Genomic DNA, 57671 nt, shown 5'->3' with positions numbered 1-57671 from the left:
CTCATTTCCAATACGATCCGGGTTACCATTTTGGCCCGCCGCAGGGAAATCGGCATCATGAAGCTGGTCGGAGCGACCAATTATTTCATACGCTGGCCCTTCTTCATTGAGGGATCGCTGATCGGCCTGATCGGATCGGTCATTACGGTAGGCCTGTTATTCGCGGGTTACCGGGGGCTTGAGCAATCGATCGGTTATGATGTGACGCTTAATTTCCGTCTGGTGCCGCTGCAGAATTTCGGCATTCCGATGGGAGGGCTGCTGATTCTGCTCGGCGTGCTTATCGGGATGTGGGGCAGCACCGTCTCCATTCGCAAGTTTTTGAAGGTGTAAGCCTGCTTAAAATATTAAATCGTCAAATTGATACAGAACGGGGAAATGGATGTTGAAAAAATGGATTTCTGTCGTCGCCGTTATCGTTTTGGCCTTGGGGACGCTGCAGCCGACCGCAAGTTATGCCAAGAAAAAAACGATTGATCAGATCGATCAGGAATTGAAGAAGCTTCAGCAGCAGGCCAAAGAGGCCGAGGTCAGGCAGAAGCAGGCCCAGAAAGACAGCCAGACCGCCCAGCATTATGTCGAGAAGAATACGAACTACCTGAGTGAATTGCTCGCGCAAATCAAAGTCGTAAGCGATGAGCTGACCCAAATATCGGCGGATATTGCTGAAACGGAAGATCATCTGCGGGAAACGGCGAAGCAGCTGGATGAGACTGAGCAGCGGATTGAGGAGCGCAGCAAGCTTCTGGATAACCGCGTTCGTCTGATGTATACGGATGGAGCCGTATCCTATCTCGATGTTCTGCTTTCTTCCACCAGCTTTACCGATTTCCTGGACCGCGTCGATTCCTTGCAGGCCATTGCCAACCAGGATCAAAGGCTGCTTGAGGAGCACAAGAAGGATAAAGAGCTGGTTCTTGAGCAGCAGAAAGAGCTGGAAGACGACTATGCCAAAACCAAAAAGCTTTTTGCGGAAGCGGAATCCCGCCGTCAGATTCTTGCCGATAAAGAAGAAGAGAAACAGCAACTGATCGCGAAGTACAGCGATCAAGTGGAAGAGAGCGACGATATCGACGAGGCGCAGAACAAGCTGCTCGTTCAGATCGCCTCCAAGCGGGCTGCCCTTTCCAAAGAGAAGAACAAGCTGAAGGCTGAACTCATTTATACATATAAGAGACAGCAGGCTGCGAGGAAAGCGGCAGCGGCAGCAGCGGCTTCTTCCGGTTCGTCTTATTCCACCGGCGACGGCTCGCTGGGCCTTCCGGTCGGACATGCCCGGATCTCTTCCCCGTTCGGCTACCGGGTCCACCCGATTACCGGTTCGAGGAAGCTGCATGCCGGCGTCGATTTTGCGGTTTCGCAAGGGACCGATGTTCATGCGGCCGAAGGCGGAGTGGTCATTGTGGCGGAATGGTGGAGCGGATACGGCAACTGCATCATCATTGACCATGGCAATAATACCTGGACGTTGTACGGACATCTCCGCAATGGCGGATTGAAGGTAGAAAAAGGGGACACGGTCAAGCGCGGCCAGGTTATTGCAGAATCGGGCAACACCGGACAGTCCACGGGTCCCCATCTTCATTTCGAAGTACGTATCAACGGTGATCCCGTTGATCCTATGCCTTATTTGGCCTATTAATATTTGGGAATCATAAATATTTCGTACAAGCTGGACATATAATAGAATGGATAAATGTGGACGGATGCTTTTTCCTGCAAGAGGAGGGGCATCCTTTTCTGAAGGTAAAGCATTTCTAATGCTGGAGGACGGGCTAAAGCCATTCTTTAATCGCAGGTGAGACAGATGGAACAAAGAAAAGGCGGTGCATCATTCATGTTCAAGAAGAAGACAGTCATCCTGTTGATGCTGATGACGCTGATCGGGAGCAGCGTGCTGACCATGCTCATAACAGGTACACTCAGCTTTGCGGGAAACGGTACGGCTACTTCCGCTGCGGGCATGCTTTCCGATCTGGCCGCTCAAACTCAGAAGACGAGCAGCAACAAGGACGCCTTGACCAAGGTGGAGAAGGCACTGAATCTCGTGCAGAAAAATTATTATCAGAATGTAGATACCGATAAACTGGTTGATGGCGCTATACAGGGCATGATGAACGCGTTGGACGACCCTTTTTCCTCCTATATGGGGAAAGAAACGGCCAAGGAATTCACGCAGGAGATTCAGGGTTCTTTCTCGGGAATCGGGGCCGAGGTTTCAATGGACAACGGAAGAGTGGTTGTCGTATCGCCGATCAAGGGCTCGCCGGCGGAAAAAGCGGGTATCCGTGCTAAAGATATTTTGCTGTCCGTGAACGGAGAATCTCTTGAGGGGCTGTCCTTAAGTGAAGCGGTTGCCAAAATCAGAGGCCCCAAAGGGTCGAAAGTCGTGATTAAGGTGCAGCGTTCGGGAGTTTCGGAACCGATGGAGTTTAACATAAAACGGGATGATATCGCCCTTGAAACGGTAAAGGCCAGCATGACCGATGATAAAATCGGCCTGATCGAAATTACGGAATTCTCCATGAATACGGGGGAGCGCTTCAAAACCGAGCTGAACAAGCTGGAAAGCCAGGGAATGAAAGGGCTGATCATTGATGTGCGGAACAATCCCGGAGGCTTGTTGAACATCGTGATCGACATGGCGGAGCAGCTGGTGCCAAAAGGGAAAATGATCGTTCAGGTGGAGAACAAGGGCGGTCAGCGTGAAAAAACGGTGTCGACGGGAATCAGTGCAGCCAAAACCTATCCAGTTGTCGTGCTCACCAACAAAGGCAGCGCGAGTGCCTCAGAAATTCTGGCCGGCGCCCTTCAGGAATCCGCAGGTGCGAAGCTCATCGGCGAGACCACGTACGGCAAAGGGACGGTACAGCAGAGCTTTGATCGTGATTTCGCGGACGGCAGCCTGCTGAAGATTACCATGGCGAAATGGCTGACGCCGAACGGGGAATGGATTCACAAGAAAGGAATCAAGCCGGATATTGCCGTCAATCAACCGGCCTACTTCTCGGCAGCCCCGATCAACAAGGAACGTACGCTGAAGTATGACAACAACAGCGGTGACGTGAAGAGCGCGCAGACGATGCTGATTGGGCTTGGCTACAAGCCGGGCCGCGATGACGGTTATTTCAGCGAGGAAACCGTCTCCGCCGTCAAACAGTTCCAGGCGGATCACAAGCTGGGCGCAAATGGCGAGATCGACAAAAATACGGCCGACCAGCTGGAGGCCGCGCTGATCGCGAGAATTACGGATCCGGCGAACGATGCGCAGCTTGGCCGCGCCTATCAGGAAATCAGGCAGGAGATCGGAGCGGCTTCGTCGAATAAATAATGCAAGCTGGGAAGGCTGGTGTCAGCCTTCCCTTTTTTTGAAGCTGCAGCTTTGCGGACTTAATACAGCCTAAGGGGAGTGATCGCTTTGGACGTACTGATGGAATGGCTTTGGAACTTCACGGAAGCTTCCGTGAAGCTGCTCCTGCAGCCATTTTATTATATTTCGATTATCCTGATTACCCTTCAATACCGGAGGCAGGTGCTGCTGGAACGGAAGCTGTTTCATGCCCGGCTGCACAGATGGGGGCTGCAAACCTGGAGAACCTTTCTGGGAGGGCTGCTTGCGGGTCTTGCCGTGTCGGTAATCTTCCTGTTTCTCGGTATGACGCTTAGCACGGAAGGCATTCTTTTGCTCTGGGCGTCATCGCTGCTGCTTATGCTGCTGAGGGTTCGTTATCTGTGTCTGGCTTATGCGGCAGGGCTGCTAGGAGTTGTGCAGTTTGTCGTGAGCCTGTTTCCTGCTGATGAAGCAGGCGGCTTCAGCGGGCAGCTGCTGACCGCGGTGAGCGAGCTTAACATCCCGGCCCTTTTGGGGCTGGCCGGACTGCTGCATGTCGCGGAAGCGCTGCTGGTGAGATGGCAGGGCGCTTCCTTTGCCGGGCCTTTGTTCTATGAAGGGAAAAGGGGGCGGCCGGTCGGCGGCTATCAGATGCAGAGCCTGTGGCCGATTCCGCTGTTCCTGCTCATTCCGGCGCAAACGGCAGGAAGCGTGCTGCCTTGGACGCCGGTCTTCGGCGGGGACGCATGGCAGGGCGGCTTTGCGCTTATTGGCCTGCCGGTGATGATCGGCTTCTCGGAAATGACCATCAGCCTGCTGCCGGAAGCGAAGACGAGGCTGACTTCCAGCCGGGTGCTGTTTTACGGCTTGCTCGTGCTCGGCATGGCCCTGATTGCCCGCTGGTGGAGCCCTTTCACCCTGGCTGCCGCCATTCTGGCCTTTGCGCTGCATGAAGGCCTGATCTGGTACAGCCGGTTCGAGGAACAGAACCGGAGCCCGTTCTTCGTTCACCCCCAGCGCGGCCTGAAGGTGCTCGCCGTGCTTCCGGACAGCCCTGCGGCGGAGCTTGGCATTACGGCCGGAGAAGTGATTGTCCGCGTGAACGGCGTCGACATCGGGACCAAAGAGCAGCTGCACGAGGCGCTGCGGATCAATTCCGCCTTCTGCAAGCTCGAGGTGCTCAACCTGGACGGCGAAAGCAAATTTCTGCAGCGCGCGATCTATGCGGGCGAGCATCATCAGCTCGGCGTCATTCTGGCGCCGGATGAGGACGCTCCGGCCGTAGTTCGTTCCGGCGCGCCTTCGCTGCTGCAGCTGCTGTCGCCGAAGCGGAGCGCCGAGCGGCGGGATGGCAGCAGGCAGCGCGGCAAGGCGGAGCGCGGCGCCGGGCGCGAGAAGCCGGCGAAGCTGTAAGCGGCTTTGCCGATGCGGTGCGCGGGACGCAAGTGGTACGCAAGCGGCACGCAGCGTGTAGTGTAGTACGCGGTACGCGGCAGTTGGTCACTCGGCATTTGCCACCCCCCGTGAAATCGGGAGCAAGGTTGTATTCGAACAAGCAGAGATTACAGATAAAAGTGAACTGCTACAACGGGCAAAAAACGGAATTTCGGATAAAGAGATCTCGATAATAGAAACACATACATTTGCAAGGAATACGAAAACAGGAGAAGTGAAAAACGCAAAAATTTATTGCACTACCCAAAGACTGAAACGCGTGCATCGTAATGGTTCATTAACTGAAACCTATGCAACCACAACATTTGCCGAGATTTTAGCAGATGGATCAAGAAGCGATTCCAAATTAGACGCAAGCTACAGCGTAAGAGCTTATTCAACCTTTTATTGGGACGATGTGTATATAAACGGGGCCCATCACTACAAGATATTAAATGCAACAGGAGGTTGGCAAAACTCGGACTCTCAAATTGGCATCCTGAATCGATTTGCAAGCCTTCGAGCAGGGGGTTGGACTCAGGATGGTTTTTATGTACTCCAACAAAAAGATACGTACCCCTCATCTGATTCGTTTAGCATAACTGCCGACAGTACTTGGAAACCGGTATCTGCATCACAGGGCAAATACGGAGACTTGGGTGTCTATTCGAAATGCACCGTAAAAGACCTAATCAATAACGAGACCTGGGAATTGGAATTGATGAATTACCTGGATATATAATGGAAACAGAATGCCGCCAATAGTTTGGTGGCTTTCCTTTTTTTTGATCCATATTGCGAAGACTGTGTTAATATAATTTAAAACTCATAAATGACGAGGAGGTAAGAATGAAAAAACCGCTCTGGGTTGGACTCGTTATACTTGTCGTCATTGCCGGTATGTCTGTCGTTGCTTGGGATATCTCCATTGCTATTAAGTTGTCCGGCTATGTTGGATTGGCTGCCTTAATATTAGCCGCACTTTTTTCCGGCGCTTTTATTGATCCTGATTCTAGACGTGTGGATATGGCGACCGAAGCAGGGAATCAATGAATCGAAGGTTCAAATTATCCACATTTTTCTTATTGGTTGGTTTACCGAATCTACTTGTGTGTATCATGCTCTACTTCGGTTCGAAATGGTTTTGAGCATAACGTAATTGGGGTAGTACTAGCGTAGCTGACACTACCTGCAAATGTCTGTAAAGCACTGGAAATTTTACGTCAAAAGTTCCGAAAATGATGAGTAACGGAACAAAACCTTGCTTACGATGAGTGGTTTCCGCTTGGATTGAGTGGACTTATGGCGTGCCGAACCGACAAGTTCCAATACCAATAAATAAATTCGGAACAACATTAAAATCCTTGTGATTACAGTATTTATTAGGTGATTACCCAATATTACAATCTACTTTGCGGTGGCATCGCCGCACTGAATCATAAAGAAGTGTTAGGATTATTCGTGTCAAAGGAGGCTCTCATGGGATGAGAACGATCTTGACGTTTTTGCTGGCGGGCACGCTGCTGCTTAGCGGCTGTAAACAGAATGAGAATGGTGTATACATCGGCATGGAACGCAATACTATTCAGGCCCTCGCATCAGGTAGCGAAATGGACTACGTTCACGAGTTCCGGGGGTATTCGGAGCATTGGGCGGCCGTATATATCGTCTATAAGCCGACAGGAGAGGAGAATCACACATCACGATTGTTCATGAAATATATTGTTAAGGACCCTAGACCTTCGGGTCAACTCCGTTACGAGTACGACACGGACGGCGGCGAGGATGGCCACGGAACACTGCCTAGCGTCGATAATATCGGCAATGTGTACAACCTCGGCTCCTCGGGTGGAAACGGTGCATCCGCCAATCCTGATTCCCCCGTGCAAATGCAGGTGTGGTGGAACAAATCGTCGGAGACCATTCAGCTTGACCCAATTGGTGCCGAATAGCCAGCCTGATCAAACCGAGCGGACTCTTGAATGGGAACTAGCTGCCGGTTGAAACCGTAAGAATATCGGGTTGATTGACTCACCGCTCATACCCGTGATCGCGATGTTTAACGTGCCCACGAGACTTCTGTTGCTTGCGCCACTGCTCTTGCTCCTGCTGACGCCGCACCGCGCGATCGGCCTCCTGGATCGCATCCATGGCCCTGCGTAACAGCTCAAGGCGGTCATGCCAAACGGCACGCAGCACGCACACGTCATACGGCACGCCACACGGCAGATGACAGATAAGACAGCGTCCTAGCGTGCATGCGGACTGCTTCCAGTCCGAAAGAACGAGGGAAGCCCCCTGCACAGGGTCCGGTAGAACGGGCGGTGTGCAGGGGGCTTTTTTAGTGTTAAATATAGCTCAGCCCGCCCGTATAAGGGAACGGGATAGGCAGCAGCTCCGAAAGGAGATCCCCGATGTCTTTGGGCAGCTGCAGATCGGAATGCTCATTAAAAATAAGGGCAAGGAACCCATCCATATTCAGTTCGGCGGAAACGGTATCGTCAAGCCAAATGATGGCACCGTCACCGCTTGTGCTTGGAGAGGACACGACAGACAAACGGTCGGCGTCCGGATGTCGGGTTCTCAGATAAGGCAGCAGCTGTTTCCATAGCCTGGCCGGGTCAATGATTTTGACCGTCCCTTTGTTGGGATGATGCTCACCGCCATAGCCGTAATCTTCGAGGAGCTTCGTCAGACTGGCTCGGTGTGCGCTTACAGAGACTTCAAGCGAGTTCAGGCGATACAGGTTCACGGCGTGGGCGCAGAGCTCGGCTATCGCCGCAGGATCGCCGGCCGCATCAATGACTTTCGGCACCGACTTGACGAGCGGGGCGGCAGGCACTCCGATGACGGCAAAAGCGGCGATGTCGCCGCCGGGCTGCTCGGCGATCAAAGTCCGGTGCACCAGCTTGTAACAGCTGGCGAGCGATTCCTTAGCAATCAGCAGCGACAGATCGTAGAGACTGAGCTCGTAACGGGCTTCTTCCTGAGCTGCGAGCGAGGCGATGGCAAAGCTGTCGCCGGCCTGCAGGCTTCGAATCCGAAAAGAGTCCGGATGCGTCATGGCAATCGCGGGCGTAATAACGTACCCGCGGGATTGTCCGAAGATCCGGCAACCGGCACGCAAATACAGAGAGCGTTCCCCGGAGACGAGCATCAGGGAGGCACCGGCGTCGTTGATATGGCTGATCGCACGTTCCAGCAGGCGGCTGGCGTATCCTTTGCCGCGGGCGTCCGGATGCGTACAAACGGATCCGAGCGAGTAGACGTTCAGCCGGGCGGGACCAATCCGGATGCAGCCGGGAACGATGCCCATAAAGGCAGCAAGCCGGCCACCCTCATAGACGCCAATTGATTCAGGAGCATCAGCAGCAAAAATATAAGGAAAAGCCTCTCCCATCGACTTCTGCTCGGCATCCCTGAACACCTTATCGGCAAGTCGCGCTGCTTCTTTCAAATCCTCCGTCCGCAGTGGCCGGATTTGCTCCATGTTAAGCATCCCCTTTATATGGTTTATGGCGTTAACCTTCCATCATTGCCCAATTTTACTGAAGCCGCCTTTCGGAAGTCAAGCAAAAGCAGGCAAACAGAAAATCAGAAGGATCAGTCCTAGCAAGTCAAAATCCAGCCAAAGCCATATTGGTGATCCGAATTCACAGGAAAAGAAATAATTTACTTTTCGGAAGGAATTACGGTAGTATAATTATACTAACTATATTTTATATAGTTAAAGATAGACGCTATTAACAATTAAATTCGTACATAGAGGAGACGATGCAAAATGAGTCACTTTGATGAACTGGTCAAATCCCGCAGGTCGGCCATGAAGTTCCAGACGGATGTTGAAATCAGCCAGAGCGAGCTGTCTGAGCTGTTCCGCATGGCGAGCTATGCCCCCTCCTGTTTTAATTTGCAGCATGCGCATTATGCAGCGGTTACCGATCCCGAGAACAAGCAGCTGCTAAAGGAAGCGGCTTTTGGCCAATACAAGGTTGGTACGGCTTCAGCAGTAATTGTTGTCCTTGGTGACTTGGACGCCTACAAGAAGGCCGATCAAATTTACGGCGGCATGCGCAGCCTCGGCATGTTGAACGGGGTAGAGTACGATATGCTGATCCAGAACGTCAATAATCTGTATGTCTCAAGAGGCAAGGAATTCTGCCATGATGAGGCGATCCGGAACGCTTCATTGTCCGCCATGCTGTTCATGCTGAATGCCAAAGACAAGGGCTGGGATACCTGCCCGATGATCGGGTTTGACCCGGAAACGGTCAGAAAAGTGCTGAACATTCCGGATCATCTGCTGCCCGTCATGATGATTGCGCTTGGCAAGGAAGATACGTCGCAGCAGCGTCCCCGCGGTTACCGCAAGCCCGTTGCCGAGTTTGTCACGTTCGGGAAATTTAACAGTTAATTTTGTATTTTCAGTATTGAAAAAAAGAACCGAAAGCCCATCCGCGTTGACGCAAGGCTTTCGGTTCTTTGTGCTGTCCGGGATCAGGCGTCCCTGGCTACCGCTGAAGCTGCCGGAGGACGGTAATTTCCACCCGCCGGTTCTTCTGGCGGCCTTCCTTGGTGGCGTTGTCCGCTGCCGGGTGTGTATCCCCGTAACCGGCGTACTGAAAGCTGTCCGGGTCAAGCTGCATGACATCCAGAAAATACCGCAGTACCGACAGGGCCCGCGCGCCGGAAAGCTCCCAATTGTCCTGATACTTGGACGTATGGACGATCGGCTGATTGTCGGTGTGCCCTTCGATGCTGATTTTCGTACCGAGATTTAGCTGGCTGAACAGACTGCCCAGCTTGGCGAGCATCTTCTCGGAGCCGGCTTTCAGGTCGGCTTTGCCCGTATCAAACAGAAACTGGTCGCTGAGCGTAATGGCAATTCCCTGCGGTTTGTCCGTGACAAAGATCTGATTTTCCAGATGGTTGTCTTTCACATACTGCTCGATCATGCTCATTAAATTGGCGAGCTGCTCTTCCTGTTTGCGGAAAGCCAGCTCGCGTTCGCTAAGCGGCTGTTCTCCGCTCTTCGGACCCTGGCTTTCGGCGGGTGCGGCCGAGCTTTTTGGATCGCTGCCCGGAGCGGGATGATCCGCTATATTCGGTTTTTCGGAACCGGTAAGCACATTGCTTCCGTCTAGCACCGAATTTCCGCCTCCTGAGCCGCTGTTGAAAGTAAGCTGCAGGGACTCCGTCACATTTTTATATTTTTCCGTATCGAGCCGGCTCATGGCATACATGATCACAAAAAAGATAAGCAGCAGCGTAATCAGATCGGCGTAGGTGATCATCCACCGGTCTTTGGATTCTGCGCCGCCCTTCTTGATTCTTTGGCCGCGCTGTCTCATATGGCTTCCTCGACTTTGGCGCGAGCGGCTTTAATTTCCTTCGGATCTGCGGAGGCGAAGGATTCCAGCTTTTTGCGGACCAGCAAAGGGTGATCCCCATTCTGCACCGAAAGAACGCCCAGAACGATCATTTCCATCCGCTGAATCTCTTCTTCGCTGCGGGACTTGATCTTGGATGCGATCGGGAGAAAAATCAGATTGGCGCTGGCTACCCCGTATAAGGTTGCCGTAAAAGCGAGCGCAATCGACGGCCCGAGATTGGTCGGTTCCTGCAAGCTGCCCAGCACATGAATCAGCCCCATGACGGTACCGATGATCCCCATGGTCGGCGCATAGCCGCCGGCCGCTTCGAACAGCTTGGCAAAGCCTTCCCAGCGGCTTTCGCGAGCATCGATTTCAAGCTCCATAATCTGCTTGACGAGCTGCTGGTCCGTTCCGTCCACGACGAGCTGGATGCCCTCTTTCAGAAAGGGCTCCTCATGCGCATCGCCCTTCCGCTCAAGGGCAAGCACGCCGTTTTTGCGGGCCGTCATGGCCATTTCCGCGATATCCTGAATCAAGGCTTCCGTATCCTGCCGGCGCGAGGTAAAGGCAAAGGAAATCGCCTGAGGCAGAGTCTTCAGCTTGGCCGGCGAAAAGCTGACCAGGACCGCTGCGATCGTTCCTCCGAATACAATCAGGGCTGAAGTCAGCTGCAAAAGACCGGCGACATGTCCGCCTTCCCATAAAAATCCCCCCACGACCGCGGCTATTCCCAGCAGAATGCCGATAATAGTAATCAAGTCCATTTTAAACAATCACTCCTTTACTAGATTAGACCGCTTGAAACCCCTTTTCCCTTTGACTTTCCGATTGCATCCATGCCGTGAAACAGTTATAATGAATGGGAACACGCATTCTTATATTATGCAATGTTTGGATACAGGAATGTATAAAGGTTTAAAGGATGAGGCGGATGCCTCTTTTTAATATCGGCAAGTAAAGTGTTGTCCCTAATACTTTACTTATTTTTGTCGCAAAAACGGTAAAACTTGTGAAAAAGAAAAGAAATTTCTTCCTTTTTGCCAAGAAAGTTTCATAGTTTTCATTTTAGATGATGAGGGTGATGTTGGACAATGAGCGATATTGTCGTCAGTGACCAAAAATTCGAGCTGGTTTCCGATTTTCAGCCGCAGGGAGACCAGCCCGAAGCCATTAAAGAGCTTGTGGAAGGCGTTAGACAGGGCAAGAAGCATCAGACGCTGCTCGGTGCAACGGGAACGGGCAAAACATTTACAATCGCTCAGACGATTGCCAAACTGAACCGTCCCACACTGGTCATTGCCCACAACAAAACGCTGGCGGCGCAGCTGGCCAGTGAATTTAAAGAGTTCTTCCCGAACAATTCGGTGGATTATTTTGTGAGCTACTATGATTACTATCAACCGGAAGCTTACATCCCGTCCTCCGATACGTATATCGAGAAGGATTCAAGCATCAACGAAGAGATCGACAAGCTCCGCCACTCGGCCACAAGCTCGCTGTTCGAACGCCGCGATGTCGTGATCGTAGCCAGCGTTTCCTGTATTTATGGTCTCGGTTCCCCGATCGAGTATGGAAATTTGCTGCTGTCCTTGCGCGTCGGGATGGAGAAGCCGCGGAACCAGATTCTTTCCCGTCTGGTCGACATTCAGTACCAGCGGAACGATATTAACTTCGTTCGCGGAACGTTCCGCGTCCGGGGCGACGTGATCGAAATTTTCCCGGCTTCCAATAGCGAACATGCGATCCGGGTCGAATTTTTCGGCGATGAAATCGAACGGATTACGGAAATCGATGTGCTGACCGGCGAAATCATCGGTGAGCGGGAACATGTGGCGATTTTTCCGGCTTCCCACTTTGTTACGCAGGAGGAGACGATGCGGCTTGCGCTCATCAATATCGAGCGGGAGCTGGAACAGCGGCTTGAGGAACTTCGCTCGCAGGGCAAGCTGCTGGAGGCGCAGCGTCTCGAGCAGCGCACGCGCTATGATATTGAAATGATGAAGGAAGTCGGCTTTTGCTCCGGCATCGAGAACTATTCCGGTCCTTTGACATTCCGGGAGCGCGGCGCCACGCCTTATACGCTGCTGGATTATTTTCCGGACGATATGCTTGTGGTGATCGACGAATCCCATGCGACACTGCCGCAGATCCGCGCGATGTACAATGGTGACCAGGCCCGCAAAACGGTGCTCGTGGAGCACGGCTTTCGCCTCCCCTCCGCGCTGGACAACAGACCGCTGAAGTTTGAGGAATTTGAATCCAAGGTGAACCAGGTCATCTATGTGTCGGCCACACCAGGCCCTTACGAGCTGGAGCATACTAACGAAATGGTTCAGCAAATCATCCGTCCTACCGGTCTTCTGGATCCGATTATCGAGGTTCGGCCGACGAAGGGACAGATCGACGATCTGATCGTGGAAATCCGCGACCGCATCGATAAGGATGAACGGGTTCTCGTAACGACGCTGACGAAGAAGATGGCCGAGGATCTGACCGATTACTTGAAGGAAATCGGCATTAAGGTCCGGTATATGCATTCCGATATCAAGACCCTGGAGAGAATGACCATTCTCCGGGATCTGCGGTTAGGGGCGTTTCATGTGCTTGTCGGCATCAACCTGCTGCGGGAAGGGCTGGACCTTCCCGAGGTTTCGCTGGTTGCGATCCTGGACGCCGACAAAGAGGGCTTCCTCCGGTCGGAGCGGTCGCTGATCCAGACCATCGGACGGGCGGCGCGGAACTCCGACGGCCGAGTGCTCATGTATGCGGACAACATCACGGAGTCGATGGATAAAGCTATCAAGGAGACCGAGCGCCGGCGCAGCATCCAGATGGCTTATAATGAGAAGTATGGCATTACGCCGCAGACGATCCGCAAGAAAGTGCGCGATGTGATAGAAGCGACTAAAGTGGCGGAGAGCAAGGGCGAATACCTGCCGGACGGGGCAGGCAAGAAGCTGTCGAAGCGGGACCGGGAATCGCTGATCAAACGGCTGGAGGCGGAGATGAAGGAAGCCGCCAAAAATCTGCAGTTCGAACGAGCCGCGGAGCTGCGCGATGCAATGCTGGAACTGAAAGCGGAATAAGGAGGATATTTGATACATGGCATTTGACAATATAGTCGTTAAAGGCGCAAGGGCGCACAATTTGAAAAATATCGACATCACGATTCCGCGCGACAAGTTGGTCGTCATTACAGGGCTCAGCGGTTCAGGCAAATCTTCACTCGCATTCGATACGATTTATGCGGAAGGCCAGCGCCGCTATGTGGAATCCTTGTCCGCTTATGCCCGCCAGTTCCTCGGCCAAATGGAGAAACCGGACGTTGATTCTATTGAAGGTTTGTCTCCGGCCATTTCGATCGACCAGAAGACAACGAGCCGCAACCCGCGCTCGACGGTAGGAACCGTGACGGAAATTTATGATTATCTGCGCCTGCTGTTTGCCCGGATCGGCAAGCCGCATTGTCCGGAGCACGGCGTCGAGATCACCTCGCAGACGGTTGAGCAGATGGTTGACCGCATTATGCAATATCCGGAGAAGACGCGCCTGCAGATTCTGGCGCCGGTCATTTCCGGCCGCAAGGGCGAGCACAAGAGCCTGTTTGCCGAAATCGGCAAGCAGGGCTTTGTGCGGGTTCGGGTTGACGGTGAAATTCGGGATCTGTCCGAAGACATTGAACTGGAGAAGAATAAGAAGCATACCATTGAAGTCGTCGTAGACCGGATCGTCATCAAGGAAGACGTGCAGTCCCGTCTGGCCGATTCCATCGAGACGGCGCTCAAGATGTCCGGCGGACAGCTGCTGGTCGACATTATGGGACAGGAAGAGCTTCGCTTCAGCTCCAACTACGCCTGCCCGATCTGCGGCTTCAGCATTGAAGAGCTTGCGCCGCGCATGTTCTCCTTCAACAGCCCCTTCGGCGCATGTCCGGATTGCGACGGACTTGGCGTGAAAATGGTGATCGACCCGGATCTGCTTATCCCCGACCAAGGCAAGAGCATTGAAGAAGGCGCTTTTGAAGCATGGGCCGGAGGCTATTCGAATTACTATCCGCAGTTTCTGAAATCGGTCGCGGAGCATTATGACATTCCCCAGGACGTTCCGGTATCGGAGCTCAGCAAGGAGCAGATGAAGGTGCTCCTCTACGGAACCGGAGAGACGAAGGTCCATTTCCGCTATCAGAATGATTTTGGACAAATGAAGGACGCCTATGTGCCCTTCGAAGGCATCGTGAACAATCTGGAGCGCCGATACCGCGAGACGGCATCCGACGGGATTCGCGAGCATATTGAAGGCTTTATGGCCGCGAAGCCTTGTGAGACATGCAAAGGCCACCGCCTGAAGAAGGAAGTGCTGGCCGTCACGGTGGGCGACGTGAATATTTCGCATGTCACCAATCTGTCCATTGGCGATGCGATGAACTTTTTTGACGGGCTGGAGCTGAATGAGAAGGATAAGGCCATTTCCAATCTGATCCTTAAGGAAATAGGCAGCCGCCTGGGCTTTCTGGTCAATGTCGGCCTCGACTATTTGACCATGAGCCGCTCTGCGGGAACGCTGTCCGGCGGGGAGGCGCAGCGGATCAGGCTGGCTACCCAAATCGGCTCGCAGTTGATGGGCGTGCTCTATATTCTGGACGAGCCCAGCATCGGACTGCACCAGCGCGATAACGACAAGCTGATTGCGACGCTCGGCCAAATGCGGGACCTCGGAAATACGCTGATCGTCGTCGAGCATGATGAAGACACGATGCTGGCCTCCGATTATATTATCGATATCGGACCGGGAGCCGGCATTCATGGCGGTCAGGTCATTTCCCAAGGTACGCCGCAGGAAGTGATGAACGACCCGAAATCGCTGACTGGACAATACCTGAGCGGCAAGAAATTTATTCCGGTGAATCCGGAGCGCCGCAAAACCGATAACCGCTGGCTTGAAATCCGCGGTGCGAAGGAGAACAACCTGAAGAACATCAACGTGAAGTTCCCGATCGGCGTCTTTACATCCGTGACCGGCGTTTCCGGTTCAGGCAAATCGACGCTCGTGAACGAAATTCTGTACAAGACGCTCGCCCGGGATCTGAACAAAGCCAAAGTCCGGCCAGGGCAGTACCGCGAAATCCGCGGACTGGAGCATGTCGAGAAAGTGGTCGACATCGACCAGTCGCCAATCGGCCGTACGCCGCGCTCGAACCCGGCGACCTATACCGGCGTGTTCGATGATATCCGCGATCTGTTCTCGCAGACGAACGAAGCGAAGGTTCGCGGCTACAAGAAAGGCCGGTTCAGCTTCAACATCAAGGGCGGCCGCTGCGAGGCCTGCAACGGGGACGGCATCATCAAGATCGAGATGCACTTTTTGCCCGACATCTACGTGCCTTGCGAAGTTTGCAAAGGCAAACGGTACAACCGGGAAACGCTGGAAGTGAAGTACAAAGCCCACAGCATTTCTGATGTACTGGAGATGACCATCGAGAATGCGACCGACTTTTTCCAGAACATTCCTAAGATTCACCGCAAGCTGCAAACGCTGCTGGATGTTGGTCTCGGATACGTGAAGCTCGGGCAGCCTGCGACCACCCTGTCGGGCGGTGAAGCGCAGCGCGTGAAGCTCGCCTCCGAGCTGTACCGGCGCAGTACAGGCAAGACGATCTATATTTTGGATGAGCCGACAACCGGGCTGCATGTGGACGATATCGACCGTTTGCTCATGGTGCTGCAGCGTCTGGTCGATTCCGGCGAGACGGTGATCGTGATCGAGCATAACCTTGACGTCATCAAGACATCGGATTACATCATTGACCTGGGGCCGGAAGGCGGCAGCGGGGGCGGAACGATTATCGCCACAGGCACGCCGGAACAAATCGTGCAGGTGGAAGAGTCCTACACCGGACGTTACCTGAAGCCGATTCTGGAGCGGGATACGAAGCGCAGTGCCGTGCTGCTGCAGATGCAAAGTTAAGAGCCGGTATTAGACCGAGCAGCTTTGTGAGGAAGCTGGAGTACGAGGATAGAACAACAATAAATAGAGCAGCGGATGAGAATAGTCTGCTGCTCTTATTTTTCCAGTTCTAACCTCTGCTTCTATCCGGAATAATCGTCTCATCTTTTCTACTAATAGTTGAAGTCCTCTGATAGAGGACGAAAATATTACTGCATTGAGCGATAAAGATTGAATAGGATAATCCGTCAATTGTTCAGTTTCAGAAACTGTGTTAAATTGGAAACTACTAGAGAGATTACTAGGCAGAGATAAACGGCGGATTTAGAAGTCACAGTAGGGGAAGGGTTGAGTCATGAATTTTAAGGGGAAAATCAGTACGGCCGCTTTGCTGCTTGCAACCGTCATGCTTGCGGACAGCCATCTGGAAGCAGGGGCACAGGCCGTGGCCGAACAAGCGATAACGACTCAGAAGAAAGGCGTCACCACGGTACAAGTCGCAGCAAAGACAAGCATGAAGGCTTCGAAGGCGCAGGCCGTGAAAACAGCAGCGGCAAGCGATCTCATTCCCGCAATTATCAAGCGGGTATCTCCGTCGGTCGTCGGAATTATAGGCGAAGCGGCATCAGGCGATTACAGAGACGGCAGCAGCAATGGCAGCGGCGACAACAGCGCTTCTTCAGACAAAGGAATGTACGATTTGGCGCATGGCACCGGTGTCATTATCAAGTCAGACGGATGGATCATTACGAATGCTCATGTGATCAATGGAATCGATAACGCAACGGTTGTCACTTCATCAGGCAAAGAATATACCATCGAGGAATCATACATAGATGAAGTAAGCGATCTGGCTCTTATCCGCATTAATGCGACAGGGCTTAAGCCGGCGAAGCTGGCGCCAGATTCCAGGGTGACACAGGTAGGGGACAAAGTCATTGCTCTCGGCACACCTGTATCGTTCTCCCTGCGGGGGTCCGCAACGGAAGGGATTGTAAGCGGGCTGAACCGTGCCATCAATGTGTCCTATCGCCTGATTCAGACGGATGCGGCCATCAACCCGGGCAACAGCGGCGGACCGCTGCTGAATATGCAGGGTGAAGTCATCGGAATCAATTCGATGAAATACGAAGCGGTTGGCGTGGAAAATATGGGCTTCTCCATCCCTGCGGACACCGTACGTTACGTGATCCATCAGCTGTTTCAGTATGGAGAAGTTTTGCGGCCTTCGCTTGGCCTGGAGCTTGAAGAAGGCTGGTCCGCCGAAATCGGTCTGCCGAGCAACGATCCGCTGACGGTGATTAGCGTGAACTCTGCTGCAGCCAAAGCGGCTGGCATCCAGGAGGGCGATGTCATCTACAAATTGAACAACACGCCCCTGTCCTCCTTGGTCGACCTTAATGAGATGCTCAAAAAGTTTAAACCGGGCCAGACGGTAACGCTGTGGATGCAGTCCAAAGGCGATATAGTCAAACACAGCCTGGTGCTGACAACGGACAGAAGCAGTGAGAGTGATAGCGGCGATAACTAGGGTCAGGAACCGTTTTTGACTAGGAATCACGATAAAGGGAAAAAAGGATGGACATATATGACCATAAAAAATAAAACAACGGCCCTGCTCGTGGCAGCCATGCTTCTGGCGGGCATCTCACCTTCTGCAGCAGACACGGCCTTGGCCGCCGCCAATGAAGGCGGTGCGCTTACGGGCATCAAGGCGGACACTGGCACAGGTTCCGCCGAAAGTAAAGAAGTGATTCAGAAGGAACTGCGGCTGAAGACAGGAAGCAGATCCGCTGTGATCAACGGCAAGGCGGAGAGCATTTTGAGATCTCCGTTTATCTCGGGTGGAACGATCATGGTTCCGCTGGGCGTATTCAGAACCGCATTCGGCGCTGAAACCCGTCTGGAGGACGGCGATGTGGTCAAGATGGCGCTCGGCAATCGTGCCGTTACCTTGACGATCGGCAGTCCGATCATTTGGACCAAAACCGCGAAAATCAAAGCGGCTGCTCCTCCGGTTATGGTAAACGGAGTTCTAATGGTGCCTTTGCGTCCGGTAGCGGAAGGACTCGGGGCCACCCTTTCGGCGGCGAATGGGGAAATCATCGTCAAGCTGACTGTAGATAAGAAGAATTCCGGAGACGACAGTGAACCGGGCAGTGAAGAGACCGACAAAGCCAGGGTTGGCAGCAGCTATTACGGCTGGAGCATCAACAACCCCGGAGAGATGCTGCCAGACGGCGGGGATGATGGCAGTTATGTTTCCTTTAGTGATACGGAAGGCAACTATTATCTGGAAATTCATGTGCAGACAGGGCAGCCTGAACAGGATGCCGAATCGCTGCTTGACAATCTGATCGAAGAGGCCAAAGCCAATCAGGAAACGGTACTTCATGAAGAAACGGCAGAGGCCGGGAAAGTGCCTTATGGACGCGTGATTTCCAGCGATGAAGACGGAATAATGTGGGAAACGAGAGCTTATTATGCCGACCATAAAATTTATTTCGTCTATTTCTCGCTTGTGGATGCTTATACGTATCAGGATTTTGATGCGTACGCCGGTTTATTGAATTCCTTCCAGCCTTCTTTTGACAAGGATGACAACACGCTTGAGGATCTCTCTTTTGCCCCAGACGGCTCCCAAGACGCCTACAGCTACGATTATGGCATATCCTTAACCATCCCGGCAGGATGGGAAGAAGGAGCTAACGGAACGGACTTCATCGGTCCGGACGGTTCAAGCGTACATTTCAGTATTTCCACGAACCCGTCCGGCGTGACCCTGGAGAGCTGGACCGCACAGCTCAAGGCAAAATGGGACAAGCTTTACATCGCTTCCGCTCACCGGCTTGGTGCAGTTTCCGAGGTGGAACTGTCCGGTGAACAAGCATCCCTGCTCAAATCAGAGATCAACAACGGCAGCGGCTGGAGATCGGTCTATCAGGTGCTGCTGCTGAAGGACGGATACCGTTATGTGATGGAATACACGTCAGCGCCTAAAGTCGCTGATCCGGCATCCGGCCAGGATACAGAAAGCGCTGAAGACCCTGTCCTGCGCATGCTGCTGGATTCGGTGGAAATTCCGTTCGACCAGGTCAAGGAATCCTTCGGCAAGCTGGAAGACCGGACGATGGAAACCGATCTTTCCAAGACGGTTACGAAGACGTCCACAACGTATGGTTTCACCATTCAAATTCCGCGGTACTGGACTCCGGAACTGGATCAGTTCGAGGAATCATCTGTGCAGTACAACCTGCCGGGCGGCAGCTTCAAGCTGGCGACGGTGCAAAGCGACGAACCGGAGCTGTACATCGGCCAGCTGCGCAACGCTTACACGGCAGCGGCTGCCGGCAGCAGCGATTTCACGCTGAAAGGTGTGGAAAATGCGCAATTTGCCGGTATTCCGGCAACGATCTTTTCCATTGGGCAAAAGCTGGATGGCGTACCGCTGAGCAAACGGGTCATCGCCTTCAGCCACAAAGGCATCTTTTATAAGCTGACCTTCACGCTGAACGACGCCAATGCCACAGAAGAGCAGAAAGCGGCGATGAGCAAGGTGGAGAAGTCGTTTGCGTTTTTGAAGCAGGATTGATTAGCCCAAGGATGAGTTAGACAAAAAAGTTGAGGAAGGCTTGGGCAAGAAGGTTGAAGTTTCCGCTGACCAGGCCAATCAACCGATCACAATTTCGACCGCAGGTCTCCCAGAAGGAGACTACTTCTTAATGGCCTTGTACGGTCATAGTGTATTCATTCACCTAGTTAAATAATTTTTTAAAACTATCCGGAATCATCAAAACCCCTTCAACGACCGTGCTGTAATTCTGGCGAAAAGGCCTGTGTTGCAGTTACGGTTCAGAAGGGGGTTTGCTTATAAGGGGAGATAAAAAAGCGCGTCCCAAAAGCTACGGCTTATGGGATAGAGGGGTTGGACGGTAATCAGCCCGTCAACGTGTCAACTCCACTGGTGTTAAGCATTCGGTAGTTACGATTGACACACCAGAAACCCCCACTTCAACCGAAGCGTTAGCGGAGGTAAGTGGCGGGAGTATTCATGATACAATGTTGTAGTCTATATACAGGCAAGTGAGATGCAAGATGCAGGAGGACCGTCAAGCCATGAAACCATGTCCGTTTATTGCCGTGGAAGGACCGATCGGGGCCGGAAAAACAACGCTGGCGACCATGCTGGCCCAGGAGCTGAATTTCCCGCTGCTTAAGGAAATCGTGGAAGAGAACCCGTTTCTGGACAAGTTCTACCAAAATATTGAGGAGTGGAGCTTTCAGCTGGAAATGTTTTTTCTGTGTAACCGGTACAAGCAGCTGGAGGATACGGCGCTCCAGTATATCGCAAATAATCAGCCGGTCATTTCCGATTATCATATTTACAAAAATCTGATCTTTGCCAAGCGTACGCTAAAGGGCGTCAAGCTGGAGAAATACCGCCAGATTTATCATCTGCTCACAGAGGACTTGCCGAAGCCAAACATCATCATCTACATCAAGGCGGACCTGGATACCCTTCTGGCTAGAATTGAAAAACGCGGCCGGACCTTTGAACAGGCGATGGATCCTGGCTATTTGCAGCAGCTGATAGAGGATTATGAAGAGGCGTTTGCTTATCTAGCCGTTAACGAGCCGTCTAGGGCAATCGTAACAATTGACGGGAATGAAACAGATTTTGTGCAGCGGCCGGACGAGTTTGCGCCTATTGTTGCCCAGATAAAGGAGCTTTTGACTCATGAATGATTTCAATATACCAAGCGACGCGATCATCACCGTGGCCGGAACCGTGGGCGTCGGCAAATCGACTTTGACGACCGCGCTGGCTAAACGGCTGGGCTTTAAGACGTCGATGGAGAAGGTCGAGCAGAACCCGTATTTGGAGAAGTTTTACCACGATTTCGAAAGATGGAGCTTTCATCTGCAAATTTATTTTCTGGCTGAGCGGTTTAAGGAGCAGAAGGCTATTTTTGAAGCGGGCGGAGGGTTTGTACAGGACCGTTCGATCTATGAAGATACCGGTATTTTTGCCAAAATGCATGCCGACCAAGGCACCATGTCAAAAATCGACTACGAAACGTACACCAGTCTGTTCGAGGCGATGGTGATGACGCCGTATTTTCCGCATCCCGACGTTTTGATTTATCTGGAAGGCGAGCTGCCGTCCATTCTGAACCGTATCAAGCTGCGCGGCAGGGAGATGGAAATTCAGACCGATCGCTCCTATTGGGAGCATATGCACGAAAGATATGCAGCCTGGATCAATGAATTCAAAGCATGCCCTGTCCTCAGGCTGAACATAGAGGAATATGACGCAACCGACCCGGCCTCGCTGGATGAGATTATCCGGCAGGCGGGCCGGATCATCCAACAAAACCGAGCAGAAAAGCAGCAACCTCCCAGTAGTATGGAAAACGCCCAATAGTTTCAGTTCACCGCGAAATCCAATCGCGGGTGAGCTGCCAAATGGCGCAAGTCCCGGACTTGCGCTTTTCTCAAACTATAAGAAAGTATAAGCGAGCCCTATACTTTTTTATAGATCTCGCAGAAACGGATGCCGTCTTTTAAAGGACGGCTTTTCCGTTTCTACTTGTGGAGCGAAAGGTTCGGCATACGGCTAAGGTTGCTCCCTGATTTTTTTAGTAGACAATGCCTGGAAGAAGTAGAGTGCAGCCTAAATGTCTGTTAGAATATATAAGTTAACGGTTATTAAAATTTTTAGAATATGAAAATGAAGCGTAGAACCAATTGTTCTGACACTCATTTTACAATATACCGGCTCTGCCGGTCCGGGAGGATATACCATACATGAGCAAGGCAATACAAAGGCAAGATGTGGAGCTGCTGGCGCCGGCGGGCGATTGGGACTGCATGCGGGCGGCTGTGGCGAACGGGGCGGACGCGATCTTTTTCGGAGTGGAGAAGTTCAACGCGCGGGCGCGGGCCAACAATTTCCGGATGGACGAACTGCCGGAGATTATGGCTTTTCTGCACAGTTATGGGGTTAAGGGATTTTTGACGTTCAACATTCTCGTGTTTGAAGACGAGCTCGAGGACGCGAAGGAACTGATGGACGCTTGCATTGACGCGGGTGTGGATGCGGTGATTGTTCAGGACCTGGGCCTTGTCAAAATGATCCGCGAAATTTCCCCGGACTTTCCGATTCACGGTTCGACGCAGATGACGATTACTTCTCCTGAGGCGGTCGAATTTACGAAGCCTTGGGGCATGGAACGCGTCGTGCTCGGACGGGAAAACAATTTGAAGCAGATCAAAATGATCGGCGATCAGGCCAAGCTGCCGATGGAGGTATTTGTCCATGGTGCGCTGTGCGTGTCCTACTCCGGTCAGTGCCTGACGTCGGAGATGTGGGGCGGACGCTCGGCGAACCGCGGCGAATGCGCGCAGGCTTGCCGCCTGCCATACGATCTGATGGTGGACGGGGAGCAGAAGCCGATGGGCGATGTGGCTTACCTGCTGTCGCCGAAGGATCTTGCGGCGATCGACATGATGCCCGAGCTGATTGAAGCGGGCGTGACGTCCTTCAAAATCGAAGGGCGGCTGAAGAGCCCGGAATACGTGGCCAATGTGGTCAGCAAATACAGCAAGGCGATCGACCGCTATTTCGAAGGCAACCACGAGCGGCCGTCGAAGGATGAAATCCGCGAGCTGCAGCAAAGTTTCTCCCGCGGCTTTACGCACGGCTTCCTGGAAGGAACGAACAACAAGAAGCTGGTCGAAGGGACGTTCCCGAAGAGCCGCGGCGTTTATTTGGGCCGGGTCGAGCAGATTCTGCGCGACGGCGTGGTCTGCAGGCTCGAAGCGCCTCTGAAGCGCGGAGACGGGATTGTGTTCGACGCCGGCGACCCGACGAAGAAGGAAGAGGGCGGCCGCGTCTACGACCTGCGGCGCAAGGGCGTGAAGCTGGAGGGAGAGGCCGGCGAAGGCTGGATCGTCGACATTGTAGCGGGGCGCAATGACGTTGATTTGCGCCGCGTGCATGTAGGCGACCGGATCTGGAAGACGAGCGATCCGGCGCTCGACAAGCGGCTGCGCCAGACGTACGAGACCGAGAAGCCGTACCGGGTATTCCCGGTACATGTGCGCGCGGTCGGGAATCCGGGCCAGCCGCTGATCACCTTCTGGACGGATGTCCAGAGGGGCACCACGGTGCGCGTGGACTCCGAGCTCCCGCTAGACATCGCGCGCAAGCGCCCGATGGATCACGCGCTGCTCGAGGAGCAGTTCGGCCGCCTGGGCGGCACGATCTTCCAGCTCGAGCAGCTGGAAGCGGAGCTGCACGGCGACGTGATCGTGCCGATGCGCGAGCTGAACAGCATCCGCCGCCGCGCGGTGGAGCTGCTTGCGGGCGAGCGCCCGAAGCCTCCCGTTTACGTGAAACGGGAGGCTCAGGTCTACGGCGACGCGGCTGTGCCCGCGACGCCGGTACCCCTGGGCGGTGCGAAGCTCACCGCCCTGTGCCGCAGCCTGGACCAGGTGCTGGCTGCGGTGAAGACGGACGTCGGCCTCATCTACGCCGACTTCGAATTCATCAAGCAGTTCCCGGCAGCGGTTGAAGCCGTTCATGCCGCCGGCAAGCAGATCGCGCTCGCTACGCCGCGCATCCATATGCCGGGCGAGAACGGCTACCATAACAACATCCTGCGTCTTAAGCCCGACGCCGTTCTGGTGCGCAACACCGGCGCGCTCTACTACTATCTCCGCCACCGGCTGGAGAATCCACTCGCCCACCAGCCCAAGCTCATTGGCGATTTCTCGTTGAACATCGCCAACCACAAAGCGGTCGAGCTGTTCCTGGAAGCGGGCTGCGACGTTGTAACGCCGTCCTACGACCTCAACATCCAGCAGATGGTCGATCTGCTGGGCCAAAGCCGGACGGCCCAAATGGAGATCGTCATCCATCAGCATCTGCCGATGTTCCATACCGAGCACTGCGTGTACTGCACCTTCCTGAGCGAAGGCACCGACTACACGAACTGCGGCCGTCCTTGCGAGCAGCACCGCGCCTCGCTGCAGGACCGCATCGGCATGTCCCACCCGGTCCGCGTCGACGAAGGCTGCCACAACACGGTCTACAACGCGATCGAGCAGTCCGGCGCGGAATACCTGACGAACTTCATGGAGCTTGGCGTACCCAGCTACCGGGTCGAGTTCCTCGAAGAGACGCCGGAGCAAGTGTTCGAGGTCATCGACCTCTACACCCGCGCCCTGCGCGGCGAGATCAGCGGCACCCAGGTATGGCGTACGCTGAAAGCGACCAACCAGCTCGGCGTCACGCGCGGGCAGCTGGTGAAATAAGGTAAATGTAAAAGCCTTTAATCTACAAGGAGCCCCTCGAATCGTTGGAGTGTACCCCCTATAATGGATCTGGAAAGGGCCGCTTGGTAATCCGATGCATTATAGGGGCATTTTTTATGTTCTGATGATGTATCAAAGTTTTTGTTTTTGTATATACATATGTATATACCCCTAATAGAAAGAGTGATATAATTGGAACATCAAACAAGCAAGGGGCTGATTCATGTGGTGGCAGCTGCCAAACCAATTGCAAAAGGTGCCATTCGGACATGGGGAAACAGTCTAGCGATTCGAATTCCATCCGAAGTTATCAAAATGACGGGCTTAGGAGACGGGGTTGAGCTAGGGTTCTATCTTTCGAGCAAGGGAGAAATTGTTCTGCGCCGGGCGTACCCGGAAGCTGATGATCAAGAAGGTCTTCGTTCGTTGTTTCTTTCGCTGCGCGGCTCATCAAAACCTAATGTTCGAAGTCATGAAGAAGAATTATATGAGCCCATGGGGGATGAAACGATTTAATGTCGATCACTGGAGATGTAGTTCGCGGGAGCCTGATCTGGCTGAATCTTTATCCCAAAGCAGGTCATGAACAGGCAGGATATCGCCCTGCTATCGTCGTATCAGACGGACTTATCGACCCCACTATATCGGACCTGGCTTTTATTGTTCCGGTGACCAATCAGGTGAAGGGGTATGCTTTTGAAGTGCCGGTTCCGCAAGGGATCGCAATTGATGGCGCTTTAGTTCATACCGATTATATTGAACTAGGTGGCGCCGCTTTAACCGACCATGCCAAGTCGTTAGATTTAAGCGCCAGAAATGCAACGGTTATTGGTCAGATTGATCCGGATTCCCCGTTTTATAAACAAGTTGTTTCCTACGTTCGTTCTATTCTTGCTTAATATAACAAAGCCCCTGGCGATTAGCGGTTTTGACCATCGAATCCCTAGGCGGTCATCTAAATCATACAAAAGGCGGCCTTCCTCCAAGAAAGGCCGCCTTTTCTGCATTCTATTTAACCGTCTGCGCCAACTGCGAAATCCGATCCTTCTGCGACGGGTCCGCGGCAATCAGCTTGTCGTAGACAGCCTGATCATTGCCTCCGCTCTTCTGCAGGGCCGCCAGGTACCATGCGGCAATTTCACGGTTGTTCGCATCGTTGTAATCATCGCTCAGGCCCTGTTTCAGGGTAGCCGCCCCTTCCGCAGCCTGCCCTGAAATGAACTGCATCCGTCCGGCATTCAAAGCAATCGTCGGCGTGACCGAGAACGGACGCCCTTGCATCTGACCCGGAGGAAGCGTCGCCAGGTGGGCGACACCCTTGACCACATGGTCATATGCTTCAAGCCCTGTTTTGAAATACGATTGCTCTTTGGCCGTATCGCCCTGTCCCAAAGCCTGATAGCCGAGCTCATACGATTGCGTGATCAACTTTTCATACCAATCAATATCCCAGGCAAACTTGCCTGAATTGTCCGCCAGCACCTGATAGGCTTGGTCGGGTTGGTTGTTCAGACCATAACCGGCAATCAGCTGGTACAGCAGACGTTTATTGTGAGAATCTTTTTCCAACGCTTTAGTCAGGAGGTCATAAGACTCGTTGTAGAACTGCTCCTGCTTGGTTTGCTTAAATACAGCCTGATCCAGAGAAGCGGCATACAGCACCGCATCCGGATGGCTGGAGCGTATGCTGAGCGCTTTTTTCAGAGGAGCCATAATTTCCTCATAGTTGTTGCTGGTTTTTACTAAGGCTTGTCCCTTTTGAACATCATTTGCCGCAACAATGTAGCGGGCTCCGACAATAACCAGAACGATAGCCGCAAGTCCGAGTACTACGGTAAAAGCAGGGCGCATGAACTCCTGGCTCAGTTTTATTTTTCCTAACGGCTTGTTGTCCATTCCCGCTGCCATGCCGCCAAGTCCAATAAACACCAGTATACCGATAAAAATATAGCTTAAATTAAAGTCCATCGTACTGTGCAGCAGAATCGACAGAACCAGAATGAAATAGATGAAATAAGCATTGCGGTGCTCTTCATCCCCACGGATAAACCCGCGAATATATTTGTAGAAAATATAAATGATAAACGCCATAAACACCAGAAATCCGAGAATCCCAACCTCAACCAGGTACTGCATAAAGAAGCTGTGTGCCTGACGGCTCGTATAGGGGTTGTTTTGATATTGCTCATAGAGCGAAGCCCATGCGCCGCCGCCTGCGCCTATAATCGGGTAATCCTTGACGACCTTTAAAGCATCCTTGTAAAAGGTTAGCCGCTCCAGCACACTATGCTGCTGCAGGTTAATCGTTTCAAGACGTTCGCCAATATTGCCCGGCAAAATGTAACGCGCGCTTGTACTGATCAATATAACAGCTATAATGGCTACCCCAACGACAGAGCCTATCGGAAGCCAGAGGCTTGCAGTTTTACGATCTGACCAGCCCTTCAGCTTGTTCTCGAGCCATGGGGCAACATAGCGCTGAATCAGCCATACGAGCAAAGTCGTTACAATCGATGCGGCCAGAACATAAATCCAGCCTTTCGCTGGAGGTTCCGTATTCGTCCCCTGGTAAAAAGATTGCCCCAAATCCGTAACCGGTTTGGAGATCAGCAGCGTGGCAACCCCGGAGATGATGGAATATACAATCCACAGCAGTTGTTTGGCCGGCTTCAGGAACAAGAGCAGCACGATAAACACCACAGGCAGGAAGACAAGTCCCCCACGGGACAAAGTCAGCAGAACCGAAATGACAATCGGTACGAGCATGAAAGCGTGAATAGCTTGAACATAGCCCTTCTTTGACCGGGTAATGCAGAAAATCGCGATAAAGAAGAAAGCCATCAGAAAAGCTGCATATGTATTCGGATATTGAAAAACAGACGTAAGCCGCGGACCATTCGCATCAATCCACACAGCCTGTGTATATTTTCCGTTTGCCACCGTCTTCGAGAACCAGCCCACCAGCCCGGCCATCAGTTTGATTTGCCCCAGCCAGTTGAACAGCCCGAACAGTACGATGATATACGCTACCGTGATGATCGATGTCTCGATAATCCGGTTTGCTTGCTTGTCCCGCAGCAAGTGGACGGAAAGGATAAACAAAAAAGCGTACATGCATTGAATCAAAACCATATTCACCGCAAGATATACCGACGCCGCCGAGATAAGAGATAAGAGATAAGTAAGCGGCAGCAGCAGGACGAATAAGGTAAGACCGTCTTTCTGATCCTCCAGCTTAAAAGACCTGAAATAGGCTATCAACCCAACTACCAGCAGTACACATGATACAATCACCGCCCAATAAAGCGGCTTCTCAAAAGATAGCATCTGCCCATTGAACAGCCCCGCCTGGAACGGCGACCACACCAGAAAAGCGATAAATCCAACGATCAACAGCCAAATAATAGCAGGCTTTTTGCCATAGTTCCTCGACGTATGGTTCTTTTTCCCGTATACTGGATTCGACAACGTTTTAATCTCCTTTTCTTGTAGATACGACAATATATTAACATAATACAAGAAAATTGAACAAAATGATTGAATATTATACCAGAGAGATTATGATTTTTTTCTTTCTATGGAACACTAAGGAGTAGTTTTGAAATGAAATTTTGGAAGCGGATTGTTTTGATTTCAGTCGGATTGTTGGCGATGATGGGATCGTTTGTTATATTCAATTATTACGATCAAGATAACTCAAAGGTACAATTGAGCTTTGAAATAATGGGACCTGTATCAGATGATTACCAACTATTTTTTATTACTAATGATCAAAACTGGAAAGAAGAAAATTCCATACACAAAAGCTATGATACACCGGGTAAATGGAAGGAAATTCAATTTGATTTACCCAAGGATACAACACGGGTTCGAATAGACTTGGGAATGCAAACTATGAAAATTAGTATGAAAAATTTGGCAGCAGAAGCTATAGTTAAAGAAAAAATTGACTTAAATCTGCATAATACGAATCTTAATCAATTGGTTGAAGAGAGTCATTCTGATTATGAATGGATCTTCTTATCAAAAGGGAAAGATCCGTATATTGATTTTGAGTTCAGTTCCATACGTAATAGTATCTTACATGGAATTAACTATCTAAATATTGTGAAAAATGTATTCTTAAGTGTATTAACTGGAATAGTCGTTAGTATAATTTTAAGATATTTGAGAACAAGTTTAGTATTTGGTATTCAGGTAGCTAGGGACAAAAAATTGATTTTTAGTTTAGCTAAAAATGATTTTAGGACGAAGTACGCATCTTCTTATTTAGGAGTAGTTTGGGGCTTTATAACCCCGCTTTTAACAATCGTTACTTACTGGTTTGTCTTTCAAGTTGGTTTACGAAGTGGAAATGTTGCCAATGTTCCATTTATTTTGTGGTTTATTGCCGGAATCATTCCATGGTTTTTTTTCTCGGATGCATTTTCTGGGGCAACAAATGCGCTTACTGAGTACAGTTACTTAGTAAAAAAAGTTGTATTCAGGATTGAACTTTTACCATCAGTTAAGATCGTCTCCGCATTATTTGTTCAATTCTTTTTTATCGGATTTATATTTATAGTTTATGCTTTTTATGGATACTACCCGAAATTATACAGCTTTCAATTGTTGTATTATTTATTTTGTATGATCATTCTTGTGTTTGCATTATCTTTCTTGACTTCTTCAATAGTCTTGTTTTTTAAAGATTTAAACCAAATTATAGGTATTGTATTGCAAATAGGGTTTTGGTTTACACCTATAGGTTGGCCGGTAACGATGCTTCCTAATTTCTGGGCAAATATATTTAAGCTTAACCCTATGTTTTATATTGTACAGGGATTTAGGGATACCCTTATTGACGACATTCTGTTTTATCAGAGGCCATATCAAACACTATATTTCTGGGTTCTATGTTTTGGAATATTAACATTAGGAGTAATTACCTTTAAAAAATTAAAACCACACTTTTCTGATGTGCTCTAGGAGTGGAGTCGCGTGAATCCTATGATTGAGATTCGTCAAGTTGTTAAAACTTATAAGCTTTATAATAAACCGACTGATCGGTTGAAGGAGTCTTTATCCCTAACGAAAAAGAAGTATCATCAAGAATTCAGTGCTTTAAGTGGAGTGTCTTTTACTGTTCAACAAGGGGATGCTTTAGGTATTTTAGGGAAAAATGGTTCTGGAAAATCCACATTATTAAAGATCATTACAGGAGTTCTCTCACCAACCAGTGGAAATATATTAGTAAACGGAAAAATATCGGCTATTTTGGAACTTGGTGCGGGGTTTAACCCTGATTATACAGGAAGAGAGAACATTTATTTAAATGGACTTATGATGGGTTATACTAGGGAGCAAATGGATGAAAAAATTAATTCTATAATTGAGTTTGCAGATATTGGTTCCTTTATAGAGCAGCCTGTGAAGGTATATTCCAGCGGTATGTTTGCCAGACTGGCCTTTGCTGTTTCAATTAATGTTGATCCAGACATTCTTATTGTGGACGAGGCACTGGCAGTTGGGGATATCCGGTTTCAGACTAAGTGCATTGAAAAAATGAAAGAGTTAAAAGCTAAAGGGACGACCATATTATTTGTTTCCCATGCGACTGAACAAGTAAAGAGATTTTGTAATAAGGCGGTTTGGATAAAAGAAGGGAAAATAGAGGCTATAGGTGAATCAAGTGAGATAGTAGACCTTTATGAGGACTTTATGAAGAATAATACCGAGCATGTTACTCCTTCCCCCCCACAAATAAAGGATATAAATGAGGACTCAATTCAACTAGATGCAGACTTTGTGCTGCCTGATAATCCTGATATTCTTGCTAGTCTTACTGGTATTAATATGAATCGGAATGAATTCAAATCTTTCGATCAGCTAGAAGTTGAAATTGAGTATGAGATTTATGAAGAAGCAATTGATAACTTGCTGATTGGAGTTGCTTTATATACCCCAAAAAGAGAGTATATCTTTGGTCCTAACACCTTTTTGGAAAAAGTAGAGATTCCTAATAAGCTGGGAAGACACAAAATTAAATATGTTATTCCTCAACTTCCTTTGCTAGGAGGAACCTTTTGTATTGATGCAGGGATATTTAATAACGAAGGCTTGGTTTGTTTAAATTATAAAGAAGATGCGGCCCGGTTCACGGTTACGAACAAATATTTTTCTGAGGGACTGATATATTTGAATCATAGATGGGAAGTGATTAAATGACCCAGATTTCTTTTGATCAATATCAGAGATATAACAATGTTGCGAACATAGTAAATCGTTTACGAGAAAACAATGAGACTTTTCGTATTCTGGAAGTAGGAGCTAATGAACACCAAAATTTAGAGTCATTTTTGCCGAAAGACACAATTTATTATTTGGATATTGAATTACCGGAACAACTTCTTAATAATTCAAAATATATTTTGGGTGATGCGACAGAAATGACATTTCCGGATAACTCGTTTGATGTGGTTGTGGCCCTGGATGTATTTGAACACATCATTCCGTCAAAAAGGGACAAATTTATTGATGAGTTATACCGGGTTAGCTCGCAATTTTTTGTTGTTACAGCGCCATTTCATTCTCCCAAAGTGGTAGAGGCTGAGAAAAGAGTTAACAATATTTTTAAATCGTTTTTCAACAAAGACTATATTTGGCTTGAAGAGCATATTTTGAATGGCTTACCCAAGCAGGACAAATTAGAGCATTTTCTAAACTCTAAAGGTATTCCTTACCACGTGTTGAGTCACGGGAATATAGATATCTGGGAGAAAATCATGGGAATCCACTTTGTTACTGTTTCTAACCCAACTTTGTTGACGTATCGTCAGGAAATTGATGAGTATTATAACAACTATTTATTTGAGTATGATTTTTCTAATGAATCCTACAGGAAAATATTTATTATAGGAAAAGGTAGAGATATTGATATCACTCAAGATGACCATCCAAATGAAATTCCTCAGGATAAATTAAGTAAGCTAAATGAATTGGAAGATATGTTCTATAGACTTGCCTCGTTGTTAAATCCAAGAACAGAGGTAATTCAACAAAAAGTTTTCGAAGAGAATATGATGGTTCAGGACCGTATTCAGGTTTTTGTCAATGATGGACTCGGCTTTAATGAAGAAGAAAGCTATATATTGGACATAAATAAAGAACAACTACTGAGCCACTTTTCCGTGGAGGTTAATCCTAATCATAGTCCTGTAACTTCAATAAGAATTGATCCTTCGAATTATCCGGGCGGATTTAGTATTAAAAATGTGAAAATATTCGATGCCGAGGGTAACTCGATATCTCAATATAAAGTATCTGGAAACTTCAGTTTCTCTTATTTGGATTTATTTATTTATGAAAAAGAGGATCCCATGCTAATTCTAGATTTTGATTCTGAAATTAAAGTGAAAAGTTTAGAACTTGATATTCTTCGTGTTTCTAGCGATTTTCGATTACTCGGTCAGGAATTCAAAAATATAATATTTAGTCAGGAAGAACAGAACAACCAAACGTCTGCAGAAAATAAAAAGCTGAAGCATTTGTTAAGTGAACTTACAGCAGAAAAGAATGAAGTACTAATGTCACTTCAGCAGACTAAGAATGAGGTAAATCAGCAGCGTACTGAAATAGTAGGATTAGCTAAAAAGCTCAAGGCTACGGAGAATACAAATGCACTTGAAATTAGAGAGATCAATGAACAACTCATTTTGAAACAAAAGGAGCTAGATAATATTTATAATTCGAGTTCTTGGAAGTTTCTTGAACGATTAAGAAAATTTTTCGTTAGCGGTAGGCGTTAAGTAAAGCATTATTATATAGGAGGGTATGTTTTGAAGCTTAGAACATTAATCAAAGACAACCTGATTGTTTCACTTGCCGGAATTTTTGGAGTTAAAACAAAAATTAAACTACACCCTATTCTGGATCTTAAAGGATCTGAAGATAAGTGGGTGTCTGAAGGTAACGATCCAGCCTTACTACTCGAAGGCAGGTTCTTCGGCGGCTGGAATAAGATGATTTGGTATTCTAAGGCAGATGAATACATCCCTTTAAAAATGTATTGGGATTCTGGTAATGGATTTTCGGAGATTGAGAGTAGAGTGATCAGTTCAATCAAACCGGATGTTTTTGAATATGAGCAATTTGTTTATATTCCAAAAGGAGCAGTAAAGCTGAGGTTAGATCCGGGAGAGAAAGAAGCGGAGTTTGTTCTTAAAAATATCCACTTCAAGAAGATAACGAGAATGAGTGTAGTATTTTCCTCGATTTCATCCATTATTAGACAAAGAGGTAGAACTTTTCTTACGTACAAAACGATCTTCAATAAGGCTATCCATGTCTTAAAAACTCAAGGAATAAAGGCTCTATGGATTAAAGCAAAACAAGTGGTAGGGGGAGAGGGGGATAGTTCTACTCATGATTATGAGATGTGGATTAGAAAAAATGAATTAAAAGAAAACGATATAATGCAAATCGAATCGCAAATAGATACATTTACATACAAACCGTTGATATCTATAATTCTACCAGTCTATAACGTAGACGAAATTTGGTTGCGAAAATGCATCGATTCGGTAGTAAATCAGCTTTATACAAACTGGGAGTTATGTATTGCTGATGATGCTTCTCCAAAACCTCATATTAAAAAAGTGCTTGAAGAGTATGCTAAGCGAGATGCAAGAATAAAAGTGGTTTTTAGAGAGGAAAACGGACATATATCCGAATCTTCGAATTCTGCACTTGCTATTGCAAAAGGAGAGTTCATTGGATTGTTAGACAATGATGATGAACTCGCAATAGATGCATTATACGAGAATGTAAAACTCCTTAATAATTATCCTGATGCCGATATGATTTATAGTGATGAAGATAAAATAAGTATTGAGGGCGTTCGACATTCACCATTTTTTAAACCTGACTGGTCTCCAGACTTACTCCTTACTCATATGTATATCTGCCATTTTGGAGTATACCGCACCTCTATAGTAAAGGAACTTGGAGGATTCAGAAAAGGATATGAAGGAAGTCAAGATTTCGATTTAGCGTTGAGGGTTAGTGAATTAACAACTAATATCTATCATATTCCTAAAATACTTTACCATTGGAGGACTATACCTGAATCAACGGCTTCTGGCCCAGGTGCTAAAAACTATACTCACTATGCTGGTTTAAAAGCGGTCAAGGATGCTTTGCACCGTAGAGGAATTAATGGATGGATTGAAGAGTTGGAAGGTTATTCCAATTTCTATCGAGTACACTATAATGATACATTAAATTCCAATTCGATGGTTAGTATAATTATTCCGACAAGAGACGGGCAGCTGTTAAATAATTGTATTCAATCATTGACTGAAACCCTCTCTGAAAAAAATATTGAGATTATAATTGTAGATAATGGAAGCCAAAAACAAGAGACCTTTTCTTTATTCAGCAAATGGAAGAATATCTTTAAAAGTAAAATAAAAATTATATCTATTAATGACCCATTTAATTATGCAAAACTTAATAATATTGCAGTTGAGAATGCAAAAGGTGAATTTCTCTTATTATTAAATGATGATGTTGAGATTATTAGTACTAATTGGTTTGATGATATGATTGGACAAGCGGCTAGGAAAAACATTGGAGCAGTTGGTGCATTTCTGATGTACCCCGATAAAACTATACAACACTCCGGTTTGACACTTGGATTGGGTAAGCAGAGAGCGGCTGGGGATGGGCATCATAATCGTCCAATAACAGACCCTGGATATTTCGGAGCGATGCTCTCAGTAAAAAATGTATCTGCTGTGACTGCTGCCTGCTTGATGGTTAAAAAGGACTTATATCTACAAGTTGGCGGAATGGATGAAAATTTATCTGTAGCTTATAATGATGTTGATTTTTGTCTGAAATTAAGAGAACAAAACTATTTAAACATATGGTTACCTTATGTTCAAATGATTCACCATGAATCAAAAACTAGAGGCTTGGATCATTCTGAAGAGAAGCTTAATAGACTTAACAAAGAAGCCTCTTACTTGCAACAAAAATGGGGAAGTGCCTTATTAAGAGATCCTTATTATAATCCCAATCTTTCTTTAGATACTGGATTTATGTTGAAGTTGTAAATATACCAAAAAATCATAATCGGAAAATGCAACTAAAAAACAATATTTATGTAACTAAAAAAGGGAGGGGTAAAGTGTTTGTGAAAAATAGAACGTTTTTAGTAAAAATGGCAATTTTATTTTTATGCGTATATTTATTTCAATTAATAGTAAAAGTAGCCCCAGGAGATGACACTTGGTTTAGGGATATCTCAAACCAATTTTCATTTTTTGATTACTTAAATTTTCGATTTAATGAATGGTCAGGGAGAATTCCGGTTGAAGCAGCCTTATATTTTTTCTTAAATGGTAAGGTCTGGGCATGGCGAATATTGAATACTAGTTTAATCATATCACTGGGATACTTAATGTTGAGGACATTAAAACGCAAGGTTCTGTTCCAGGAATTGTTGGCAGTAGTATTGCTTTTGGGCTTCTTTAGTCATAGTATATTGAGTTCAGGTCTCTTATGGATAACTGGATCGATGAACTATCTTTGGCCAATTTGTGGTGCTTTATTTGCAATGATACCATTTGCTGATTATCTATTAAGAGATGAGCCTGAAAAAAATACCATTAAATTGATTTTGTCAGGATTTATTGGGTTCATATCTACACATAGCAATGAGCAAGTGGCATTATGCATGATATCTTTTTCGGTTATTTCCATTATTGTTCCTCTGATAAAAAAGAAAGAGATTAATATAAAATTAATCTTTCTTTTGTTAGTTTATATTATTGGAGCACTTATATTATTTCTTGCACCAGGAAATTCAAAACGATTTATTTCTGAAACAGCAACCTGGTTTCCGGGCTTTGATAAACTGTCGTTAAAAGACCATGTCTATGTAGGGACAATTTGGATATTTAATAAGTTGTTCAATGAGATGAAGTATATTATTTTATTGCTTTCGGGCGTCTCCACGATTTTAGTTTACAGGAAAATGGAAGACAAAAAATCTTTTAGTTATATTCTAGTGTCTATATCTATTGTGTTATTTGTTATTGTTCTTAGTGTTTCACTGATAGATAACATAAAATTTTTGTTTTACGACTTTAGCGCAATTCAAAAACTTGATATAGGTAACGGGTTGCTTCATTTTTGGAGAATTGGCCCTCACTTTTTTATTACGTTATTTCCTTATATTTTTTGGTCTATATATCTAGCTGTTTTGATTTGCCTGGTTGTATTAGCCTCTGATCAGAAATATTTTGTATTACTTTGCTTGTTGGCTTCTATTGCTTCGATGGTTGTTATGTTTGCTTCGCCTACAATCTATGCGTCGGGAAATAGAGTTCTAACTGTCAGTTCAGTCTTGATATTATTGGTAATAACTAATCTGATTATTAAATCAAATTTATTAAATAATAAGGCTATTTGGTTAATTATTTGTACATTTTCTGCAACGAATATATTATCACTTTTTTTCAATTGGTTAATTAATGGATACAGCCCTATACTATAAATAGGATTGGAAGAATATTTAATGAAAAAAATAACTATTTTGATCCCGGCTTATAATGAAGAGGAAGTACTGTTTTCTTTATATGAGAGGCTTCAATCAGTGATTGACAGATTACCTCAATTTCAATTCGAACTTTTATTCGTTAATGATGGGAGTAAAGACAACACACTGGGAATCATTAAGTATTTGAGACATTCAGATTCTAGAATTTCATATGTGGATTTATCTAGGAATTTTGGTAAAGAAATAGCCATGATGGCTGGATTTGATCATGCGCTTGGGGACGCGGTTATTATTATTGATGCAGATTTGCAAGATCCACCAGAATTAATACCAGAAATGATACGATATTGGCAGGAAGGTTATGATGATGTATATGCAAAAAGAAGGACAAGATCTGGAGAAACTTGGTTTAAAAAATGGACTGCAACTACGTTTTATAAAATACTCCAGAAACTCTCAAGCATTCCTATTCAACCGAACACTGGTGATTTTCGTCTTCTAGATAGACGTTTTGTAGATGCTTTAAAACAACTGCGTGAGACTCAACGCTATACTAAAGGTATATTTAGTTGGATTGGTTTCAACAAAAAAGAGATTCTTTTTGATAGAGAACCTAGAGCTGCTGGGAAATCTAAGTGGAACTATATAAAACTTATTGATTTGGCAATAGAAGGAATTACTTCTTTTACAACTAAACCTTTACGTATTTCAGCTTTATTTGGTGTGGCTACATCATTGTCAGCTTTTTTCTTTTTAGTGTGGATAATATTAAAAACGTTAATTTATGGTGAAAACGTAGCTGGGTACCCTTCATTAATGAGTGTGATTTTATTTTTAGGTGGAATACAACTAATATCAATGGGAGTTATTGGAGAATATTTAGGGAGAATTTTTAATGAAACCAAAAAACGACCTTTATATTTTGTTAACGAATATAATGATGTGAAAGAGACAGTGCGGTGATAATCTTAAAAAATATTATATTACCTTTTTTGGTATGTTGACTACATTAGAAATAGTGTAACTATTTATTTATTGAATAAATTTTAATATTATATCGAGAACTATCTTATATCTTGGTTCTAATTCTAGTGAATCATGTTCATTAATCTCCCGATATCAAAAGTATTAGGAGTATATTAGTTAATGTATTTTATATAATTAGCAAAAAAGTTGTTTAAAAAATGGAGGCTAGCAAATGAAGGGAATTATATTAGCAGGTGGTACAGGTTCACGACTGTATCCATTAACAAAAGTTACCAACAAGCATTTACTACCAGTCGGGAAATACCCTATGATATTTCATTCTGTGTACAAGCTTAAGCAATCCGGAATAAAAGAAGTTCTAATCGTTACTGGTAAAGACCACATGGGTGAAGTAGTAAACCTCTTAGGCAGTGGAAGCGACATGGGGGTGTGTTTTACATACAAGGTTCAGGATGAGGCTGGTGGAATCGCTCAAGCTCTGAACCTTGCGGAACAGTTTGTAGGCGATGACCAGATGGTTGTTATTTTGGGCGACAATGTATTTGCTGATGATATTTCACCTTACGTGGAGAACTTTAAAACGCAGCTGAATGGAGCAAAAATACTAATTCAGGAAGTAAAGGACCCTCAGCGTTTTGGAGTACCTGAAATCGAAGGGACACGTATCATTTCTATTGAAGAAAAACCGCAGCAACCTAAAAGCAACTATGCCGTAACTGGCATCTACATGTTCGACCATACCGTTTTTGACATTATCAAAACATTAAAACCTTCTGCCCGGGGCGAATTGGAAATCACGGATGTCAACAATGCATATATTGAAAGAGGTCAGCTCACTTATGATATCCTTCAAGAATGGTGGACGGATGCGGGGACGCATGCTTCCTTGGCCAGGGCCAACGAGCTGGCTAAGGAAATCGTCTTTGGCGAAGAATTTGGCAAATTGAAACTATAAGTCAGGAGGAACTACATTATGAAAGTGACTCCTTTAAAATTTGAGGGAGCAAGTTTAGTAGAACCAGTCGTCCATGGCGACCATCGTGGTTTTTTTATGGAAAGTTACAATGTGCAACTCATGCAGCAGCGAGGGATTCATTACAACTTCATTCAAGATAATCAATCTTTATCCGCACAACCGGGAGTTATCCGTGGCCTGCATTATCAGCTTAACCCAAAGGCGCAGACGAAGCTGGTTCGCGTGATTTCAGGAGCTATTTATGACGTGATCGTGGATATCCGCCGAAGCTCGCCGACTTTTGGACAGTGGGAAGGGTTCATTTTGAGTGAATTTAATCATCGTCAGCTGTTGGTTCCGAAGGGCTTTGCCCACGGTTTTTGCACGTTGGTGCCAAATACGCAAGTGATGTATAAAGTGGACGAATATTATTCCCCTGAGCATGATCGCGGCATATTATGGAATGATCCGGCTTTAGGGATCGATTGGCCGACTTCAAGTCCTGTTTTATCGGATAAGGATCAACGTCATCCCTTGTTAAAAGATGCAGAGATGAATTTTGACTAGTAGAAGGAATGCAAATTAGGAGGTTCAATTCATGAAACTGCTTGTCACCGGCGGAGCCGGTTTTATCGGCAGCAACTTTGTGCTGTATATGCTGAAGCAGCATCCGGAATATGAAATTATCAATGTGGATGCTTTAACTTATGCCGGCAATTTGGAAAATTTGAAATCGGTTGAGCAAAATCCGAAGTACACGTTTGTAAAGGCAGATATCCAGGACGCCCATGCGATGGATCAGTTGTTCCGCCAAGGGATCGATGTTGTGGTCAACTTTGCCGCCGAATCGCATGTGGATCGCAGCATTCTGGATCCGGGTATTTTTGTGAAGACGAATGTGCTCGGCACGCAAGTTCTGCTGGATACCGCTAAAAAATACGGCATTACGAAGTTCGTACAGGTGTCGACGGACGAAGTCTATGGAACGCTGGGCGAGACAGGCTTGTTTACAGAGGAAACGCCTCTTGCTCCGAACAGCCCGTATTCGGCTTCAAAGGCTGGATCGGACTTGCTGGTTCGGGCGTATCACGAGACCTTTGGGCTGCCTGTAAACATAACCCGCTGTTCGAACAATTATGGGCCTTATCAGTTCCCGGAGAAGCTGATCCCGCTGATGATCTCACGGGCTTTGAACGATCAGTCGCTTCCGGTCTATGGAGACGGGCTCAACATCCGTGATTGGCTCTATGTGGAGGATCACTGCAGTGCTATTGATCTTGTAATCCACCAAGGGCGAGTTGGTGAGGTTTACAATATTGGCGGCAACAACGAACGGACGAATATTCAAATTGTCAAAACCATTTTGGAACAGCTGAACAAACCGGAATCATTAATTACCTATGTCCAGGATCGTCCAGGACATGACCGCAGATATGGAATTGACCCGACCAAATTAACAAGCGAGCTCGGCTGGAAGCCGAAACATAATTTTGAGAGCGGAATTAAAGCCACTATTGAATGGTATCTAAATCATCAGGAATGGTGGACACGCATTCAGTCCGGAGAGTACCAGGAATATTACGAAAAGCAGTATGGTACCCGGCTTGGTGAACAGAAATGAAAGTACTGATTACAGGGGCTAATGGTCAGCTAGGGCGGGATACCACTATTGTATTCGAGGCTGCCGGACATACGGTCCTTGCATGCGACCGGGATAAACTGGATATAACGGATCAACAGCAGTGCGAAGAGGTCGTTGCTGATTTTAAGCCGGATGCGGTGCTTCACTGTGCCGCCTACACAGCGGTTGACGCAGCGGAATCGGATATTGACGGGGCTTATTTACTTAATGCGGCCGGAACCCGAAATGTTGCGGTAGCTGCAGAGAAATGCGGCGCCAAAATGGTCTATATCAGCACGGATTATGTCTTTGACGGTTTGGCAGAACAGCCGTATCAGGAGTATGATGCCGCAAAGCCGCGAACGGTGTACGGTAAGTCCAAGCTGGCTGGAGAAATGCTGGTTCAAAGCTTGTCTTCGCGTTATTTCATTGTGCGCACTTCCTGGGTATATGGCATATACGGCAGCAATTTTGTAAAAACGATTATGCGTTATGCCCAGGAGAAGCCTGTCCTGAAAGTAGTGGATGACCAGATCGGTTCTCCGACTTATACGGTGGACCTGGCTCATTTTTTGCTTGAGCTGGCTTTGACTGAGAAATACGGAATTTATCACGCATCGAACAGCGGGGCTTGCAGTTGGTATGAATTTACGCAGGCTATTTTGGAGGAAGCGAAGGAGCTTTTGGGTTTGTCTGTAACCGCAGGGCTGGTGCCTTGTACTACCGAAGAATATCCTAGACCTGCCCCCCGTCCCCGCAACTCGGTACTGGAACATCTGTCCATCCGAACGAACGGATTTAAGGATATACGTCCATGGCGTGAAGGCCTGAGAGACTTTCTGAAAGAACTAAAGCAAGAACAGTAGATTAAAAAACTATGCACGGTAAAGCTCCTAATCCGTTCGGCGGATTAGGAGCTTTTCAGTTATAATAAGGTGAACTTCACTATAAAGCAAAGGATGTCCGTCATGGCCCAGCCCCAAATTCAAGTTCTGCTTTCTACATATAACGGAGAGAAATACATCAAAGAGCAGTTGGATAGTGTTTTAGCTCAACAAGGCGTTAGCCTTAACCTGCTTATAAGGGATGATGGATCGATAGATTCGACATGCTCAATCATAGAAAATTACGTGGAGAAGAATCAGGGGCGTATTCTGTTTTCCCAGGGTGCAAATTCAGGGGCTAAGGGGAGTTTTTTCAAGCTAATCGAACAGTCATCGGATGGAATGGACTACTACGCCTTCTGCGATCAGGATGATATATGGGAACCGGGAAAGCTGCAGCGAGCTGTTTCTTTGCTTAAGCAAGAAGACAACGATCTTCCTCTCATGTATTGTTCGGCAACTCGAATGGTAGATAATACCCTCTCCTATTTAGGAACGTGGCCGTCTGTCCCGCGAAAATCACTAACTCTTTATAACGCTTTGGTGGAAAATATAGCAGTTGGCTGTACCATGGTCATGAACCGGGCTGCGATGGAGCTTGTGAAGAAACACCTGCCTAGGGACTATGCCAACGTCATTATGCATGACTGGTGGGTATATCTCATTGTTTCCGCCTTTGGAAAAGTGAACTTTGATGATACGCCGCATCTTTTGTATCGGCAGCATGGGGGGAATGTGCTTGGAGGTCAAACCGACGGGGTACTCGCTAAATGGCGCAAGCGACTTAAGAGATTTTCGCAAGGGCAGAATCACTACATTCTTAGCAATCAAGCACGCTTATTCTACAGCACATTTGAGCCTCATTTATCTGACGAACACAAGAAATCCATACTTCAGTTCATGAATACATTGGAACAAAACGCTGCGCATAGAATGATCTACGCAATTCATTCTCCATTCTACAGACAATCCGCACTGGACAATCTGGTACTTAAGGTGATTTATGCGGCCAGAAAAGTTTAACCAATGAAAAAAAGACAGGAACCCGCTGAACGGATTCCCGCCATCCTATCTGGCATTCGATTTACTGGAGCGCTTTGACCAGAGCTGCCCCAAATTCCTCGGCGCCGTCCGGGCCGTCTCCGGTAATAATGTCCGGAGATGCTACGACATGCTGCGCTACATAGTCCACGCTGCCCGCTTTTAATTCGTTAATTTGGACATCCACTGGATAGCATGTTGCCTGACGTCCGGACAGTAAGCCGGCTTTGACCACGGTTACAGCGCCTGCACAAATGCCTGACACCAGAATTTTTTGCTCATGCGCTTGCTTCAGTTTTTTCAATAGTTCCTCATTGCCCCACAGATAATCGTTCGTTCCTGAACCTCCAATGACGGAGACGACATCATAGTCGCTGAATGAAACATCGGAGAATAGAACCTCGGCTTCGGCCTTGCCCTGATAGTCGCCGGTAATCGTTCCGGTTTTGGTGCTGGCAAGGGTTACTTCAACCCCTGCCCGTTCCAGGGCTTCTTTCGGCGTGAACAGCTCGGTCTCATTGAAACGCTCGGGTGGTATAATAAAAAGGGCTTTTTTTCTCATTTGGTGTTAATCTCCTTTACGCAAAATAATATAGCTGCCAGCTAAGAATAGTTTAAGGCGCTTTGCTGGCCTTTGTGAAGAATGCACTATTTTGTGCGGAGGTTACTGTATAGTTACTATTGGATGAATAAAAGGGGATGGAATCTACTTGGCAGATACATTACGCAAGGAAATTAAAGAGAAAATCGTAAACGGAGACTTTAATTGCGAGAAGGAGCTTACGCTTTCTATTTTGAGCGGAAAATGGAAGGTTGTCATCCTTTGGCATCTGGGCGTCGAGGGACCGCACCGGTTCAGCGATCTCCAAAGACTGTTCCCCAAAATCTCTCACAAAATGCTGACGAACCAGCTGCGTGAGCTGATAGAAGACGGAATTGTACGCCGTGAAGTCTTTCCGGAGGTTCCGCCAAAGGTGGAATATTCCATGACTGAGCTGGGTATGACGATTCTGCCGATCGTAGAGATGATGTTTGATTGGGGCAAGAAACGGATGAATCAGATTAAAGAAGAGATCGGATATTCGGACTGAATCTACTTTACCTGCGACAAAATTCAGCCAAACCTGCTATAATATCACTAGATTACTAATTTTGTCAGGGGCAGAACTCCAATGGATTTGAGCATTATTATTGTAAATTACAACACTCGGGATTTAACGCTGGACTGCCTGCAATCGGTCTATGATTCGAGGACGGCGTACCGCTACGAAGTCATCCTGATCGATAATCACTCCTCGGATGGTTCCGTACAGGCGATAGCGGAGCGTTATCTGCAGGTCACCGTCATAGCAAACGATAACAACGCAGGGTTCGCCAAAGCCAACAATCAGGGGATGAACATAGCCAAGGGCCGCTACATCCTGCTGCTGAATTCAGATACGGTGGTGCAGCCGGATACGCTGCATACGATGGTTTCCTTTATGGACAGCCGGCCCGATGTCGGGGCGTCCGGATGCAAAATCATCCTGCCCGACGGTTCGCTCGACAAGGCGTGCAAGCGGGGATTTCCAACGCCTTCAGCTTCGTTCTATTACGCCTTCGGCTTCTCGAAGCTGTTCCCGGATCGGCCGCGGTTTAACCAGTACCAGCTTGGCTATCTCGATCCGGACGATTCTTACCCGGTAGATTGCCTGGTAGGCGCGTTCATGATGGTCCGTCGAGAGGTAATAGATCAGGTTGGAGGACTGGACGAGGACTTCTTCATGTATGGGGAAGACATCGATTGGTGCTACCGGATCAAGGAAGCCGGATGGGGGATTTACTATAATTCCGACACTTACATAGTGCATTATAAAGGCGGCAGCGCAAGACGCCGTCCGCTGAAGATCGTGTATGAGTTTCACCGGGCGATGGTGCTGTTCCATCGCAAGCATTTTCGCAGGAAATATAACGCCGTCATCAATGGCTCGGTTTATGCCGGTATCGGACTCAAGTTCGGGCTGGCGCTGCTCGCCGGCTGGATTAAGCCGCCAAGACCTGCGCCGGCTGCATCCGAAGCGGCCCATGATTCAAAGGCAGGTGTGAAATTATGATACGCAGCAACCAGCGTTTTCTGACGCAGCTGTACGCTTTTGCAGACCTTATGATCATCCAGATTTCCTTCCTGCTGGCCTGGTGGCTGAAGTTCGAAAGCGGATGGATTGCGCATGAGCATCCTTTGCCCATAGAGTCGTACGCTTACTGGAGCCTGATCTATGGGGCGGTATCCGTAATGGTCGGGCTGATGATTGCCCTCTATTCACCCAAGCGGAAGAAGCGGTTTGCCGATGAACTTCTGAAAATATTCCAGACTCACCTCATCAGTCTGTTCGCCCTGCTCAGCTTGCTGTTCTTCGTGAAGGAAGTGAACATTTCCCGTTCTTATCTAGCCATTTATATGGCTTTGAATCTGTTATTGATCATGTTCTACCGCTATGTTCTCAAGTTCGTGCTGAGACAATTTCGCAGCAAGGGGTACAACCGCCAGTTTGTGCTGATTCTGGGGGCGGGCTCGCTCGGCAAGCGGTTCTATGACAACCTCAAGCAGTACCCGGAGCTGGGGTATGAGGTGGTCGGTTTTCTGGATGATTACCAGCAGTGGGACGCTATCGAAGCGAAGAAATATAAGCCGATTCTCGGACCGCTGGATGAGCTGGAGCAAATGCTCAAGAAATTGCTGATTGACGAAGTGATTCTGGCGCTGCCGCTGGACGCGCACCATAAATATCCGGCCATCATCGGGCTTTGCGAGAAGGCGGGCGTCCGAACGCTGATTATTCCCGACTTTTTCGACTATTTGCCGGCCCGGCCGTTTTTCGATAATTTTGCCGGCATGCCGATGATCAATGTTAGGGAGATTCCGCTGGATCTGATGAGCAACCGCCTGTTCAAGAGAGCTTTTGACATTATCTTCGCTTTATTCGCGATTATGATCACTTCGCCCGTTATGCTGGCCGTCGCGATCGGAGTGAAGCTTACGTCCCGGGGGCCGATTATTTTCAGGCAGGAAAGGGTTGGCCTTAACCGCCGTAATTTCAATATGTACAAATTTCGCTCGATGAGGGTTCTGCCTGAAGGGGTGGAGGACAGAGGCTGGACGACCCGAAATGATCCGCGCCGCACGAAGTTCGGTTCCTTTATCCGCAAAACAAGCCTGGATGAGCTGCCGCAGTTCTTCAACGTGCTGCTGGGCCATATGAGCGTCGTTGGTCCACGTCCGGAGCGTCCGCTTTACGTGGAGCAGTTCCGGGAAGAAATACCGAAGTATATGGTCAAGCACCATGTTCGTCCCGGCATAACCGGCTGGGCGCAAAGCAACGGGCTGCGCGGCGATACCTCGATCGAGGATCGGATCAAGCACGATATTTTCTACATTGAAAATTGGTCCCTTTTGTTCGATATCCGCATTATTCTAAGGACGATTCGCAACGGATTTATCAATAAAAATGCGTATTGATTGAATGTCTCCACACAGGAGACATTTTTCTTTTTGGGATGAACATTGCGCACGTTTTTGCTTGATTTAATGCGAAATTATTGTGTTTTTATCGTGGACACCTATTAACAAATTGTTCTTTTCATGTTATGATGTAAGCGAAACCAAATGAGTTGCAATACCATTCTATCATCATCCAAGGAGGATGAAGAACATGCTGGCAGGGCTGAAAGAAATCAAAAATTTCGTTACGGGCAACCGGGAAAATTTGATGGCATCCGGCGATGAAGAGTACCGGAGAATCGAGTTTGGGCTGGAACGCCACCTGCGTACTCCGGAACCCGCGCACCGGCTTACCGCAGAGGAAGAGGCCCGGATTAAACACGTGATTTATCACTGAACCTACGTTAAGCATCTTTGATGAGCTGAACATATACTTACAGGCCGCATGAGTGAAATGAGCACAAGCCATTTCGCGTCAGAGCGGTCTTTTATTTATCTTCGGACGGAAGCTGCACTTTCCGGGCGAACGACTCATATGCTGGATTAAAACCTCAGTAAAGTGAAGGTGCAATTGCATGAAATCCTATTTTGCCAATGCTGGCGGTGTTTCGCCTTACCGGCGAATGGCTCCGCGTACCGTGTCAAATGCAGAAGTAGTGCAGGACCGTGCCTTTGGAGACGTAACCGGGGATGGAAAGCCGGATGAGGTGCTGCTGACCGGGACGCAAAGCCCTGACAGCCCTTTTGTCCAGAACATTACCCTGATCGTCAAAGACGGCGCTTCTTCCGCCGTATACCGGATCCGGCTTCCGGAGCCCGTGGGTTATCATCCTACCGTCCTGCTTGCTGATTTCACGGGCGAAGGACGCCAGGATATTCTCGTGCAGATTGATTCCGGCGGTTCGGGGGCAATTACGTACGATGACGTGTATCATTTTGCGAACGGCAGCTTCCGGCATATTTTTAACTCGGAGCATCTCAATCAGCAGTGGAAATATCGCGTGGACTATTTGGATGGCTACAAGCTGCAGGTCACCTCGGAAGCGACGGGAGAAACCTATACGATTGACATCAGCGGGCGAGGCAAAGATTATCTGGATCAAATCTATAACCCCGACGGCACGCTTAAGCAGCCCGTTCAGGGCTTTGTCGACCCGGTGAGCGGTCTGTATCCGGTGGACACGGATCGGGACGGCAAATATTCCCTGATGGCTTTCCAGGGCGTAAGCGGGCTCTACCATGCCGACCGGTTTGGCTATATCGTGAGCTTGCTGGACTGGACTGGGGGCGGCTGGAAACTGACGGAACAATGGTTCTCGATTAACGGAATGTGAGCGGCCTAATAGAGCGGGCAGGATTGTCTACCGGAACCCCTGTCCGCAATCTTAAAATGATTTCTTCTTGCAAATTTGCTCCCCATTCTATTGGTAATGATATAATAGTTTCTATTAATGACGATATAGGTAGAAAAGGGAGAAGCCATTTATGAAAATCCGTAAAGCTATCATTCCGGCAGCCGGGCTAGGAACCCGCTTTCTGCCGGCCACCAAGGCAATGCCGAAAGAAATGCTGCCTATCGTGGATAAGCCGACGATACAGTACATAGTTGAAGAAGCGGTTTCCTCCGGGATCGAAGATATTATTATCGTAACTGGGAAAGGGAAGCGTGCGATTGAGGATCATTTTGACAATTCGTTTGAATTGGAGCATCATTTATTGGAAAAGAGCAAGCTGGATCTGCTGGGTGAAGTCCGGAAACCGTCCGACATGGCCGATATCCATTATATCCGGCAGAAAGAACCGCGGGGCCTCGGGCACGCCATCTGGTGCGCGCGCAAATTTATCGGGGACGAGCCGTTTGCCGTCCTGCTCGGGGATGACATTGTAGAGACGGAAGGCACGCCTTGCCTGAAGCAGATGATGGGCGTATTTGAACGTTATGGACGTTCAGTGGTGGGTGTGAAGCCTGTGCCTCATCAAGAAGTGTCCAGATACGGTATTGTGGATGCGGATCTGCTGGAGGACCGGGTATACCGTGCGAAACGGCTGGTGGAAAAGCCGAAGCCGGAAGATGCACCGTCGGATTTGGCGATCATGGGGCGGTATGTTTTGACGCCGGGCATTTTTGGGGAGCTTGAAGCGCAGCAGGAAGGGGTAGGCGGGGAAATTCAGCTTACCGACGCTATTGCCCGGCTTGGGGAGAAAGAAAGCATCATGGCCTATCATTTTGAAGGACGGCGGCATGATGTGGGGGAAAAGCTTGGTTTTATCGAGACAACCATCCATTATGCCCTGAAACAAGAGGATATGAGAGATAAGCTGCTTGCGTATATGAAGAGCCTTTTGAACTAATATTGAAGGAAGAGCAATCGAAGCAATGATCTTGGCCGGAGGGTAATGCCAATGAACCGATTGTTAAGTCTTTTTGGCCTGGCCGCCGCAGTCCTGCTTCTGCTTCTGGCGGGAAATGGACTGATCTTCAACGATCAGGGGCTGGGCCAGAGACAGGGGTTTACCCAGTATCGCGCGATTTCCCACGCCATGGGGGCCATTAACGGTAAAACCCATTCCAACAGCTATGAAGCCTTTATTGCCAATTATGCCAAGGGCAATCGGCTGTTTGAAATGGACATGCTGTTTTCGGCGGACGCACACTTGATTGGCCGCCATGAATGGGGCGCCAGCTTTTCCAAAATGATGGGACAGCAGGGCGCTTTGTCCGCGGAGCGACTGGATGCCCGCTTCACCTACGACGAGTTCAGAAAAGCCAAAATAGATGGCAAATATGACGCGCTCACTTGGGAAGACGCGATCGAGTTGTTGCGAAATTACCCGGACATCTATATCGTGACGGATACTAAAGAAATTGAGCCGGACAAGATCAAGCGCATGTTTGAAACTATTGTTCAAACTACGGAAAAGGTCGATCCGGAGCTGTTAAACCGGGTAGTGCCGCAGATTTACAACGAGTCTATGCTCGAACAAATCCAGTCGATCCATGCGTTTCCCGAACTGATTTACACCCTCTATGTCTCCGAGGATACTGACGAACAGGTTGTTGAGTTTGTCCGGAAAAACTCGATCAGCGCGGTCACCATGTCGAATTCCAGAGCCAACCGCAAGCTGATCGGAGCGCTCAAGAAGCTTGGCGTGCCTTCCTATGTTCATACCGTTAATGATAAACAGGATGTATTAACTTATGAAGCGATGGGGGCCTACGGCTTTTATTCGGATTCCCTGTCGGAAGGCGATCTCAGCAAGCCGGTCTGGAAAATACTGCTCGGGCTGTAGATTTTCAAATACTCATCCCAAAGCGGATCCTTCCGCTCTTAAAGTTACGGTTGTTCATGTCATAAAGTTTTTTCTGCAAACTTGCGCTCTGGGGATGGGGCGCTTTTTTTATAATTAGGAAGTAAAAGTGAAGCTCTCAGGCAGGTGTGGATCAGAATAGGAGATGGGTATGGGATGGAAAGCGTGGGGCCGCCTTTAGAGTCATGTTCTAACCCTAAGATAAGTTCAATAGAACATGATTCTAACAGCGGGTGGAATCCCATACCCAACCCTCCAGGCTACTCCAAACGTAGGGTTTACACGATAAAGGAACAGAGGCTTGCTCAGTTTTTTCATGCAGCCTCTGTTCCCCTTTTATACGAACATTGACACTATCCGATGCCTGACATAGACTAGAAAGTAGTGTCTGTCAGAACGCCGAATCGGCAGCATTCGGAGAAAATTCGAGAGCGGGCAAGTGGCCTTGCGACGATCCATCGGACAGGCCGTTTACAGGTTGCGGATTTCCGCATATTTTGGAGGAATTTTAAATTGAAATCAATCATTCATACATGGAGGCATGTGTTTAAGCTGGACCCGGACCGCAGCCTGACGGATGAAGAACTGGAAGCTGTCTGCCTGTCGGGAACGGATGCGATTATCGTGGGCGGATCAAGCGGAGTTACCTATGACAATACCGTGGAGCTGCTCTCCCGGGTAAGGCAGTATGAGCTTCCCTGCGTGCTTGAGGTATCCGACCTGGAGGCGGTTGTGCCGGGCTTTGACCTTTATCTTATTCCGATGGTGCTGAATACGAAAAATCCCGAGTGGCTGATCGGCCGTCACAGCGAGGCGGTTGAGCGCTTTGGTTATTTGATTCCTTGGGACATGGTGATCCCCGAAGGCTACATCATTCTGAATCCGGCATCGACGGCCGGCATCCTGACGGAAGCGGACGGTACGCTTAGTGCTTCCAAAGCGGCAGCCTATGCGCAGGCGGCTGAACGTCTTATGTCCATGCCGATCATCTATTTGGAATACAGCGGCATGTTCGGCGATATGGAGCTCGTCGCTGCCGTACGGAGATCCATAGGACAAACCAGACTGTTCTACGGTGGGGGCGTGGCGGACGCCGAAACGGCCCGCCAGGCGGCTCAGGTTAGTGACACGGTGGTCGTTGGGAATATCATTTACACCAGTCTGCCGCAGGCTTTGGAAACCGTTCAGGCGGTTAAAGGCAAGGATATGACCTTAAACTAAAGCGGCGTGCGGGGCGGCCTGATTAGGGGACATACCGAAATGGAATCCCGGACAAAGTTAAAGTTGTGGCGGAACCGTTTGGCGTAAGAAGGAGCAGACCGGTGCCGCTTCATTTATGAAAGGAGACATGGACCATAATGTCTGTTGATATAGAGCAAGCGATTAACAAGCTGAATCCCGAGCAAAAGAGGGCGACACTCACCACGGAAGGCCCGCTGCTGATCATGGCTGGAGCGGGAAGCGGCAAGACGCGGGTGCTGACGCACCGGATTGCCTATTTGATCGCCACACGCAAAGCTCCGCCGTGGGCCATTCTGGCCATCACGTTTACGAACAAGGCGGCACGCGAGATGCAGGAACGGGTATCCCATCTCGTCGGCCCGGAAGGCCGCGATATTTGGGTATCCACCTTCCACTCCATGTGCGTGCGTATTTTGCGCAAGGATATCGAGCGGATTGGGTTTACCTCCAACTTCTCGATCCTGGATTCCACGGACCAGTTGTCCGTCATCCGGAATTGCATGAAGGAGCTGAACATCGATACGAAGAAATTCGAACCGAAGGCGGTTCAGGCGATGATCAGCGGCGCCAAGAACGAACTGGTTACCCCGCACCAGTATGAGCAGAAGATCGGCGACTATTTTCAGGGCATCGTGGCCAAGGTTTACTCTATGTACCAGAAGCGTCTGAAGAGCAACAACTCGCTCGATTTCGACGACCTCATCATGAAGACGATCGAACTGTTCAAGGAAGTGCCGGAGGTACTGGATTTTTATCAAAAGAAATTCAAATACATTCACGTGGACGAATATCAGGATACGAACCGCGCGCAGTATATGCTCTGCCGCATGCTGGCGGACGGGCATCACCGTCTGTGCGTGGTGGGGGATAGCGACCAGTCCATTTACCGCTGGCGCGGGGCGGACATTTCGAACATTCTGAACTTCGAGGAGGATTACCCCGAGGCGACGACGATTTTGCTGGAGCAAAATTACCGGTCCACCTCGAACATTCTGAATGCGGCGAATGAGGTTATTGCCCAGAATACCGGCCGCAAGCCGAAAAAGCTGTGGACGGACAAGGGCGAGGGCCCCAAAATCAAGGTCTACCGGGGCGATTCGGAGCATGACGAAGGGTATTTTATCACCTCGGAAATTCATAAAAATATTAAGCAGTCCAGGTCGTACCGGGATCATGCGATCCTGTACCGCACCAATGCCCAGTCCCGGGTGATCGAGGAAATTTTGATCAAATCGGATATCCCTTATCAGATCGTAGGCGGCATCAAGTTCTACGACCGTAAGGAGATCAAGGATATGCTTGCTTACCTAAGGCTGCTGTCCAACCCTGATGACGACATCAGCCTGACCCGGATTATTAATGTGCCCAAGCGGGGCATTGGGGATACCACTGTAGGGAAGCTTGCGGCGGCTGCGGCAGAGCGCGGCATGTCTATTTTTCGGGTGCTGGAAGTGGTCGATGATCTCGGATTTGCCGGACGGACCCGGAACACGCTCGTAGAATTCTATGATATGATTGTGGGTCTGCACCGGATGGTCGAGTTTCTGTCGGTTACGGAGCTGACGGAGAAAATGCTTGAGCTAACCGAGTACCGTTTGGAGCTGCAGCGCGAGAATACCCTGGAATCCAAATCCCGTCTGGAAAATATAGACGAATTCCTGTCGGTGACCATGGAATTTGAGAAGAACAACGAAGACAAGTCGTTGGTCGCTTTCCTGACGGATCTGGCGCTGATTGCCGATATCGACAGCATGAACGACAGCGAAGAAGCGGACTCCTCTGACGCGGTAATTCTCATGACAATGCACAGCGCCAAAGGTCTGGAATTTCCGGTCGTCTTTATCATCGGCATGGAGGAAGGCGTCTTCCCTCACAGCCGGGCTTTCCTCGATAACGAGGAGCTCGAGGAGGAGCGCCGCCTGGCTTATGTAGGCATCACGCGGGCGGAAGAGCAGCTCTTCCTGACCTGCGCGCAGATGCGTACTCTGTTTGGCCGGACTACGGCCAACCCGCCGTCGCGCTTCCTGAGCGAAATTCCGGATGAGCTGAAGGAAGAAACCGACATCGCCCGCGACCGCTACCGCCGCGGCGCAGCAAACGGCGGCGCCTTCAGCGGGCGCGGCTTTGGCGGCGGCGGCAGCAACTTTGGGGCCGGGCGCGGCCTTTCGGGCGCGCCGGCTGGCAGAGCTGCCGCAGGTGCGCAGGGCGCCGGCCGTGTCACCGTCACGACCGGCGGCTCTGCGGCTCCGGCCGCCCGCGCCGCGGGCGCGCCTGGCGAGCTCAAAGCCGGCGACAAGGTGTCGCACGGCAAGTGGGGCATCGGCACGATCGTGGCCGTCAAGGGAAGCGGCAACGATACGGAGCTGCAGATCGCCTTCCCGGCGCCGGTCGGAGTGAAGCGGCTGCTTGCCGGCTTTGCGCCGATCACGAAGGTGGAGGGATAGGCCGAATTGGCTTGTGTATCTGGATTGCCTTGTGTAACCGAATTGGCTGATGTATCTAAATTGGCAGGTGCAGCCATACTGGCTGAACTTGCCGACTGGCTGGGGGTTCGTAAACGATGGCTTGACTGGCCAGATTAGCTGAGCTTGTTGAACATAGCTTGGTTTGCCAGCCTGACCGGTCTGCACTATTCCCTGTCGCTCCCTGCCAACCATCGATTAGACCGGGCCTAAACAGCCTACAATAAAAGAAGAATCAACAGAGCGGAATAACAAGACTTTGGAGCAGGAACAGGAATAGTCCGCATTTTAAGATGATCATAAACGGAGGGTTGTCCCCGCATGGATAAAGTGCAGAGGATGGAGAAGCTCGTTCAGGAGCTTGACAAATACAATTACCATTACTACACGCTGGATAAGCCGCTGATTAGCGATAAGGAATACGATGTGCTGTACGATGAGCTTGCTACGTTGGAAGCGGAGACAGGCACCGTTCTTCCGGATTCCCCTACACAGCGTGTAGGAGGGGAACTGCTTCGCGGGTTTATGCCGCACCGGCACATCGTGCCGCTCTGGAGCCTTGACAAAGCCCAAAATGAGGAGCAACTGGTGAGCTGGAATAATCGTGCGGTCAAACTCATCGCGGATTACAATGCGAAGAACCCGGAGTCTCCGCTCCCGCCTTTGTCTTATGCGGTCGAGCTCAAATTTGACGGCCTGACACTGAATTTGACATATACGGACGGAAAATTGGTTCAGGCTGCTACGCGCGGGAACGGCGCCCAGGGCGAAGGCATTCTTGCCCAGGTCAAGACGATCAAGTCGGTTCCGCTTACAATTCCTTATAAGGAAGGCACAATTGAAGTGCAGGGAGAAGGCATCATGAACCTGTCGGTACTGGCCGCTTACAATGAACAGGCCGCCGAACCGCTCAAAAACGCCCGCAACGCTGCGGCCGGAGCACTGCGCAACCTTGACCCGAAAACAACGGCAAAACGCAGGCTGAACGCCTTTTTTTACAACGTAGGCTATGCCGGGAAGAAAACCTTCAAGGATCACCGGGAGATGATGGCTTTTCTGAGGGAGAACCATTTCAAGGTGAATCCGTTCATCTTCTATTTTGATGATTTCAGCCAGGTGATCACGCAGCTCCAGCAAATCCAGCAGCAGCGGAGCGAACTGGATTATCTGATTGACGGGGCTGTCGTTAAAATCATGGATATGCGCACGCGTGAAGTGCTTGGGTATACCGACAAGTTTCCGCGCTGGGCCGTGGCGTTCAAATTCGAGGCGGAGGAGACGACTACCGTCTTGGAGTCGGTCACATGGAATGTAGGGCGAACCGGCAAAATCACGCCGCTCGCGCGCGTGGAGCCTGTTGAACTGGCAGGGGTAACGGTCCAGAACTGCACCTTGAACAATGTGGGAGACATCGAGCGCAAAAACCTGAAGTTTGCCATCGGCACCCGGGTGTTTATTCGGCGTTCCAATGATGTGATTCCGGAAATTCTCGGCAAGGTGACCGATGAGAACGATGGACAGGAGATCGTTTATCCGGCGCAATGCCCGGCTTGCGGGTTTCCGCTGCAGCAGCGGGGAGCGCATCTGTTCTGCGACAATCGCTTCGGCTGCCGTCCGCAAATTGTGGGGCGCATCACCCACTTTGCTTCGCGGGATGCGATGGATATTGAAACGTTCAGCGACAAAACGGCGGGGCAGCTCTACGACGAGCTGGAAGTCCGCGAGCCTGCGGAGTTGTACAGCCTGCAGTTTGAGAGTCTGGTGAAGCTGGAACGTTTCGGGGAGAAAAAGGCCCGGAACCTGCTGGATGCCATCGAGGCCAGCAAAACGCGCGATTTGGCGTCGTTCCTGTACGCTCTCGGTATTCCGAACACAGGCAAATCGACGACAAAGCTGCTGGCGGATCATTTTGGCTCGCTGCAGGCCGTTATGGAGGCGGATGCCGAACAGTTGACCGCGCTGCCGGATATCGGCGGGATCGTGGCGGAATCGATTGTTTCGTATTTTGCCGACCCGTTCAATTTGGCTTCCATCCGCAAAATGCTGGAGCAGGGCGTTCAGGCCAAGGCGCCGGAGACGCCGCAGGCCGCCAGAACCGACTCTTATTTTAGCGGCAAAACGGTCGTCCTGACAGGAACGCTGCACCAGCTTACCCGCGACGAGGCCGCAGAGAAGCTTGAAGCGCTCGGGGCGAAAGTCACCGGCAGCGTCTCCAAGAAAACGGATCTGGTCATCGCCGGGGAGAAGGCGGGCAGCAAGCTGACGAAGGCCCGGGATCTCGGGATCGAGGTCATTGAGGACGAAGATGAGTTTATCAGGCTGCTTGAGGCATAAAGGAAGGGCTTGGCGGATTTCCGTCAGGCCTTTTTTAATCTTTTTCCGTATGAACTCAGGGTTCGTGTCTAAGTTTCGGTCGGGCCTTTCTTGGACACCCAGGCATCCTCATCATAGCCTCTCTGGTCCCAATACCCGATATGCTCTTCAGCCATCAGTTCAATTCGGTTCAACCATTTGACCGACTTGTGGGCATACATTTTGGGAACGATCAGCCGCGCCGGGCCGCCGAGATCGCTTGGGGTCGGCTTGCCGTCGTGCAGCACATCTACCATCACATCGTCGCAATACGCCTGCTTCAAGGAAAGCCAATCGGTATAAATATCATCGCCCAAGTAGAACTTCACGTATCCGGCTTCGGGGCGAACACCCGCCATGTCGAGCAGTTTTTTGAGCTGAATCCCCTCTCACGTATTCTGAAACACCGACCACCCGGCTACGCAGTGAAAGTCGCTGACTTGTACGCTGCGCTTCTGTTCAACGAATTGTTCCCAAGTCTACTGAATTGTGCGGTGGGCCAGGCCATCATCGGTGTAAACGTGAATTCTTAATTGTTACATAAATCATACCTAATTGATAGCGGCTGAGAAAGATTTAGCTCCTTTTATTTAGCAGGGATGATTCTTTTTTGCGGCTCTTGTGGACCACTATTGTATACCTCTAATAGTACAAAAGTACCTTTTATTCTCATTCGACAAATTTTGCAATGGAAATATGCTATAAAAATGATAATTTCCATTTAATAGATTTACAAATTTTAGGTTACACCAACCTGAGTTACTGTCCAGCCATATATTTTTGCTTCATACTCAGGAAAATACCGAGAGGAGATTGAGTAATGAGAAAAGCCGGTTTTTTGTCAAAGGTCACAGGTTCGGCCATGGTTTTCTTCCTTCTAGCCGCTAATCTTGCGGCTGCAGCTCCATCAGAAGCGAAAGAAGGGAAAGAGCATTCGTTTCTGGTGGGTCTGACTCCAGGAGTTGCTGCTAAAGCATTGGATGCTCCTGGCATTCAGATGAAAGATCGTTGGGATGACCTTAACGTGGTTCAAATTGTTGCGTCGGAGGCTGCGATAAAAGGACTGGAGCACAACCCGAATATCAGCTACATTGAGGAAGACCGTACCGTCTATGCGAGCAGCCTTGGCACGAACTACACGGATGGCGCGCTCACCTGGGGGTTGCAGGCCGTGAATGCCGAACAAGCCTGGAGCCAGAATGCAACCGGGCAAAATATCAAGGTTTGTGTTTTGGATTCCGGCATCGATTATGACCATCCGGAGTTTACCAGAGACGGTGTCTCGGTAATAAAAGCGAGCAAAAATTTCGTGAACGACGGGCACCCGGATGCGACCGACGGTGCGGGACACGGCACTCACGTCGCAGGTACGATTGTCGGACAGACCAGCAATAGCGGAAGCCGAATTGGAGTTGCTCCCGACGTCGATCTGTATGTAGCAAGAGTATTGGGTGACGACGGCAGCGGATCAACGAGCGGAATCATCAATGCTCTCAGTTGGTGCCAACAGAATAATGCCAACATTGCAAGCCTCTCGCTCGGAAGCTCCAGATCTTCCCGGACTGAAAAAGCGGCGTTTGACAAGGCCTATCAAAATGGAATGCTCAGCATTGCCGCAAGCGGAAATGACGGCGGCGCAATTGGCTATCCAGCAAATTATAGCTCCGTTGTAGCGGTTGGGGCCGTGGACAGCAGCCTGAATCTTGCAAGCTTCTCCAACTACGGTAAAAATCAAGAGGTAGTGGCGCCCGGCGTAGCGACATTATCCAGCATTCCAAGAGGTACCGGTATACAAAGCTCCGCTAAAGAGACCGAAAATGGGGTTGATACAAGCTTTTCAAGCGTGCCACTTGAATTTTCCGGTCAGGGTGAGGTAACAGGTGCGCTGGTTGACTCCGGCTTGGGTGATTCTGCTGACGCATTCAGCGGAAAGCCTGCAAGCGGTCCTTGGGTTGCTTTAATTAACCGGGGAAGCATCTCCTTTGCGGAAAAGATTCAGAATGCAGTAGCCCAGGGGGCATCGGCGGTCATCATTGCCAACAATGACACCGCTAACCCTGATGATCCGGGCAGCTTTACATTGGGAAGCGAAGGAAACTGGGTCCCGGTCGTATCCGTCTCCTACAATAGCGGCAATTCGATTCGGAGTAACGGACTCGGAACGGGAAGCGTTAATGTATCTTCATGGGATTACAGCTACTTCCAAGGAACTTCGATGGCCACACCGCACGTTTCTGCGGTAGCAGCACTAGCTTGGTCCGCCAACCCGCAGCTTACGAATGAGCAAATCCGTAATATTCTTCAAAGTACGGCTGTAGATTTGGGTACAGCCGGACGAGACAGCAGCTTCGGATTCGGGCTTGTTCAGGCTGACGCAGCGGTTCAAAAGGCCAGAAATTTCTAAACGAATAAGCGATAATAAAGCCAGCCTATCAAGGCTGGTTTTATTGCTTCTAAAATGTCATTACGGGATCAGGAGATCATTTATCGTTGCCCAAATAGTAGCTCGAATAGTAATTCCGAAAATTCAGCGTTTTTTGCAGAGCGGAATGTCCGGATAGAGAAATGCCTGAGTTACTGGATGCGGCTGTTGAACAACCTCCTGAACTTTGAAGAACAAAGATTTATGTTGAATTCACATTCAATTTCCTGATGGTGTTCGTGTTTAAGGATTGCAAAGACTGTTTGTTATACCGGATAGGAGCCTGCGGATGAGACAATTACTGAATCATATTAGGTTATGATGAATTTCTATAAAATACCTGTCGAAAAAAGTGTCAAAAAAAGTTGCAACGTTATAAGGAATATGATATATTATTTCTTGTCGCTTCGAGAGCTATCTTGATAGATTGACAGAATTTATGTCAAAAAAAGAAGTTGACAAATTGGGTATTAGCGTAGTACAATATTAAATTGTTCGGCGATATTTTTTCGCTGAATAATTAAGTTCCTTGAAAACTGAACAAATGGATCACGTCAATGATTTTTTAAAATGAATCGTCAGATTCAAAATGAGCTAATCGCTCTTTCATTAAAGGAACAACTTTATTGGAGAGTTTGATCCTGGCTCAGGACGAACGCTGGCGGCGTGCCTAATACATGCAAGTCGAGCGGAGCTGACGGAGTGCTTGCACTCCTGATGCTTAGCGGCGGACGGGTGAGTAACACGTAGGCAACCTGCCCGTAAGACTGGGATAACTACCGGAAACGGTAGCTAATACCGGATACGCAAGTTCCTCGCATGAGGGACTTGGGAAAGGCGGAGCAATCTGTCACTTACGGATGGGCCTGCGGCGCATTAGCTAGTAGGTAGGGTAACGGCCTACCTAGGCGACGATGCGTAGCCGACCTGAGAGGGTGAACGGCCACACTGGGACTGAGACACGGCCCAGA

At 48.8% G+C, this 57671-nt stretch carries 44 protein-coding genes, 1 rRNA gene and 1 pseudogene (1 of these 46 running past the window's edge); 40 read left to right on the top strand and 6 right to left on the bottom strand.

Annotation, left to right across the window (positions count from 1 at the left end):
- From ftsX to K7397_RS00200, 7 genes and pseudogenes are all read left to right on the top strand, one after another.
- Positions 1-333, top strand: partial view of a permease-like cell division protein FtsX gene (ftsX, locus tag K7397_RS00235; protein WP_223065924.1) — the 3' end only. The gene continues 582 nt to the left of window position 1, outside the view; 333 of the gene's 915 nt are visible here — the last part of the coding sequence; the start codon falls outside the window, past its left edge; the stop codon is at positions 331-333.
- A gap of 52 nt (positions 334-385) precedes the next feature.
- The gene (locus K7397_RS00230) at positions 386-1642 is read left to right on the top strand and encodes a murein hydrolase activator EnvC family protein (protein ID WP_223066115.1); all 1257 of its coding nucleotides are present in this window, start codon (positions 386-388) and stop codon (positions 1640-1642) included.
- A gap of 195 nt (positions 1643-1837) precedes the next feature.
- Complete coding sequence (locus tag K7397_RS00225; RefSeq protein ID WP_223066114.1) at positions 1838-3331, top strand: S41 family peptidase; 1494 nt, start codon at positions 1838-1840, stop codon at positions 3329-3331.
- Positions 3332-3418: 87 nt separating this feature from the next.
- The gene (locus K7397_RS00220; RefSeq protein WP_223065923.1) at positions 3419-4744 is read left to right on the top strand and encodes a PDZ domain-containing protein; all 1326 of its coding nucleotides are present in this window, start codon (positions 3419-3421) and stop codon (positions 4742-4744) included.
- 256 nt (positions 4745-5000) lie between these two features.
- On the top strand, positions 5001-5507 hold the full coding sequence (locus K7397_RS00215) for a hypothetical protein (protein ID WP_223065922.1): 507 nt from the start codon (positions 5001-5003) through the stop codon (positions 5505-5507).
- Positions 5508-5614: 107 nt separating this feature from the next.
- A pseudogene (locus K7397_RS00210) lies at positions 5615-5913 on the top strand (DUF5316 domain-containing protein).
- A 336-nt stretch (positions 5914-6249) separates the two neighbouring features.
- Entirely contained in the window at positions 6250-6717 is a 468-nt protein-coding gene (locus K7397_RS00200) for a hypothetical protein (protein WP_223065919.1), read from the top strand.
- A 395-nt stretch (positions 6718-7112) separates the two neighbouring features.
- Here K7397_RS00200 and K7397_RS00195 read toward each other — a convergent pair whose 3' ends face one another.
- Complete coding sequence (locus K7397_RS00195) at positions 7113-8255, bottom strand: GNAT family N-acetyltransferase (protein ID WP_223065918.1); 1143 nt, start codon at positions 8253-8255, stop codon at positions 7113-7115.
- Positions 8256-8546: 291 nt separating this feature from the next.
- On the opposite strand from K7397_RS00195, the gene K7397_RS00190 reads away from it, so the two are divergent.
- Positions 8547-9179 (top strand): nitroreductase family protein, encoded by a 633-nt coding sequence (locus K7397_RS00190; RefSeq protein ID WP_223065917.1) that lies wholly within the window; start codon positions 8547-8549, stop codon positions 9177-9179.
- 97 nt (positions 9180-9276) lie between these two features.
- Here K7397_RS00190 and K7397_RS00185 read toward each other — a convergent pair whose 3' ends face one another.
- Positions 9277-10116, bottom strand: a complete 840-nt coding sequence (locus K7397_RS00185; protein WP_223065916.1) for an OmpA/MotB family protein — start codon at positions 10114-10116, stop codon at positions 9277-9279.
- Positions 10113-10904, bottom strand: a complete 792-nt coding sequence (locus K7397_RS00180) for a flagellar motor protein (protein WP_223065915.1) — start codon at positions 10902-10904, stop codon at positions 10113-10115. Before K7397_RS00180 ends, K7397_RS00185 begins: the two co-directional genes overlap by 4 nt.
- Before the next feature lie 327 nt (positions 10905-11231).
- Here K7397_RS00180 and uvrB point away from each other — a divergent pair, with 327 nt between their 5' ends.
- The 9 genes from uvrB (at position 11232) to K7397_RS00135 (ending at position 25301) form a co-directional block, all read left to right on the top strand.
- Entirely contained in the window at positions 11232-13226 is a 1995-nt protein-coding gene (gene uvrB / locus K7397_RS00175; RefSeq protein ID WP_223065914.1) for an excinuclease ABC subunit UvrB, read from the top strand.
- Between the two features lie 16 nt (positions 13227-13242).
- On the top strand, positions 13243-16104 hold the full coding sequence (gene uvrA / locus K7397_RS00170; RefSeq protein WP_223065913.1) for an excinuclease ABC subunit UvrA: 2862 nt from the start codon (positions 13243-13245) through the stop codon (positions 16102-16104).
- Positions 16105-16438: 334 nt separating this feature from the next.
- Positions 16439-17614 (top strand): S1C family serine protease, encoded by a 1176-nt coding sequence (locus tag K7397_RS00165; RefSeq protein ID WP_223065912.1) that lies wholly within the window; start codon positions 16439-16441, stop codon positions 17612-17614.
- Positions 17615-17671: 57 nt separating this feature from the next.
- On the top strand, positions 17672-19675 hold the full coding sequence (locus K7397_RS00160) for a stalk domain-containing protein (RefSeq protein WP_223065911.1): 2004 nt from the start codon (positions 17672-17674) through the stop codon (positions 19673-19675).
- A gap of 524 nt (positions 19676-20199) precedes the next feature.
- Positions 20200-20829 carry a deoxynucleoside kinase gene (locus K7397_RS00155; RefSeq protein ID WP_223065910.1) on the top strand — a complete coding sequence of 210 codons (630 nt, stop codon included), beginning with the start codon at positions 20200-20202 and terminating at the stop codon, positions 20827-20829.
- A complete protein-coding gene (locus K7397_RS00150; protein WP_223065909.1) occupies positions 20822-21508 on the top strand; it encodes a deoxynucleoside kinase in 687 nt (228 codons plus the stop codon). Before K7397_RS00155 ends, K7397_RS00150 begins: the two co-directional genes overlap by 8 nt.
- Positions 21509-21891: 383 nt before the next feature.
- On the top strand, positions 21892-24402 hold the full coding sequence (locus K7397_RS00145) for a U32 family peptidase (protein ID WP_223065908.1): 2511 nt from the start codon (positions 21892-21894) through the stop codon (positions 24400-24402).
- Between the two features lie 192 nt (positions 24403-24594).
- Entirely contained in the window at positions 24595-24918 is a 324-nt protein-coding gene (locus tag K7397_RS00140) for an AbrB/MazE/SpoVT family DNA-binding domain-containing protein (protein ID WP_223065907.1), read from the top strand.
- A complete protein-coding gene (locus K7397_RS00135; RefSeq protein WP_223065906.1) occupies positions 24918-25301 on the top strand; it encodes a type II toxin-antitoxin system PemK/MazF family toxin in 384 nt (127 codons plus the stop codon). The genes K7397_RS00140 and K7397_RS00135 overlap by 1 nt, the downstream gene beginning before the upstream one ends.
- 109 nt (positions 25302-25410) lie before the next feature.
- Here the strand turns inward: K7397_RS00135 and K7397_RS00130 are convergent, their stop codons facing one another.
- Entirely contained in the window at positions 25411-27870 is a 2460-nt protein-coding gene (locus K7397_RS00130; RefSeq protein ID WP_223065905.1) for an O-antigen ligase family protein, read from the bottom strand.
- 135 nt (positions 27871-28005) lie between these two features.
- On the opposite strand from K7397_RS00130, the gene K7397_RS00125 reads away from it, so the two are divergent.
- The 11 genes from K7397_RS00125 to K7397_RS00075 all read left to right on the top strand — a co-directional run bounded on the left by K7397_RS00125 (position 28006) and on the right by K7397_RS00075 (position 41417).
- Positions 28006-29370, top strand: a complete 1365-nt coding sequence (locus tag K7397_RS00125) for an ABC transporter permease (RefSeq protein ID WP_223065904.1) — start codon at positions 28006-28008, stop codon at positions 29368-29370.
- A 21-nt stretch (positions 29371-29391) separates the two neighbouring features.
- A complete protein-coding gene (locus K7397_RS00120) occupies positions 29392-30609 on the top strand; it encodes an ABC transporter ATP-binding protein (RefSeq protein WP_223066113.1) in 1218 nt (405 codons plus the stop codon).
- The gene (locus K7397_RS00115; protein ID WP_223065903.1) at positions 30606-32189 is read left to right on the top strand and encodes a class I SAM-dependent methyltransferase; all 1584 of its coding nucleotides are present in this window, start codon (positions 30606-30608) and stop codon (positions 32187-32189) included. Before K7397_RS00120 ends, K7397_RS00115 begins: the two co-directional genes overlap by 4 nt.
- A gap of 30 nt (positions 32190-32219) precedes the next feature.
- Entirely contained in the window at positions 32220-34499 is a 2280-nt protein-coding gene (locus K7397_RS00110) for a glycosyltransferase family 2 protein (protein ID WP_237690559.1), read from the top strand.
- Positions 34500-34579: 80 nt separating this feature from the next.
- Positions 34580-35944 (top strand): DUF6056 family protein, encoded by a 1365-nt coding sequence (locus tag K7397_RS00105; protein ID WP_223065902.1) that lies wholly within the window; start codon positions 34580-34582, stop codon positions 35942-35944.
- A gap of 21 nt (positions 35945-35965) precedes the next feature.
- The gene (locus K7397_RS00100; RefSeq protein WP_223065901.1) at positions 35966-36910 is read left to right on the top strand and encodes a glycosyltransferase family 2 protein; all 945 of its coding nucleotides are present in this window, start codon (positions 35966-35968) and stop codon (positions 36908-36910) included.
- A 235-nt stretch (positions 36911-37145) separates the two neighbouring features.
- Positions 37146-37889 carry a sugar phosphate nucleotidyltransferase gene (locus K7397_RS00095; protein ID WP_223065900.1) on the top strand — a complete coding sequence of 248 codons (744 nt, stop codon included), beginning with the start codon at positions 37146-37148 and terminating at the stop codon, positions 37887-37889.
- Positions 37890-37907: 18 nt separating this feature from the next.
- Positions 37908-38456, top strand: coding sequence for a dTDP-4-dehydrorhamnose 3,5-epimerase (gene rfbC, locus K7397_RS00090; protein ID WP_223065899.1), 549 nt, complete (start codon positions 37908-37910; stop codon positions 38454-38456).
- 31 nt (positions 38457-38487) lie between these two features.
- The gene (gene rfbB / locus K7397_RS00085) at positions 38488-39510 is read left to right on the top strand and encodes a dTDP-glucose 4,6-dehydratase (protein ID WP_223065898.1); all 1023 of its coding nucleotides are present in this window, start codon (positions 38488-38490) and stop codon (positions 39508-39510) included.
- Positions 39507-40376: a dTDP-4-dehydrorhamnose reductase gene (rfbD, locus tag K7397_RS00080; RefSeq protein WP_223065897.1), complete on the top strand. Its 870-nt coding sequence runs from the start codon at positions 39507-39509 to the stop codon at positions 40374-40376. Before rfbB ends, rfbD begins: the two co-directional genes overlap by 4 nt.
- Positions 40377-40478: 102 nt before the next feature.
- A complete protein-coding gene (locus K7397_RS00075; protein ID WP_223065896.1) occupies positions 40479-41417 on the top strand; it encodes a glycosyltransferase family 2 protein in 939 nt (312 codons plus the stop codon).
- 61 nt (positions 41418-41478) lie between these two features.
- Here the strand turns inward: K7397_RS00075 and K7397_RS00070 are convergent, their stop codons facing one another.
- Positions 41479-41997 (bottom strand): DJ-1/PfpI family protein, encoded by a 519-nt coding sequence (locus K7397_RS00070; protein WP_223065895.1) that lies wholly within the window; start codon positions 41995-41997, stop codon positions 41479-41481.
- Between the two features lie 148 nt (positions 41998-42145).
- Between K7397_RS00070 and K7397_RS00065 the strand changes: the two genes are divergently transcribed.
- The 10 genes from K7397_RS00065 to ligA all read left to right on the top strand — a co-directional run bounded on the left by K7397_RS00065 (position 42146) and on the right by ligA (position 54260).
- Positions 42146-42526, top strand: coding sequence for a winged helix-turn-helix transcriptional regulator (locus K7397_RS00065; protein ID WP_223065894.1), 381 nt, complete (start codon positions 42146-42148; stop codon positions 42524-42526).
- Positions 42527-42607: 81 nt separating this feature from the next.
- Positions 42608-43528, top strand: a complete 921-nt coding sequence (locus K7397_RS00060; protein ID WP_223065893.1) for a glycosyltransferase family 2 protein — start codon at positions 42608-42610, stop codon at positions 43526-43528.
- Positions 43525-44931, top strand: a complete 1407-nt coding sequence (locus K7397_RS00055) for an undecaprenyl-phosphate glucose phosphotransferase (RefSeq protein WP_223065892.1) — start codon at positions 43525-43527, stop codon at positions 44929-44931. The genes K7397_RS00060 and K7397_RS00055 overlap by 4 nt, the downstream gene beginning before the upstream one ends.
- Before the next feature lie 193 nt (positions 44932-45124).
- Positions 45125-45310, top strand: coding sequence for a hypothetical protein (locus tag K7397_RS00050; protein WP_223065891.1), 186 nt, complete (start codon positions 45125-45127; stop codon positions 45308-45310).
- Between the two features lie 178 nt (positions 45311-45488).
- Entirely contained in the window at positions 45489-46247 is a 759-nt protein-coding gene (locus K7397_RS00045) for a VCBS repeat-containing protein (protein WP_237690558.1), read from the top strand.
- A gap of 151 nt (positions 46248-46398) precedes the next feature.
- Positions 46399-47265, top strand: coding sequence for a UTP--glucose-1-phosphate uridylyltransferase GalU (gene galU, locus K7397_RS00040; protein WP_223065890.1), 867 nt, complete (start codon positions 46399-46401; stop codon positions 47263-47265).
- A gap of 51 nt (positions 47266-47316) precedes the next feature.
- Complete coding sequence (locus K7397_RS00035) at positions 47317-48204, top strand: phosphatidylinositol-specific phospholipase C/glycerophosphodiester phosphodiesterase family protein (protein WP_237690557.1); 888 nt, start codon at positions 47317-47319, stop codon at positions 48202-48204.
- Positions 48205-48735: 531 nt separating this feature from the next.
- Positions 48736-49443 (top strand): heptaprenylglyceryl phosphate synthase, encoded by a 708-nt coding sequence (gene pcrB / locus K7397_RS00030; protein ID WP_223065889.1) that lies wholly within the window; start codon positions 48736-48738, stop codon positions 49441-49443.
- A 134-nt stretch (positions 49444-49577) separates the two neighbouring features.
- Positions 49578-51908: a DNA helicase PcrA gene (gene pcrA / locus K7397_RS00025; RefSeq protein ID WP_223066109.1), complete on the top strand. Its 2331-nt coding sequence runs from the start codon at positions 49578-49580 to the stop codon at positions 51906-51908.
- 339 nt (positions 51909-52247) lie between these two features.
- Positions 52248-54260, top strand: coding sequence for an NAD-dependent DNA ligase LigA (ligA, locus tag K7397_RS00020; RefSeq protein ID WP_223065888.1), 2013 nt, complete (start codon positions 52248-52250; stop codon positions 54258-54260).
- Positions 54261-54328: 68 nt separating this feature from the next.
- On the opposite strand, the gene K7397_RS00015 is transcribed toward ligA, so the two are convergent.
- A complete protein-coding gene (locus tag K7397_RS00015; RefSeq protein WP_420488738.1) occupies positions 54329-54661 on the bottom strand; it encodes a molybdopterin-dependent oxidoreductase in 333 nt (110 codons plus the stop codon).
- Positions 54662-55098: 437 nt separating this feature from the next.
- Here K7397_RS00015 and K7397_RS00010 point away from each other — a divergent pair, with 437 nt between their 5' ends.
- Both K7397_RS00010 and K7397_RS00005 read left to right on the top strand, forming a co-directional pair.
- The gene (locus tag K7397_RS00010) at positions 55099-56682 is read left to right on the top strand and encodes a S8 family serine peptidase (RefSeq protein WP_223065887.1); all 1584 of its coding nucleotides are present in this window, start codon (positions 55099-55101) and stop codon (positions 56680-56682) included.
- 641 nt (positions 56683-57323) lie between these two features.
- Positions 57324-57671, top strand: a 16S ribosomal RNA gene (locus K7397_RS00005); the annotation flags it as partial.

The sequence above is a fragment of the Paenibacillus caui genome, assembly GCF_019904135.1.
GTDB classification, from domain to species: Bacteria; Bacillota; Bacilli; order Paenibacillales; family Paenibacillaceae; genus Fontibacillus; species Fontibacillus caui.
Note: the sequence above shows the minus strand (reverse complement) of the source record. Positions and strands in the feature narration are given on the sequence as shown.

Coding starts and splice junctions, on each gene's coding strand:
- K7397_RS00225 (WP_223066114.1), top strand. CDS start 1,838: ATGTTCAAGAAGAAGACAGTCATCCTGTTGATGCTGATGACGCTGATC.
- K7397_RS00200 (WP_223065919.1), top strand. CDS start 6,250: ATGAGAACGATCTTGACGTTTTTGCTGGCGGGCACGCTGCTGCTTAGC.
- K7397_RS00195 (WP_223065918.1), bottom strand. CDS start 8,255: ATGGAGCAAATCCGGCCACTGCGGACGGAGGATTTGAAAGAAGCAGCG.
- K7397_RS00190 (WP_223065917.1), top strand. CDS start 8,547: ATGAGTCACTTTGATGAACTGGTCAAATCCCGCAGGTCGGCCATGAAG.
- K7397_RS00185 (WP_223065916.1), bottom strand. CDS start 10,116: ATGAGACAGCGCGGCCAAAGAATCAAGAAGGGCGGCGCAGAATCCAAA.
- K7397_RS00180 (WP_223065915.1), bottom strand. CDS start 10,904: ATGGACTTGATTACTATTATCGGCATTCTGCTGGGAATAGCCGCGGTC.
- uvrB (WP_223065914.1), top strand. CDS start 11,232: ATGAGCGATATTGTCGTCAGTGACCAAAAATTCGAGCTGGTTTCCGAT.
- uvrA (WP_223065913.1), top strand. CDS start 13,243: ATGGCATTTGACAATATAGTCGTTAAAGGCGCAAGGGCGCACAATTTG.
- K7397_RS00165 (WP_223065912.1), top strand. CDS start 16,439: ATGAATTTTAAGGGGAAAATCAGTACGGCCGCTTTGCTGCTTGCAACC.
- K7397_RS00160 (WP_223065911.1), top strand. CDS start 17,672: ATGACCATAAAAAATAAAACAACGGCCCTGCTCGTGGCAGCCATGCTT.
- K7397_RS00155 (WP_223065910.1), top strand. CDS start 20,200: ATGAAACCATGTCCGTTTATTGCCGTGGAAGGACCGATCGGGGCCGGA.
- K7397_RS00150 (WP_223065909.1), top strand. CDS start 20,822: ATGAATGATTTCAATATACCAAGCGACGCGATCATCACCGTGGCCGGA.
- K7397_RS00145 (WP_223065908.1), top strand. CDS start 21,892: ATGAGCAAGGCAATACAAAGGCAAGATGTGGAGCTGCTGGCGCCGGCG.
- K7397_RS00135 (WP_223065906.1), top strand. CDS start 24,918: ATGTCGATCACTGGAGATGTAGTTCGCGGGAGCCTGATCTGGCTGAAT.
- K7397_RS00125 (WP_223065904.1), top strand. CDS start 28,006: ATGAAATTTTGGAAGCGGATTGTTTTGATTTCAGTCGGATTGTTGGCG.
- K7397_RS00120 (WP_223066113.1), top strand. CDS start 29,392: ATGATTGAGATTCGTCAAGTTGTTAAAACTTATAAGCTTTATAATAAA.
- K7397_RS00115 (WP_223065903.1), top strand. CDS start 30,606: ATGACCCAGATTTCTTTTGATCAATATCAGAGATATAACAATGTTGCG.
- K7397_RS00100 (WP_223065901.1), top strand. CDS start 35,966: ATGAAAAAAATAACTATTTTGATCCCGGCTTATAATGAAGAGGAAGTA.
- K7397_RS00095 (WP_223065900.1), top strand. CDS start 37,146: ATGAAGGGAATTATATTAGCAGGTGGTACAGGTTCACGACTGTATCCA.
- rfbC (WP_223065899.1), top strand. CDS start 37,908: ATGAAAGTGACTCCTTTAAAATTTGAGGGAGCAAGTTTAGTAGAACCA.
- rfbB (WP_223065898.1), top strand. CDS start 38,488: ATGAAACTGCTTGTCACCGGCGGAGCCGGTTTTATCGGCAGCAACTTT.
- rfbD (WP_223065897.1), top strand. CDS start 39,507: ATGAAAGTACTGATTACAGGGGCTAATGGTCAGCTAGGGCGGGATACC.
- K7397_RS00075 (WP_223065896.1), top strand. CDS start 40,479: ATGGCCCAGCCCCAAATTCAAGTTCTGCTTTCTACATATAACGGAGAG.
- K7397_RS00070 (WP_223065895.1), bottom strand. CDS start 41,997: ATGAGAAAAAAAGCCCTTTTTATTATACCACCCGAGCGTTTCAATGAG.
- K7397_RS00060 (WP_223065893.1), top strand. CDS start 42,608: ATGGATTTGAGCATTATTATTGTAAATTACAACACTCGGGATTTAACG.
- K7397_RS00055 (WP_223065892.1), top strand. CDS start 43,525: ATGATACGCAGCAACCAGCGTTTTCTGACGCAGCTGTACGCTTTTGCA.
- K7397_RS00050 (WP_223065891.1), top strand. CDS start 45,125: ATGCTGGCAGGGCTGAAAGAAATCAAAAATTTCGTTACGGGCAACCGG.
- K7397_RS00045 (WP_237690558.1), top strand. CDS start 45,489: ATGAAATCCTATTTTGCCAATGCTGGCGGTGTTTCGCCTTACCGGCGA.
- galU (WP_223065890.1), top strand. CDS start 46,399: ATGAAAATCCGTAAAGCTATCATTCCGGCAGCCGGGCTAGGAACCCGC.
- K7397_RS00035 (WP_237690557.1), top strand. CDS start 47,317: ATGAACCGATTGTTAAGTCTTTTTGGCCTGGCCGCCGCAGTCCTGCTT.
- ligA (WP_223065888.1), top strand. CDS start 52,248: ATGGATAAAGTGCAGAGGATGGAGAAGCTCGTTCAGGAGCTTGACAAA.
- K7397_RS00010 (WP_223065887.1), top strand. CDS start 55,099: ATGAGAAAAGCCGGTTTTTTGTCAAAGGTCACAGGTTCGGCCATGGTT.